Annotated in this window: 47 protein-coding genes, 1 tRNA gene and 1 pseudogene (1 of these 49 only partly in view); 21 read left to right on the forward strand and 28 right to left on the reverse strand. The window is 71.8% G+C overall.

Features of this window, described 5'->3' with window-relative positions:
- The 5 genes from KUM40_RS02995 to KUM40_RS03015 form a co-directional block, all read left to right on the forward strand.
- Positions 1 to 649 (forward strand): SDR family oxidoreductase (locus KUM40_RS02995; RefSeq protein WP_217162488.1); only part of this gene is annotated, 649 nt, incomplete at its 5' end.
- A gap of 9 nt (positions 650 to 658) precedes the next feature.
- The gene (locus tag KUM40_RS03000) at positions 659 to 2290 is read left to right on the forward strand and encodes a thiamine pyrophosphate-binding protein (RefSeq protein WP_217162490.1); all 1632 of its coding nucleotides are present in this window, start codon (positions 659 to 661) and stop codon (positions 2288 to 2290) included.
- Positions 2291 to 2304: 14 nt separating this feature from the next.
- Positions 2305 to 3291: a PDR/VanB family oxidoreductase gene (locus KUM40_RS03005; protein ID WP_217162492.1), complete on the forward strand. Its 987-nt coding sequence runs from the start codon at positions 2305 to 2307 to the stop codon at positions 3289 to 3291.
- A gap of 18 nt (positions 3292 to 3309) precedes the next feature.
- On the forward strand, positions 3310 to 3546 hold the full coding sequence (locus tag KUM40_RS03010; RefSeq protein ID WP_217162494.1) for a recombinase-like helix-turn-helix domain-containing protein: 237 nt from the start codon (positions 3310 to 3312) through the stop codon (positions 3544 to 3546).
- Between the two features lies 1 nt (position 3547).
- Positions 3548 to 4591 (forward strand): aromatic ring-hydroxylating dioxygenase subunit alpha, encoded by a 1044-nt coding sequence (locus KUM40_RS03015; protein ID WP_217162495.1) that lies wholly within the window; start codon positions 3548 to 3550, stop codon positions 4589 to 4591.
- Here KUM40_RS03015 and KUM40_RS03020 read toward each other — a convergent pair.
- From KUM40_RS03020 to KUM40_RS03040, 5 genes and pseudogenes are all read right to left on the reverse strand, one after another.
- Complete coding sequence (locus KUM40_RS03020; protein WP_217162497.1) at positions 4570 to 5121, reverse strand: MarR family winged helix-turn-helix transcriptional regulator; 552 nt, start codon at positions 5119 to 5121, stop codon at positions 4570 to 4572. The genes KUM40_RS03015 and KUM40_RS03020 overlap by 22 nt on opposite strands.
- A gap of 68 nt (positions 5122 to 5189) precedes the next feature.
- Positions 5190 to 6551: an AAA domain-containing protein gene (locus tag KUM40_RS03025; protein WP_217162504.1), complete on the reverse strand. Its 1362-nt coding sequence runs from the start codon at positions 6549 to 6551 to the stop codon at positions 5190 to 5192.
- Positions 6548 to 8191 (reverse strand): hypothetical protein, encoded by a 1644-nt coding sequence (locus KUM40_RS03030; RefSeq protein WP_217162505.1) that lies wholly within the window; start codon positions 8189 to 8191, stop codon positions 6548 to 6550. Before KUM40_RS03030 ends, KUM40_RS03025 begins: the two co-directional genes overlap by 4 nt.
- 404 nt (positions 8192 to 8595) lie before the next feature.
- A pseudogene (locus KUM40_RS03035) lies at positions 8596 to 9663 on the reverse strand (hypothetical protein); the annotation flags it as partial.
- Between the two features lies 1 nt (position 9664).
- Entirely contained in the window at positions 9665 to 10642 is a 978-nt protein-coding gene (locus KUM40_RS03040) for a phosphatase PAP2 family protein (RefSeq protein ID WP_217162507.1), read from the reverse strand.
- 205 nt (positions 10643 to 10847) lie between these two features.
- On the opposite strand from KUM40_RS03040, the gene KUM40_RS03045 reads away from it, so the two are divergent.
- Positions 10848 to 11444, forward strand: a complete 597-nt coding sequence (locus KUM40_RS03045) for a histidine phosphatase family protein (protein ID WP_217162509.1) — start codon at positions 10848 to 10850, stop codon at positions 11442 to 11444.
- Positions 11445 to 11460: 16 nt separating this feature from the next.
- Here the strand turns inward: KUM40_RS03045 and KUM40_RS03050 are convergent, their stop codons facing one another.
- The gene (locus KUM40_RS03050) at positions 11461 to 12921 is read right to left on the reverse strand and encodes a hypothetical protein (RefSeq protein ID WP_217162511.1); all 1461 of its coding nucleotides are present in this window, start codon (positions 12919 to 12921) and stop codon (positions 11461 to 11463) included.
- 318 nt (positions 12922 to 13239) lie between these two features.
- On the opposite strand from KUM40_RS03050, the gene KUM40_RS03055 reads away from it, so the two are divergent.
- Together KUM40_RS03055 and KUM40_RS03060 are read left to right on the forward strand one after the other, a co-directional pair.
- Positions 13240 to 13623 carry a hypothetical protein gene (locus tag KUM40_RS03055; RefSeq protein ID WP_217162513.1) on the forward strand — a complete coding sequence of 128 codons (384 nt, stop codon included), beginning with the start codon at positions 13240 to 13242 and terminating at the stop codon, positions 13621 to 13623.
- Positions 13624 to 13694: 71 nt separating this feature from the next.
- Complete coding sequence (locus KUM40_RS03060; RefSeq protein ID WP_217162516.1) at positions 13695 to 14564, forward strand: spermidine synthase; 870 nt, start codon at positions 13695 to 13697, stop codon at positions 14562 to 14564.
- An 89-nt stretch (positions 14565 to 14653) separates the two neighbouring features.
- On the opposite strand, the gene KUM40_RS03065 is transcribed toward KUM40_RS03060, so the two are convergent.
- Entirely contained in the window at positions 14654 to 15238 is a 585-nt protein-coding gene (locus KUM40_RS03065; RefSeq protein WP_217162518.1) for a hypothetical protein, read from the reverse strand.
- Between the two features lie 143 nt (positions 15239 to 15381).
- On the opposite strand from KUM40_RS03065, the gene KUM40_RS03070 reads away from it, so the two are divergent.
- The 3 genes from KUM40_RS03070 to KUM40_RS03080 all read left to right on the forward strand — a co-directional run bounded on the left by KUM40_RS03070 (position 15382) and on the right by KUM40_RS03080 (position 19150).
- The gene (locus KUM40_RS03070; RefSeq protein WP_217162520.1) at positions 15382 to 16071 is read left to right on the forward strand and encodes a response regulator transcription factor; all 690 of its coding nucleotides are present in this window, start codon (positions 15382 to 15384) and stop codon (positions 16069 to 16071) included.
- Complete coding sequence (locus tag KUM40_RS03075) at positions 16068 to 17537, forward strand: HAMP domain-containing sensor histidine kinase (RefSeq protein WP_217162522.1); 1470 nt, start codon at positions 16068 to 16070, stop codon at positions 17535 to 17537. Before KUM40_RS03070 ends, KUM40_RS03075 begins: the two co-directional genes overlap by 4 nt.
- Positions 17538 to 17674: 137 nt before the next feature.
- Positions 17675 to 19150, forward strand: a complete 1476-nt coding sequence (locus KUM40_RS03080; protein ID WP_217162524.1) for a cellulose binding domain-containing protein — start codon at positions 17675 to 17677, stop codon at positions 19148 to 19150.
- A gap of 162 nt (positions 19151 to 19312) precedes the next feature.
- On the opposite strand, the gene KUM40_RS03085 is transcribed toward KUM40_RS03080, so the two are convergent.
- Both KUM40_RS03085 and KUM40_RS03090 read right to left on the reverse strand, forming a co-directional pair.
- Positions 19313 to 20740, reverse strand: a complete 1428-nt coding sequence (locus KUM40_RS03085) for a GH1 family beta-glucosidase (RefSeq protein ID WP_217162525.1) — start codon at positions 20738 to 20740, stop codon at positions 19313 to 19315.
- A 103-nt stretch (positions 20741 to 20843) separates the two neighbouring features.
- Complete coding sequence (locus tag KUM40_RS03090; RefSeq protein WP_217162527.1) at positions 20844 to 21887, reverse strand: LacI family DNA-binding transcriptional regulator; 1044 nt, start codon at positions 21885 to 21887, stop codon at positions 20844 to 20846.
- A 494-nt stretch (positions 21888 to 22381) separates the two neighbouring features.
- Between KUM40_RS03090 and KUM40_RS03095 the strand changes: the two genes are divergently transcribed.
- The 5 genes from KUM40_RS03095 to KUM40_RS03115 all read left to right on the forward strand — a co-directional run bounded on the left by KUM40_RS03095 (position 22382) and on the right by KUM40_RS03115 (position 29128).
- Entirely contained in the window at positions 22382 to 23707 is a 1326-nt protein-coding gene (locus tag KUM40_RS03095; protein WP_217162529.1) for an ABC transporter substrate-binding protein, read from the forward strand.
- A 486-nt stretch (positions 23708 to 24193) separates the two neighbouring features.
- Positions 24194 to 25186: a carbohydrate ABC transporter permease gene (locus KUM40_RS03100; RefSeq protein ID WP_217162530.1), complete on the forward strand. Its 993-nt coding sequence runs from the start codon at positions 24194 to 24196 to the stop codon at positions 25184 to 25186.
- Between the two features lie 13 nt (positions 25187 to 25199).
- Complete coding sequence (locus tag KUM40_RS03105; RefSeq protein ID WP_217162531.1) at positions 25200 to 26120, forward strand: carbohydrate ABC transporter permease; 921 nt, start codon at positions 25200 to 25202, stop codon at positions 26118 to 26120.
- A gap of 318 nt (positions 26121 to 26438) precedes the next feature.
- Positions 26439 to 27896, forward strand: a complete 1458-nt coding sequence (locus tag KUM40_RS03110) for a GH1 family beta-glucosidase (RefSeq protein WP_217162532.1) — start codon at positions 26439 to 26441, stop codon at positions 27894 to 27896.
- Positions 27897 to 28072: 176 nt separating this feature from the next.
- The gene (locus KUM40_RS03115; protein WP_217162533.1) at positions 28073 to 29128 is read left to right on the forward strand and encodes a LacI family DNA-binding transcriptional regulator; all 1056 of its coding nucleotides are present in this window, start codon (positions 28073 to 28075) and stop codon (positions 29126 to 29128) included.
- Between the two features lie 61 nt (positions 29129 to 29189).
- Here the strand turns inward: KUM40_RS03115 and KUM40_RS03120 are convergent, their stop codons facing one another.
- From KUM40_RS03120 to KUM40_RS03145, 6 genes are all read right to left on the reverse strand, one after another.
- Entirely contained in the window at positions 29190 to 30173 is a 984-nt protein-coding gene (locus KUM40_RS03120; RefSeq protein ID WP_217162534.1) for an FkbM family methyltransferase, read from the reverse strand.
- A complete protein-coding gene (locus tag KUM40_RS03125) occupies positions 30092 to 32020 on the reverse strand; it encodes a stealth family protein (protein WP_217162535.1) in 1929 nt (642 codons plus the stop codon). The genes KUM40_RS03120 and KUM40_RS03125 overlap by 82 nt, the downstream gene beginning before the upstream one ends.
- A 157-nt stretch (positions 32021 to 32177) precedes the next feature.
- Positions 32178 to 32250, reverse strand: a tRNA-His gene (locus tag KUM40_RS03130).
- A gap of 120 nt (positions 32251 to 32370) precedes the next feature.
- Complete coding sequence (gene orn, locus KUM40_RS03135) at positions 32371 to 32973, reverse strand: oligoribonuclease (protein WP_217162537.1); 603 nt, start codon at positions 32971 to 32973, stop codon at positions 32371 to 32373.
- A 170-nt stretch (positions 32974 to 33143) separates the two neighbouring features.
- Entirely contained in the window at positions 33144 to 34340 is a 1197-nt protein-coding gene (locus KUM40_RS03140; protein ID WP_217162539.1) for a helix-turn-helix domain-containing protein, read from the reverse strand.
- 386 nt (positions 34341 to 34726) lie between these two features.
- Positions 34727 to 35137: a hypothetical protein gene (locus KUM40_RS03145; protein ID WP_217162542.1), complete on the reverse strand. Its 411-nt coding sequence runs from the start codon at positions 35135 to 35137 to the stop codon at positions 34727 to 34729.
- Positions 35138 to 35433: 296 nt separating this feature from the next.
- Here KUM40_RS03145 and KUM40_RS03150 point away from each other — a divergent pair, with 296 nt between their 5' ends.
- Together KUM40_RS03150 and KUM40_RS03155 are read left to right on the forward strand one after the other, a co-directional pair.
- Positions 35434 to 35961 carry a universal stress protein gene (locus KUM40_RS03150; RefSeq protein ID WP_217162544.1) on the forward strand — a complete coding sequence of 176 codons (528 nt, stop codon included), beginning with the start codon at positions 35434 to 35436 and terminating at the stop codon, positions 35959 to 35961.
- 130 nt (positions 35962 to 36091) lie between these two features.
- The gene (locus tag KUM40_RS03155) at positions 36092 to 36658 is read left to right on the forward strand and encodes a GPR1/FUN34/YaaH family transporter (protein ID WP_217162546.1); all 567 of its coding nucleotides are present in this window, start codon (positions 36092 to 36094) and stop codon (positions 36656 to 36658) included.
- 180 nt (positions 36659 to 36838) lie between these two features.
- Here KUM40_RS03155 and glmS read toward each other — a convergent pair whose 3' ends face one another.
- Both glmS and KUM40_RS03165 read right to left on the reverse strand, forming a co-directional pair.
- On the reverse strand, positions 36839 to 38656 hold the full coding sequence (glmS, locus tag KUM40_RS03160; protein WP_217162548.1) for a glutamine--fructose-6-phosphate transaminase (isomerizing): 1818 nt from the start codon (positions 38654 to 38656) through the stop codon (positions 36839 to 36841).
- A gap of 48 nt (positions 38657 to 38704) precedes the next feature.
- A complete protein-coding gene (locus KUM40_RS03165; protein WP_217162640.1) occupies positions 38705 to 38962 on the reverse strand; it encodes a hypothetical protein in 258 nt (85 codons plus the stop codon).
- A gap of 165 nt (positions 38963 to 39127) precedes the next feature.
- On the opposite strand from KUM40_RS03165, the gene KUM40_RS03170 reads away from it, so the two are divergent.
- The gene (locus tag KUM40_RS03170) at positions 39128 to 40690 is read left to right on the forward strand and encodes a metallophosphoesterase family protein (protein WP_217162550.1); all 1563 of its coding nucleotides are present in this window, start codon (positions 39128 to 39130) and stop codon (positions 40688 to 40690) included.
- Between the two features lie 48 nt (positions 40691 to 40738).
- Here KUM40_RS03170 and KUM40_RS03175 read toward each other — a convergent pair whose 3' ends face one another.
- Complete coding sequence (locus KUM40_RS03175; protein WP_217162552.1) at positions 40739 to 41632, reverse strand: DUF4429 domain-containing protein; 894 nt, start codon at positions 41630 to 41632, stop codon at positions 40739 to 40741.
- Positions 41633 to 41708: 76 nt separating this feature from the next.
- Between KUM40_RS03175 and KUM40_RS03180 the strand changes: the two genes are divergently transcribed.
- Positions 41709 to 43340, forward strand: coding sequence for a beta-N-acetylhexosaminidase (locus tag KUM40_RS03180; RefSeq protein ID WP_217162553.1), 1632 nt, complete (start codon positions 41709 to 41711; stop codon positions 43338 to 43340).
- A 61-nt stretch (positions 43341 to 43401) separates the two neighbouring features.
- On the opposite strand, the gene KUM40_RS03185 is transcribed toward KUM40_RS03180, so the two are convergent.
- From KUM40_RS03185 to KUM40_RS03230, 10 genes are all read right to left on the reverse strand, one after another.
- Positions 43402 to 45198, reverse strand: coding sequence for an IucA/IucC family siderophore biosynthesis protein (locus KUM40_RS03185; protein WP_217162556.1), 1797 nt, complete (start codon positions 45196 to 45198; stop codon positions 43402 to 43404).
- Positions 45195 to 45743 carry a GNAT family N-acetyltransferase gene (locus tag KUM40_RS03190; RefSeq protein ID WP_217162557.1) on the reverse strand — a complete coding sequence of 183 codons (549 nt, stop codon included), beginning with the start codon at positions 45741 to 45743 and terminating at the stop codon, positions 45195 to 45197. The genes KUM40_RS03185 and KUM40_RS03190 overlap by 4 nt, the downstream gene beginning before the upstream one ends.
- Complete coding sequence (locus KUM40_RS03195) at positions 45740 to 47020, reverse strand: lysine N(6)-hydroxylase/L-ornithine N(5)-oxygenase family protein (RefSeq protein WP_217162559.1); 1281 nt, start codon at positions 47018 to 47020, stop codon at positions 45740 to 45742. Before KUM40_RS03195 ends, KUM40_RS03190 begins: the two co-directional genes overlap by 4 nt.
- Positions 47004 to 48446 carry a lysine decarboxylase DesA gene (gene desA / locus KUM40_RS03200; protein ID WP_217162566.1) on the reverse strand — a complete coding sequence of 481 codons (1443 nt, stop codon included), beginning with the start codon at positions 48444 to 48446 and terminating at the stop codon, positions 47004 to 47006. The genes KUM40_RS03195 and desA overlap by 17 nt, the downstream gene beginning before the upstream one ends.
- 175 nt (positions 48447 to 48621) lie before the next feature.
- The gene (locus KUM40_RS03205) at positions 48622 to 49482 is read right to left on the reverse strand and encodes a siderophore-interacting protein (protein WP_217162568.1); all 861 of its coding nucleotides are present in this window, start codon (positions 49480 to 49482) and stop codon (positions 48622 to 48624) included.
- Between the two features lie 26 nt (positions 49483 to 49508).
- Entirely contained in the window at positions 49509 to 50561 is a 1053-nt protein-coding gene (gene desE / locus KUM40_RS03210) for a siderophore-binding protein DesE (RefSeq protein ID WP_217162570.1), read from the reverse strand.
- 128 nt (positions 50562 to 50689) lie between these two features.
- Complete coding sequence (locus KUM40_RS03215; RefSeq protein WP_217162641.1) at positions 50690 to 51850, reverse strand: acyl-CoA dehydrogenase family protein; 1161 nt, start codon at positions 51848 to 51850, stop codon at positions 50690 to 50692.
- A 5-nt stretch (positions 51851 to 51855) separates the two neighbouring features.
- Complete coding sequence (locus KUM40_RS03220) at positions 51856 to 52818, reverse strand: hydroxymethylglutaryl-CoA lyase (protein WP_217162572.1); 963 nt, start codon at positions 52816 to 52818, stop codon at positions 51856 to 51858.
- Positions 52815 to 54758, reverse strand: coding sequence for an acetyl/propionyl/methylcrotonyl-CoA carboxylase subunit alpha (locus KUM40_RS03225; RefSeq protein ID WP_217162642.1), 1944 nt, complete (start codon positions 54756 to 54758; stop codon positions 52815 to 52817). The genes KUM40_RS03220 and KUM40_RS03225 overlap by 4 nt, the downstream gene beginning before the upstream one ends.
- Before the next feature lie 47 nt (positions 54759 to 54805).
- Entirely contained in the window at positions 54806 to 56422 is a 1617-nt protein-coding gene (locus KUM40_RS03230) for a carboxyl transferase domain-containing protein (protein WP_217162574.1), read from the reverse strand.
- 96 nt (positions 56423 to 56518) lie between these two features.
- Here KUM40_RS03230 and KUM40_RS03235 point away from each other — a divergent pair, with 96 nt between their 5' ends.
- Positions 56519 to 56940, forward strand: partial view of a TetR/AcrR family transcriptional regulator gene (locus tag KUM40_RS03235; protein ID WP_217162576.1) — the 5' portion only. 178 nt of this gene lie beyond the right edge of the window; 422 of the gene's 600 nt are visible here — the first part of the coding sequence; the start codon lies at positions 56519 to 56521; the stop codon falls past the right edge of the window.

Raw genomic sequence — 56940 nt, forward strand, 5'->3', positions numbered from 1 at the left:
GGCAGGTCTCGGCGCCGGTACCGATCGCCTGTACACCGGCGTCTGCGACGTCCGGGACACCGACGCCGTACGGGAGTTCACCGAGCGTGCCGCCGCGCACCTCGGCGGGCGGCTCGACGGGCTCGTCAACAACGCGGGCCAGTCCCGTATGAAGGCTCTCGACGAGACGACCGCGGACGACTGGCGCGACGAGCTGGAGCTGAAGTTCGCGGGCGTCCTCCATCCCCTCGCCGCCGCCCGCGCCCACCTCCGCGCCTCCGACACCGCCGCGATCGTCAACGTCAACGCGGTCCTCGCCAAACAGCCGGAGATCCGGCTCATCACGACCAGCGCCGCCCGCGCCGGCATCCTCAACCTCTCCACCTCCCTGGCCCGCGAACTCGCCCCCGAGGGCATCCGCGTCAACTCCGTCTGCCTCGGCCTGGTCGACACCGGCCAGTGGACCCGGCGCCACGCGGCGGCGGACAGCGGCCTCACCTACGAGCAGTGGCAGGCGGAGCTCGCCGCCGACCGGGGCATCGCGCTGGGGCGCCTCGGCCGCGCCGAGGAGGTCGCGTACGCGATCGTCTCGCTGCTCTCGCCGCGCGCCTCCTACATCACCGGAACCAGCATCGACGTCTGCGGCGGAGTCGGCCGCGGCATCCTCTGAGGAGTTCGTATGCGTTACGACCACGGTGGCGGACTCCTGGCCGCCCATCTCAAGTCCCTCGGCGTCGACACCGTGTTCGGCATCGTGTCCGTGCACAACCTGCCGCTGGTGGAGGCCGTCGAGGCCGACCCGGAGCTGCGGTTCGTGCCGGTGCGGCACGAGGCGAGCGCCGTCAACGCCGCCGACGCGTACGGCCGGGCCCGCGGCTCGATCGGCTGCGCCCTCACCTCCACCGGCACCGGCGCGGGCAACGCGGCCGGGTCCCTGATCGAGGCGCTGTCCTCGGGGACGTCGGTGCTGCACGTCACCGGGCAGGTGGAGTCCTCGTATCTCGGCAGCGGGCGCGGCTTCATCCACGAGACGAAGGACCAGCTCGGCATGCTCGCCGCGGTGTCGAAGTACGCCGCCACCGTCACCTCCGCCCGGGACGCGGGCCGCATCCTGCGCGAGGCGTCCGCCGCCGCACTCACCGCGCCGGGCGGTCCCGCCAGCGTGGAGTGGCCGATCGACCTCCAGTACGCGGCCCAGGAGGACGACGGGGAGTGCGGCTCCGCTCTTGAGGCCCCGGTGCCGGACCCGTCCCGGCTGGCGGCGGCACGCGAGCTGCTCGCCTCCGCGCGACGCCCGCTGATCTGGGCAGGCGGCGGCGCGAACACCGCCCGCGACCAGCTTCTCGCCCTGCTGGAGGCCACCGGCGCCGGCCTGCTCACCTCCAACTCCGGGCGCGGTTCGGTGCCCGAGGACCACGACCAGGTCGTCGGCAACTTCGCCACCACGCCCGCCGGACGCGCGCTCCTGGCCGACGCGGACGTCCTTGTCACCGTCGGCACCCACTTCCGCTCCAACGAGACCGCCGACTACGGGCTCCGCCTCCCCGAGGCGCACATCCAGATCGACGTTGACGCCGCCGCCCTCGGCCGGGTGCACCCCGCGCCGCACTCCCTCCACGGCGACGCGGAAACGGTCCTGCCCAGGCTCACCGAGGCCGCCGTACGGGCCGACGCGGACTGGACGGACCGGGTCCGGCACGTACGGGAGCAGGTGCGGGCCGCCCTGCACGACGGCATCGGTCCGCAGGCCGCGATCTGCGACGCCCTCGCCGCCGCCCTGCCGCGCGGCGCCGTCGTCGCCCGGGACGTGACCATCCCGTCCTCCTCCTGGGGCAACCGCCTGCTGCCCATCCACGACCCCCGCGCCAACGTCTTCCCGCGCGGCGGCGGCATCGGCCAGGGCCTCGCCATGGGCATCGGAGCGGCCCTCGCCCGCCCCGGCGAGCCCACCGTCGTGATCGCGGGCGACGGCGGCCTCGCCGTCCACCTGGGCGAACTGCTCACCCTCGCCCAGGAACGGCCTCGCCTGACCCTGATCGTCTTCAACGACGGCGGGTACGGCGTGCTGCGCAACATGCAGGCCACCTACACCGAACGCCGCTCCGGCGTGGACCTGTTCACCCCCGACTTCGCCCAGCTCGCCGCCGCCTGCGCACTCCCGTACGCGCGGATCGGCGACGCGAGCGAGGCCGCGAAGGTGATCGACGCGGCCGTCGCCTCCGACGGGCCGACCCTCGTCGAGGTCGACCTCGACGCGCTCGGCCAGATGAAGAACCCCTTCACCCCGCCCGTCAAGATCCCCACCCGGTAAGGAGGCCCGCCGACATGAGCACCACCGAAGCCACCGAAGCCACCGAAGCCGCCGAAGCCGCCGAAGAGCAGGAACTGGACCTCCTCGTCCACCGCACGACCTGGGAGGCGGACGGAGTCCTCTCCGTCGAGCTGGTCCACCCTGACGGCAAGCCGCTCCCTGCCTGGACGCCGGGCGCGCACCTGGACCTGCATGTGGGCGGCCACGTCCGCCAGTACAGCCTGTGCGGCGACCCGGCGGACAGCGGGGTCTACCGCCTCGGCATCCTCGACGAGCCGTCCTCGCGCGGCGGTTCGCGCCACGTGCACACCAAGCTGCGGCCCGGCCAGACTGTGCGGGTGGCCGGGCCGCGCAACCACTTCGCCCTCGAACCCGCCGCCTCCTACGTCTTCGTCGCCGGCGGCATCGGCATCACCCCGATCCTGGCCATGGCCCGCCGCGCGCAACGGGACGGCATCCCGTACCGGCTGGTCCACGGCGGCAGGACCCGCGCCTCGATGGCGTTCGGCGGCGAACTCGCGGCGCTCGGCGGCGGCGAGGTCACCCTCGTACCGCAGGACGAGCAGGGGCACATCGACGTGGCGGGCACGCTCGCGGGCCTCCCGGCCGACGGGCTGGTGTACTGCTGCGGCCCCGAGCCGCTGCTCAAGGCCGTCGAGGAGGCGGCACCCGAGGGGCGCCTGCGCACCGAGCGGTTCGCCGCACCGGCCGTGGCCACTAGGGAGGGCGAGGACAGCGCCTTCGACGTCGAGTGCCGCACGTCGGGCGTCACCCTGCGCGTGGACTCCGGCACCTCCATCCTGGAGGCCGCCGAGAACGCCGGACTGGCCGTCACTTTCTCCTGCCGCGACGGCATCTGCGGCTCCTGCGAGACCCGCGTCCTCGCCGGCACCCCCGAACACCGCGACTTCCTGCTCAGCGACGCCGAGCGTGCCACCGGCGAGACGATGATGGTCTGCGTCTCGCGCTGCGCCTCGGACCGCCTTGTCCTGAACCTCTGACATCCCCCTCATGCCCTGATGGAGAACACCGTGCCCGAGACCTGGCCCTTCCTGGACCCCCACCAGACCCGTGACCACGAGCCCACCCCGTACGAGCTGAAACTCGCGCGCACGCTCGAGGACATCTTCACCAAGGACGGTCACGAACTGAGCGACGTGATCGACGGCCTCAACTCCCGCCAGGTGCACACGCCCACGGGAGAACCCTGGACCGAGGAGTCCTTCCGCGCCGAGATGAACCGCCTGGGAGCCTGACATGACACTCTCGACCCACGACACCGCCGACCACGTCTACGCCCACGGTCTGCGCAACCAGTGGCACCCCGTCGTGCCGTCCCACTTCGTCGAGCGCGGTGGCATGCGCAAGGTGACCGCCCTCGGCGAGAGCTGGCTGCTCTTCCGCAAGTCCGACGGCACCCTGTCCATGCTCGCCGACCGCTGCCCCCACCGCGGCGCGCCCCTGTCGCTCGGCAAGCACCTGGGCGACCGCGTCGCCTGCTGGTACCACGGCGTCGAGGTCGACACCACCGGCACGGTCACCTCGGTGCCCGGTCTGCCCGGCTGCAACCTGGAGGGCAAGACCCTCGTCACCTCGCTGCCCGTCCGCGAGGTCGGCGGCGCGGTCCTCGCCTACTTCGGCGACGAGGAACACCCCGAGCCGGTGGAACTCACCCTCCCCGAGCCGCTGGCCGACGACGAGATCTCCGCGTTCCTCTGCTACGCGGAGTGGGACGTGCCGTGGCGGTTCGCCATGGAGAACCTGCTCGACCCGATGCACGGCGCGTTCCTGCACTCCGAGTCGCACACCATGTTCGCCGGCGACACCACCGCCAAGTTCCGCATCAGGGAGACCGCACGCGGCTACTTCTTCGAAAAGACCGACCAGCGGGGCGTCAACTTCGACTGGGTCGAGCTGTGCCACACCGGTGTCGACTGGGTGGACCTGTCCATCCCCTACCCGCCGTCGGCGGGCCCCGGGGGCCCCTTCGGCATCGTCGGCATGGCCTGCCCGGTGGACGCGGGGCGCACCGGCGTCTTCTTCTGGCGCTACCGCAAGGTGGCCGACTGGCAGCGCGACACCTGGCGGTTCCTCTACAAGACCCTCATCGAGGCCCGCCACTGGGAGGTACTGGAGCAGGACCGCGTCATCCTGGAGAGCATGCCCGCGGACGCCGACCAGCGCGAGAACCTCTACCAGCACGACCTGGGCGTGGTCCGGCTGCGCCGGCTGTACCGGACGCAGGCCGAACGGCAGTCGACGGCTCAGTCCGCCTCCGCTCAGTCCGTCTCGGGGCGCTGAGCCGGGGCGGCGTCGTCGGATTCCACGATCGAACGCTCCAACTTCGCCAGCAGACGGCCCAGTTGACGATGCTCGGCGGGTGAGAGCCCGCCGAGCATCCGGCGTTCGTTCTCCAGGTGCTCGCTGAACACCTCGTCCACCTTCGCCAGGCCCGCCCCGGTGAGCCGCGAGTACACCACGCGCCGGTCCTCGGCGTCGCGTTCGCGCACGAGCAGGCCGTCCTTCTCCAGCCGGTCGAGACGCAGCGTCACTCCCGCCGACGACACCAGCCCGGAGGCCGCCAACTGCCCGGCCGTCAGCCGGTACGGGGACCCCGCCCGGCGCAGCGCGGTGAGCACGTCGAACCCGGCGACGGACAGCCCGTGCTCGTCGAGCCGCGAGGTCATCCGCGACTGGTACTGCAGATACGACCGGTGCAGCCGGGCCAGCACCTCCAGCGGAGAGGTGTCCAGCTCGGGCCGCTCACGTGCCCAGTCCCCGACGATCCCCGCCACCGCGTCCGGCCGCTTCGCCGCCCTGCCCTGCGCCATGTCTTCCCCTCGCGGCGTACATCAGATGGAGAAATCTTAGCCCTAAGGGAAATGCCGCGGTGCCTTCGTCAGGAACTCCACGCCACCCGGTGCTCCGCGAGATGAGCCAGCACCGCGTGGTTCGCCTCCCAGCCGTCCGGGAACTTCACCAGCGTTCCGAGCTGGACCGGCTCCGTGGACGGGTAGTCGTCCAGCAGGTCGCTCACGCCCTCGCGGCAGACCACGATGCACGCGTGCCGTTGCCGGGAGGCCAGGACGCACAGGCGGCCGGTCTCCAGGTGGAAGGCGGTGGCGTCGGGGCGGCCGGAGAGCGGGTGCAGGACGACCGTGACGTCGTACTCGCGGCCCTGGAGCCGGTTCGCCGTGTCCACGGTCACGTCTCTCACACCGAGGTCGGCCAGCGCCGAACGGACCGCCGCCGCCTGGTCGCGGTGCGCGGTGCCGACGGCGATGCGGGCGGCGGTCAGCGGGGCGGGCTCCGGGGAGCGCTCGGACGTGGCCCGGCCCTCCCGGTCGAGCAGGCGCCGGACCACCGCCGCCACCGCCCGCACCGCCTCCGGGTCGGTGCGCGGGGTGTGCCGCGCGGGCAGTTCCAGCAGGCCCCAGCCCGAGGCGGCGGCCTCGTCGATCACCAGGTCGGGGCCCGAGCCGTCCGACGGCACCGTGAAGGCCAGGCTCCGGTCGCCGTGGTCCGTGCCGCTGCGGAACGGCGTGTACGGGTAGAAGGCGTCCGAGACCAGGCGGGCCGCCGACGCCGGCAGGCGCCAGGAGACCGGGAGGCGGTGCTGGGGGAGGCCCGGGTTGTGGGCGAGGAGCGTCGTCACGGCCGAGGACGACGGGTCGTAGGCCAGGCCCGCCCACTGCTCGCTGCCCACCGTCGCGAACGGGTCGAGCTGACCCGGGTCGCCCACGAACAGCGCGCGTTCGAAGAGCCCGGCGACGGCCAGGAGTGAGTCGGAGCGCATCTGGTACGCCTCGTCGACGATCGCGTGCCGCCACTGCTCGTCCACCTTGACGTGCGCCCACTTCGCGGCCGTCGACAGGACGACGGCCTGCCCGGCGAGGTCGGCGGCCTTCGCCGACTTGCGTACGTTCGTGAGCGCGTCGAGGGCCTTGTCGTACGGGTCGGCGTCGCTGCTGTGCAGGCGGCCCACGGGGAGGTCCGGGTTCTTCTCGGCGAGACGCAGGACCAGGTCGTCGACCTGGGCGTTGGTCTGCGCGACCACCATCAGGGGGCGGCCCGCCTCGGCCAGCTCCAGGGCCGCACGCACCACGAGCGTGGACTTTCCGGCGCCGGGCGGGGAGTCGACGACGACACCGCGCTCCGTGCCGTGCAGGGTGTCGTTCAGGATCGCCGCGGTGGCGCGGGCGGCCTCCGCACCCGGGTCGAAGGCAGCGGGGGCGAGTGGGGAGAGTGCCTCGGCGGTCACAGCACGTCCTCGTCGGTCTGGGCGTCTGCGGCCTCCGGCACGGCGGCCGTCTCACCGGGCGGGCCGCCGTGCGTCCACGGGGTCTGCTCCGGGTCGGGGAGCTTCGCGCCGCCCCGCTGCTCGTGCTCGAAGAGGGTGAAGCAGACCAGGTCGCCCTTCTCGGGCACCGACCCCGGCTCGGGCTCCTTGCCGCGGCCCATCTTGTCCACGATCCGCAGGACCACCGTCCCCTCGTCGGCGTACTCGGCATCGGCGTCGGGGTCCTCGGGGTCGGCGGAGCCCGCCGGTCCGACGTACTCGGCCGCCTGCGGCTTGCCGCCCAGCGACCGGTAGACCTTCACCCGCTCGCCCAGGTGCGGGCGGTCGTCCGTGCGGACCGTGACCAGCGGGCGCGGACTGGGCCGCTTGCTCTCGCTGTACGCCATCACCACGTCGATGACCTCACCCGTGAACGCCTCCCCGGACAGCCGCCGCCCGGCCATCACCAGCGGATCGTCCAGCGCCTCCTGGGCCTCGAGACGGGCCTGCTCGCGCTCGCGCGTGGCCAGCTTGTTCGCCGCCGTCACCGCGTCGTCGCGGCGCGGCTGCGGGGGCTCGCCGGCCAGGATGCGGTCGCGGTGGGAGGTGAACGCCCAGCGGTCGCGGGTCCAGCGGTCCTCGGCGTGCGCGCCGGCGGGCAGGGCGCGCAGCAGGTCCAGGCCCCGCCACACCGTGTCCCAGGTGGGCCGCGTACGGCTCTCGACCAGGGTGCGGATCTCGTGCTCGGCGGCCGTGAGCGCGCCGAGCCGTTCGTCGGCCTCCAGGCCGTCCTCGGCCGCGGCGAGCGCGGTGCGGGCCCGGTCGTAGCGCTCGATGGCGGGGGCGAGCAGCTTGTTGTCGAAGGCCGGGTCGGTGGCCGGGCCCGCGGGCGGGCAGAGCAAGTGGCCGTCCGCGTCCCGGGCCAGTTCCGCGTGGCGGGCGGCCTCGGCGCCGGTCGGGAAGGATTCCGGCGGGGCGATCCACGCGAGCAGCGCGCCCAGATGCTGGTCCTCCAGAGTGGACTGTCCGGTCGCCCAGTGCCGGCCCAGCAGGTCGGTCATGGCCAGGAGGAGGGCGGAGCCGGGCACGCGGGCCCGCTCGCCGTAGTGGGTCAGCCACCGGCCGAGCAGCGGCACGTGCGGCGGCGCGGGGTGCGGAGTCTCCGGGTCCTGCTCCGCCGTACGCCGAAAGCGCATGGACCGGCCCAGCAGCCGTACGAAGTCGATGCCGGCGCGGCTCGGCACGATCAGTTGCGCGGCGTCGGCGCACAGGTCGACCTCGACCTTGACCCGCTTGCCCGTCTCCGGGTCGGTCTCGGTGCGCTCGGCGGACTCGACGTCGGCCGCGCACGCCTCGACGTGCGGCAGCACGATGCCGGCCAGCTCGGCCAGGAACGCGAAGCGCAGGTCGCGGTCGCGCGGCTGCGGCACGACCAGCAGCCGCGGCGCGTCCCGGTCGGTGCCGACCAGCGCGCCGAGCGGGGCGCCCGCCTCACCGGCGGTGATCAGCGGTACGAAGACCAGCGGACGGTCGGACAGGTGCCGGTGCCGGACGGTGGCGGCGGGCTGGGCACGCCCGGTGTGCACGGCCTCCAGCCGGGCGAGCGTAGTGATCAGCGACACCCGGACACCCCACTGCCCCCGACCGACCCACTGCGCCCGGCACCGATCGTCCCGCCGGGTCCGCCAGCGGTCGCCGCGCCGCCCCAGACGTCGGTCGCCCCGCCGGTCGAGGTGTCGGTGGCCCGGCTGGCTTCGGTGCGGGTCGGCCGGCTGGCTCCGGCGTCGGCGCTTGTCTCGCCGGGTTCGGCGGCGGTTGCCGTGCTGGTCCTGGTGTCGGTCGTCTCGCCGGTACCGGCGTTGGTGGTCCGGTTGGCTCGGGTGGGGGTCGCCCGGCTGATCCCGGCGTCGGTGGTCGTCTCGCCGGGTTCGGCGGCGGTTGCCGCGCTGACCCCGGCGTCGGTTGCCGTGCTGAGCCCGGCGTCTGTCGCCGTGCCGGTACCGGTGTTGGTCGTCCTGCCGGTCCGGGAACTCGCTGTCGTCAGTGCCTCCGTGCGCAGTCGGGCCGCCCTGCGTAGCGCTGCGACCGCCGGGTCGTTCGGGTCGCCGGCCTCCCCGTGGGCCGCGGCCAGCACGTCCTCGACCGTCGCAAGACCGCCCAGCTCGGCCCGCACCGGGCGGCCCAGGCTGGTCACCGCGCCGTCCTCGCGGGACCGGGCGCGGCAGTGGAAGGCCAGCTCGCAGGCGGAGAGGCACTCGGGCGCGTACGTCGCCGGGACCGCCTCGACCGCCGCCGTCAGCTCCTCGGCGGGCAGCTCGGGGGAGAAGCAGACGCCCTCGGGCAGTGCGTCGGCGATCTCCTCGATGCGGGTGAGGCGGGCGAGCTGGCGTTCGGTGACGGCGCGCTGCTTGCGCACGTCGACGGCGGACGCGGTGGGCAGGTTGGAGAAGTCCTTGGGGCAGACGAGCAGGACCCGGTGGCGTACGCGCGGGGCGGGGTCGAGGCGGGCGGCGACCCGCTCCAGGGCCAGCACGTACACCGCGGCCTGGCGTGCGGCGGCGCCGACCTTCGCCGGGTCGGCGGAGCCGTCCAGCATGGGGAAGGACTTGATCTCGACGACCGTCCAGCCACCGTCCGGATGCACCACCACGGCGTCCGGCTCCAGGAAGGCGGGGGAACCGGCGACATCGAGGGCGAGCATCGGATGGTCGAGCAGCGTCCACGTGCCGGGCGAGCCGGTGGCCTCGCGCAGGGCCAGCGACGTCCGTGCCGCGCGCCCCTCGGGGCCGGTCGCGGACAGGTCGGGCACCTGAGCGCCGGCGGGCGGCTCGGCGCCCCGGTCCAGCTTCTCGTGCACGAGCCGCAGCAGCTCGGCGCCACCGTCCGCCTTGACCCTCGCCTCGAAGGCGTTGCCCCGCGTGAAGGCGAACTGGGACTGTCCGAAGACCGACGGCGAGCCCAGCGCACCGGCCAGCGAGGCCTTGTCCACCCCGGCACCGTCGAGAATGGCCCGCCGACGGCACCCCGGGTTGGCGGCGAGGGCGGCCAGGGCGCGCGCGTCCAGCGCCTTGGCCGCCACGTCGGGACCGCGCAGCTCAGCGAGCCGGTGCCGGAGTCTCGTCCCCCGCGTCCGAGGGGGCGGGGTCCGGCTCGGCTCCTGGTCCGAACCGCTGCTCGCGCTGCCGTGGGAATCGCTCACCCGCGGAATTCTGGCATCCACCACTGACAATCGTGGAACCCGCACTGTCGGAGCCAGACGTCGAAGCGGACGTCGAGGGGGTCTTGCCCGGTGCGAAACGGGCCGCGAGCAGGGTCCGCGCCCGTTCCGCGGTCCGCAGCACGAACGGCGTCAACAGCAGCCCCACGCCCATCACGGCCGCGCCCGCGACCGCGTCCAGGAAGTAGTGGTTCGCGGTGCCCATCACCACGAGCGTGGTCCCCAGCGGGTAGACGACGGCGACCACCTTCGTCAGGCGTGTGCCGCCGTGGCGCCACAGCATCACCCCGCACCACAGCGCCCAGCCCACATGCAGGCTCGGCATGGCCGCGTACTGGTTGGTCATGCCGCCCATACCGCGCGGCGCACTCGCCGCGCCGCCCCACCAGCCGTACGAGCTGTACTGGGCCATCGTGTCGACGAACCCGTGACTCGCGTCCAGCAGCCGGGGCGGGCAGGTCGGCATGAGGGTGAAGCCGATGAGGCCGATGAACGTGGACGTCATCAGCCAGGTGCGCGCGGCCCGGTAGCGCACCGCCCGGGAGCGGAAGATCCAGATCAGGATCGCCGGGGTGACCACATAGTGCAGCGAGGCGTACCAGAAGTCGGCCGGTATGCCGATCCAGGGCTCGTTGGTGAAGAGGCGGTTGAGCGGGTGCTCCGCGTTGAGGAAGAGCGCCTTCTCGATGTCCAGCAGGGCCAGGCCGTGGTCGACGGCGTCGGATACGTCGCCGCGCACGAGCAGGCGCCCGGCGCTGTAGCAGGCGTACACGAGGACGATGAGCGGCAGCTCGGTCCACCAGCGCAGCCGAGTTTGGGGGGCCGCCTCGGTGCCCGGTGTCTCGGTGTGCGGCAATCCGATCGCCCTCCCCCTTCTCATCCTTCTCGTCACTCGCGCGTCTGGTCCGACACGGGCGAGCCACTCTACGGCCTCGCCGCGCCCCCTTCATGAGGCGCCCTCGGACCGGATAGACGCCGGGAACGCCCCTCGGGTTGCCCGTGCGGACCGTACGGGATGATGGAGGCGTCCCCGCTGACATTTATCCCGGAAAGGCCTCTTCATGGCACCGCGCATCCTGCTGGCCAGGCACGGACAGACGGAGTGGTCGCTGTCCGGCAGACACACCGGCAGGACCGACGTGCCGCTCCTGGAGGAGGGCCGGCGCGGCGCCAAGCTGCTCGGCGAGCGGCTGCACCGGGCGCCGCTGGACGGGCTGCCCGGCGTCGAGGTGCGGACCAGTCCGCTGGTGCGCGCGCGTGAGACGTGCGAACTCGCGGGCTTCGGTACGCGCGCCCGCGCGTGGGACACGCTGATGGAGTGGGACTACGGGGCGTACGAGGGCATGACACCGGAGCAGATCCAGGCCGTCCGGCCCGGCTGGCTGGTCTGGCGGGACGGGGTCCCCGAGGGGGAGAGCCCGGCGGACGTCACCGCGCGCGCGGACGAGGTGGTGGCGTGGGCGCGGGACGCCGACCGTGACGTGCTCGTCTTCGCCCACGGCCACATTCTGCGGTCGATCGGGGCACGGTGGCTGGGGCTGCCGGTGTCGTTCGGGGCGCGGATACGGCTGAATCCGACGTCGCTGTCGGTGTTGGGGTGGGCCTACGGGGAGGCGGCGGTGGAGAGCTGGAACGATCTGGGGCACCTCGTCGGCTGACGGCGGTGCCGGGCCGCTAAGCCGGGCGCGGCAGCGCCCTGTGGCGGTCCAGGAAGGTGCAGACGCCTGAGGCCCGGCGGTGGGGGAGGAGTACGCGGGCCGTTGTGGCGAGCATCGTGTGGATGCGTGAGGACTGGACCTCGCCCAGCAGGTCCAGGACCCGCATGCCCGCGCCCGCCGCCTCGTCGGGGCGGCCGCCGCGGGCGAGGTCGTCGGCCAGCTCCGCGGAGTACAGCGCGAGGTTCCGGGTGAAGTGCGGGTCCTGCAGTTCGGCCGCGCGCCGCGCGTGCCGGGCGGCCCGGGGCCAGTCGCCCAGGGTGGACCAGCACTGGGCTTCCAGGCCCTCCAGCTCGGCCTCGCCGTAGAAGCTCATCCACTCGGGGTCGGCGGCCGAGGGGCCTCGCTCGTAGAAGGTCTGGGCGCGCACCAGTGCCTGCTCGCAGCCGACGCGGTCGGCGAGTCCCGCCCAGCCGCCCGCCTCGCGCAGCGCGAGCAGGGACATCAGCCGGGCCGAGCCCAGCGGGCGGGCGGCGCGCTGCGCGGCCTGGGCCGCCCGCACCGCCTCGCGCGGACGCCCGGCGTCGCGGGCCAGGAACGCCATGTTGCAGAAGGCGTGCGCCTCCAGGCCCGGGTCGCCGTTCATCCGGGCGGTGGCGAGTGCCTCGGCGTAGTGGGAGCGCGCGTCGTCGAAGCGCCCCGAGTCGTGCGCCAGCCAGCCCACGGAGATCGCCAGTTCACCGGCGCCCGAGTAGAGCCGGTCCGCGGTCGCCTGCCGGGACGCGCCGGCGTCCAGCAGCGCGTACGCGGTGCGCAGCGGGGCCGCCGCGCGCCGGTAGAGGCCGTCCGCGCCGTGCCGGTCGTCGAGCAGCCGGATCCGGCGGACGGCTTCTTCGAGGGCGCCGGCCTCGCCCGCCCCTGACCGGCGCGCGGGGCGTCCGGCCGCCGCGGCTTCGAGGGCGAGCCCCAGGGGGCCCAGCGAGGCGGCGGCCACCGTGGCACCGCTCGTCATGAATGCGCGACGCAGCACGTCGCTCTCCTCGTTGTTGTCGTCGTGCGTTTCGTACAGGTCCTGCATGCCTTGCGTGTCCTGCGTGCCTTGCGTGTCCTGCGTGTCACGCATGTCTCGCGTGTCATACGTCTCATACGGCTCAACCGCCCCTCGCGACTCACCCGTGGCGCGAGTCTGGCGCCCGCGTACCGACGAACGGGGCGCGAACCCCAGGTCGGTGAGCGTGCGGCCGGGGAACATGTGCAGGAAGACCCGCTCGTAGGCGTAGTTGGGGCAGCGGATCTCGCCCGCCTCGACCCGCCCGACGTAGCGCGCGTCACAACTGACCCGCTCGCCGATCTCGCGCGCGGCCCGGCGGACCGCCGCCGCGAACTCGGCCGGCGAGCGCTTGCCGCGCAATCGCCGGAAGGCGGTGTTCGGCCGCGGGGGCCGTTCGGGCTGGGCGGAGGTCACCATTGACGACGCCATGGCCGGGTCCTCTCGTGCGAACCGTCGAACCATGCCGGAAGAGAGGTGAGTTGCGGTGATTTATCCGTCAGCCTGTCGGTCATCGCGTGGCATCCCTGTTTCCGGCGAGCAAGAACGTACCGGCTGTGACGGAGCCGCCACGCACTGTTTGGCTACAAACCGGATATCTCATCCGTGATCTGCCATGAAGTGCCATCCTTTGCGGCCAACTTGTGCCGTAGCCGTTGACGGTCCGACGCGTTGAACCGTGTGGACCGGGAGGCCCCCGACTTCCGACCCGCTCGTCCAAGGAGGAGTTCCGTGGTGGTGGAGGCCGGGATGGATACCAGCCGGATCAGCGATCCCCCCTGCGACGCCTGTGACGTCGTCACCGTGCCGACCCGGCAGGGTCTGGAGGCGGTCGACATCCTCAGACGGGGAGCCGGTGAGGGGGTGGGTTCCGTGCTCCACGACGACGGCTGCGACACCCTGGGATTCCTGGTGCCGTCGGGCACCGCCGCCGCCTGGGACGTGCCGGGCAGCACCTGTACGGAGACGGACGGCCGCGGACTGAGCATCGTTCCGGAGCCCGAGCCGCCCGTGGAGGGCTCGGACTGGCTGCTGCCGCCCGGCGAGGCGGACCTGGCGACCGACCCCGGGGTACTGCGTGCCGCGCTGGGCGAGGCGGCCCGGCTGATCAGGGCCGCGGACAGTTGCCGCTGACCAGGACCGCGGACGGCTGCCGCTGACCAGCCGCTGCGGCCACGAGCCAGGGATGGTCCGATAATGGGCCGATGGGAAAGTCCAGGAACGTCCGCCGCGGGCGCGCTGCCGCCGAAGCCGTCGTCGAGGACGTCGACGGCGGGCGCGCCGAGCTGGTCCCCGACCGGGACCGCCCCCGGGCCTGGACGCTGCTGATCGACGGCGCCCCGCAGTCGCACGTCGACCTCGACGACCCGGCGTTCCTCTCCTTCGAGTACCAGCGCCGCATCGGGCACGTCATCGACCTCGCCGCCCCGCCCGGCCGGCCCGTCCAGGCCGTGCACCTCGGTGGTGGCGCCCTCACCCTCGCCCGCTACGTCGCCGCCACCCGCCCCCGTTCCACCCAGCAGGTCGTCGAGCGGGACGCCGCCCTCGTCCAGTTGGTCCGCCGGGAGCTTCCCCTGGACCCCGGCGCGCGGATCCGGGTGCGTTCCACCGACGCCCGCGCCGGACTGGCCAAGGTGCCCGACGGGTGGGCACGGCTGGTCGTCGCGGATGTGTTCGGCGGGGCCCGCACCCCGGCCCACCTGACCTCCACCGAGTTCCTCGACGAGGTACGGCGCGCGCTCGCGCCCGGCGGGGTCTACGTCGCCAACCTCGCCGACGGTCCGCCGCTCGCCCATCTGCGCGGCCAGGTCGCCACCGCCGCCGGCCGCTTCGCGGAACTCGCCCTCGTCGCCGACCCGGCCGTACTGCGCGGCAAACGCTTCGGCAACGCGATCCTCGTCGCCTGCGACCAGCCGCTGCCCGTCGCCGAACTCACCCGCCGCGCCGCCTGTGACCCGCACCCGGCGCGCGTCGAACACGGCCGCGCGCTGGCCGACTTCACCGGCGGCGCCGTACCCGTGACGGACGCGGCCGCCGTGGACTCACCCGCCCCGCCGGCCTCCGTTTTCCGGTGACCCGGCGGCCGAAGGCGGCCCAGTAGGTGCCGGTCGGTAGAGGCCGGTCGGTAGATGCCAGTCGGTGGATGGCGATCAGTAGGCAGAGATCAGTAGGCGCCGATCTCCACCCGCGGCGGCCCGTCGTGCCAGGTGCAGAACACCGACACCCGGTCCGCGCCCGACGTGAACTCCACCCGGATCCACGACTCCGTCTTCCACACCTGCATCGACCAGCCCGTGCCCGGCGTCGCCGACACCAGAGACGCGGACGACGTACCGAGGTCGAAGACCGCGCGGCCCCCGTCGGTGTCGTAACTCCTGACCCGGCCGGACGTGGCGGGGGAGGGGCTCGTCGCGCCCTCGGGAGCGGTGGACGGCTCGGTCCGCGCCGGGGCGGGGTCGGGCTTGCCGGAACTCCCGCTCGGCGCCGGCGACGGACTGCCCGACCCGGACGACGGAGACGACCCGGACGGTGCCGACGACGGCGACGGCCGGCTGGTGGACGACGCCAGGGACTCCCCGTCGCCGCCCTGCCCGTCCCGCACACTCGCGTCGGCCGCCGTGATGGGCAGCGCGCGGGGGGCGTCGTAGGCCGTGCCCGCCATCACCGTGTGGACACCCCACCACGACAGCGTGACCGCCGCGCCGGTGGCGAGCAGCCAGGCGATTACGTGGACAAGTCCTCTGCGCATCGCGGCCATACTGCCTCACCCGTCCCACGCGTGTCGCCCGAACGCGGTGTGACGGAGGTCCGCGCGGAGTTGTCCACAGGCCAGGACGCGGAGTTGTCCACAGGCCCGGACCGGGTCGGTCCGCATGGCGTACGGTGCCGCCCATGGCAAGTGTGCTCGTGGTCGAGGACGACCAGTTCGTACGCTCGGCGCTCATCCGGCAACTGACCGACGCCTCGCACACCGTGCGCAGCGTGGGTACGGCCCTGGAGGCGCTGCGCGAGGTCGCCCATTTCCGTTTCGACGTGGTGATCCTCGACCTCGGACTGCCCGACCTGGACGGCTCCGAGGCGCTGAAGATGCTGCGCGGCATCACCGACGTACCGGTGATCGTCGCGACCGCCCGGGACGACGAGGCGGAGGTCGTACGGCTGTTGAACGCGGGCGCGGACGACTATCTGACCAAGCCGTTCTCCGTCGAGCACCTGTCGGCCCGGATGGCGGCCGTACTGCGCCGCGCCCGCGGCGGCCCCGCGGAGGCGGCGCCGTCGAGTGTCATCAGGGTCGGCGGCCTCACCGTCGACCCGCTGCGCCGCCAGGCCGAACTGGACGGCGCGGCCCTCGACCTGACCCGCCGCGAGTTCGACCTGCTCGCCTTCCTGGCAGGCCGGCCCGGCGTCGTCGTCCCCCGCAAGGAACTGCTCGCCGAGGTCTGGCAGCAGTCCTACGGCGACGACCAGACCATCGACGTCCACCTGTCCTGGCTGCGGCGCAAGCTCGGCGAGACCGCGGCCCGGCCGCGCTATCTCCACACCCTGCGCGGCGTCGGAGTGAAGCTGGAGCCGCCACGATGAGGTGGGCCCTGGTCAAGGTGTCGCTGGCGGTCACCGCGATGGTCGTGGTCGCCTTCGCCGTGCCGCTTGGACTCGTCATCCGGGAGATGGCCCGCGACCGTGCCTTCTCCAACGCCGAGCGGGAGGCCGCCGCCGTCGCCCCGGCCCTGTCCATCACCACCGACCGCGAGCAGTTGGAACGCGTCGTCGCCTCCGCCGGCTCGGACGCCGGAATGGCCGTCCACATACCGGCGTCCGGGACCGAGACCGCAGCCGGGACCGGTGCCGGAAGCGACGCCGGAACCGGGTCCGCAAGCGAGGCCGGTGGCGCCGCCGACATCGGCCGGCAGCGCGCCACCGACGAGGACATCGCCGCCGTACGGGAGATGGGACGGGCCTCCACCACCGAGGTGGGCGGCGGCTCCACCCTGCTCCAGCCGGTCGCGCTCAGCTCCGGCGAGATCGCCGTCGTCGAGGTGTACGTCCCCGAGTCCGAGGTGACCAACGGCGTCGGCACGGCCTGGGCGGTGCTCGCCGCGGTCGGCGTCGCGCTGATCGTCGGCTCGGTCGCGGTCGCCGACCGGCTGGGCGTACGCATGGTGCAGCCCGCGCGGCGCCTGGTCGAGGGCGCGCACGAGCTGGGGGAGGGCAAGCTGGGCGCGCGGGTGCCCGTGGAGGGGCCGGACGAACTGCGGCGCGCGGCGGTCGCGTTCAACTCCATGGCCGACCAGGTCGTCCAGCTCCTCGCCAACGAGCGCGAACTGGCCGCCGACCTGTCCCACCGCCTGCGCACCCCGCTGACCGTGCTGCGCCTCAACGCGGCCTCGCTCGGCGACGGCCTCGCCGCCGAGCAGACCCGGTCCGCCGTCGAGCAGTTGGAGCGCGAGGTCGACACGATCATCCGCACCGCCCGGGACGCCAAGCCGCAGACGGCCGCCGCAGGTCCCGGCGCCGGGTGCGACGCGGCCGAGGTGGTCCGGGAGCGGATGGGGTTCTGGTCCGCGCTCGCCGAGGACGAGGGCCGCAAGTGGCGGGTGGCCGGCGCCGACCGCCCGGTGCGCATACCCGTGGCCCGCACCGACCTGGCCGCCTCCCTGGACGCCCTGCTCGGCAACGTCTTCCGGCACACCGACGAGGGCACCGCCTTCGCGGTCGACCTGCACAACGGCGAGGACGCGGTGATCGTGCTCGTGTCGGACGCCGGCCCCGGCATACCCGACCCCGGGGCGGCGATGGCCCGCGGCCGGGGTTCGGGCACCGACGGGTCGACCGGGCTCGGCCTGGACATCGTGCGCCGGCTGGCGGAGTCCACCGGCGGCGACGTACGCATCGGCTCGTCCGTGCTGGGCGGCACCGAGGTGCGGATCTGGATCCAGCTCGACGGACGGACGGCGCCGGTACGGCAGCGCGGGCACCGGGGGGCCGTGCGCCGCCGCAGACACCCCCGGACCGGCTCGACCTTTAATCGGCCCCGATCCCTTCCTTAAGCGCACCCTAAGATCGTCAACCCCCGCCCGGATCAGGCTCTTTGCCCGTTTCCGGCTCGCTAGCGTGCTGCCTCACCCCCACCCCGCCCCCGCAGGTCTCCCGCGAGGGCACCGTGAACAGCGAAGGCAGGCACGTGATGCGCACGCACCGACGCAAGGTCAGTGGCAGGAACAAGGCGATCGGCGCCGTCGTCGCGGCAGCCGTGGCCGGCGGGGGCGCGCTGCTGTTCACCAGCACCGCCCAGGCCGCCGGGGTCGGCGCCGCGTACACCAGGACCAGCGAGTGGTCGACGGGTTACACCGCCCAGTACGTCGTCACCAACAACAGCGGGCAGGCGAAGACGGACTGGACGCTGGAGTTCGACCTGCCCTCCGGCGCGAAGCTCGGCTCGCTGTGGAACGCCGAGTCGAAGGCCGACGGACACCACGTCACCGTGACCCCGCCGAAGTGGGACACGGACGGGCTGAAGGCCGGCGAGTCCGTCACCGTCGGCTTCGTCGTCAACGGCACCGCCGACCCGACCGGCTGCCTCGTCGACGACGCCACGTGCTCGGCGGACGACGGAGCCACCCCCGAGCCCAGCGGCCGCCCCACCGACCCCCCGGCCCCGACGTCCACACCGGCCCCCACGGCCACCGACACCGACACCGCCGAGCCGACCCCGACCGACACCGCCACCACCCCGGCGCCCACCCAGACCCCCGGCAACGGCACCGCCGCCGGCGCCGGCTTCGCGCCGTACGTCGACACCTCCCTCTACCCGGCCTTCGACCTGCTCGCGAGCGCCGAGGCGACCGGCGTGAAGAACTACACCCTCGCCTTCGTCACCGACGGCGGCGGCTGCACCCCCAAGTGGGGCGGCGTCACCGACCTCGGCAGCGACGCCGTCGCGAACCAGATAGGCGCCCTGCGCGACGCGGGCGGCGACGTCCGCGTCTCCTTCGGCGGCGCCTCCGGCTCCGAACTGGGCACGACCTGCACGTCGGCGGACGCGCTGGCGGCGGCGTACGGCAAGGTCGTCGACGCCTACCAGCTCACCAAGGTCGACTTCGACGTCGAGGGCGGCGCGCTGCCCGACACGGCCGCCAACACCCGCCGTGCCCAGGCCATCGCCGCGCTCCAGAAGGAGCACCCCGGCCTGGACGTCTCCTTCACCCTCCCCGTCATGCCCGAGGGCCTGACCCAGGCGGGCGTCGACCTCCTCGCCGACGCCGAGAAGAACGGCGTGGAGATCAACACCGTCAACATCATGGCGATGGACTACGGACCGGCGTACAGCGGCGACATGGGCACCTACGCCGAGCAGGCCGCCACCGCCACCCAGGCCCAGGTCAAGGGCGTACTGGGCCTCTCCGACAGCGAGGCGTGGAAGACGGTCTCCGTCACCCCGATGATCGGTGTGAACGACGTCGCCTCCGAGGTCTTCAAGGTCGACGACGCCACCCAACTGGTGGAGTTCGCCGAGTCCAAGGGCCTGGGCGGACTGTCCATGTGGTCCGCGACCCGCGACAAGGCCTGCGCCGGCGGCCCCAAGCCCTCGGCCGACGCCACGTGCAGCTCCATCGACCAGGCGGCGAACGCCTTCTCCAAGGCGTTCGCCGCCTACAAGTAGGGCCGGGCTTCCCCCCACACCGGCCCCACGAGCGGGGCGCGGCACCCTGTCGGATGCCGCGCCCCGCGCCCATGCCCCGCGCCCATGCCCCGCGCCCGCGCCCATGCCCCGTCGTCGCCGCTTTCCTGAAGGGGGTTCGGCAGGCGGTTACCCGGCAGGCGGTTACCCGGCCGAGTCCACCGGCGGCAGCGTCCCCGTGCGGGCCGCCCGGCCGTACCACAGGGCACTCGACTTCGGGGTGCGCTGCTGGGAGACGTAGTCGACGTACACCGCGCCGAAGCGCTTCTCGTAGCCGTACGCCCACTCGAAGTTGTCCAGCAGGGACCACAGGTAGTAGCCGCGGACGTCGGCGCCGTCGGCGATGGCCTGCCGGACCGCCGAGAGGTGGCCGTTCAGGTAGGCGACCCGCTCGGGGTCGTGCACCGTGCCGTCGGCGCCGGGCTTGTCGTCGTAGGCGGCACCGTTCTCGCTGACGTACAGCGGCATGCCGGGAGACTCCCGGTCGTAGCGCATGATCAGCTCGTGCAGGCCGGTCGGGTCGACGCTCCAGCCCATCTCGGTGCGCTCGCCCGGCGGCTGGTGGAACGCCACGTCGTCCGCGGCGGGCCACGGCGAGTGGTCGCTCGAACCGTGGCCGTCGGCGCGCGGGGCCCGCGAGTCGGCGTCGGCGGCCGACACCACGGTGGGCGTGTAGTAGTTGAGGCAGATCGCGTCGATCGGTTGGCGGATCTGCTCCAGGTCGCCGTCCTGGACGTGCGACCAGTCGCTGACCGACGCGGTCGCCTCCAGGAGGGACTGCGGGTAGGCGCCGTGCAGGATCGGGCCGTGGAAGATCCCGCCGGACAGGTCGTCGATCTTCCGCGCCGCCGCCAGGTCCGCGGGGCTCTTCGACAGCGGCCGGACGACGGAGGTGTTGAGGCTGATCGCCACCGAGTTGCGGACCGGCATCACCGAACGCAGCGCCACCGTGCCCAGGCCGTGCGCCAGGTTCAGATGGTGCGCGGCGCGCAGCGAGGCCGTCGGGTCGGTGCGGCCGGGGGCGTGCACACCGGAGGCGTAGCCGAGGAAGGCGGCGCACCACGGCTCGTTCAGCGTGATCCACTGCTCCACCCGGTCGCCGAGCGCCTCGCCGACGATCTGCGCGTACTCGGCGAACCGGTACGCCGTGTCCCGCTCGGGCCAGCCGCCCGCGTCCTCCAGCTCCTGCGGCAGGTCCCAGTGGTAGAGCGTGGCGGCGGGCCTGATCCCGGCGGCCAGCAGCTCGTCGACCAGGCGTCGGTAGAAGTCCAGGCCGCGCTGGACGGCGGGGCCGCGCCCGGTCGGCTGCACCCGGGGCCAGGAGATGGAGAAGCGGTAGGCGCCGAGCCCCAGGTCCTTCATCAGCGCCACGTCGTCGCGGTAGCGGTGATAGTGGTCGACGGTGATGTCACCGGTGTCCCCGCCGGCCGTCTTCCCGGGCGTGTGGCTGAAGGTGTCCCAGATCGAGGGGGTACGGCCGTCCTCCCGCACCGCGCCCTCGATCTGGTACGCCGAGGTCGCGGCGCCCCAGAGGAAGGCAGGAGGAAAGGAGACCGGGCTCGATGATGGCATGGAATCGCTCCCACGGGGTTGGGGTGTCCCATTATGCATGGGAGCGCTCCCATCAGGAAGGCGGGTGTGCGGCTGCGTCGGCGCCGTGGTGACTCGGTCGCATTCAGGCCGACCCGCGCACCACGAGTTCCGTCGGCAGGACCACCGCCCGGTGTCCGCTGCCCCGGTCCGCGATCTCGTCGAGGAGGAGGTGGGCCATGGTGCGGCCCATCTCCTCGAGCGGCTGGCGGACGCTGGTGAGCGGCGGATCGGTGTGCCGGGCCACGATCGAGTTGTCGAAGCCGACGACGGCCACGTCCTCGGGCACCCGTCGGCCCGCGGCGCGCAGTTCCAGCATCGCACCGGAGGCCATCACGTCCGAAGCGGCGAAGACGGCGTCCAGGCCGGGGCGCCGGCGCAGCAGCTCCCGCATGGCCGCCCGCCCGCCCTCCTCGGTGAAGTCGCCGTCCTCGACCAGCTCCTCTTCGACGGTGACCCCGGCGTCCCGGAGCGCCTCGCGGTAGCCGTCGAGACGGTCCTGGGCGACGTCCATGTCCAGCGGCCCGGTGATGGTGCCGACGGTCCGGCGGCCGATCGTCAGCAGATGCCGGACCGCGCTCCTGGCGCCGCCGAGGTTGTCCGCGCGGACGTGCCCCAGCGGCTCCCGGTCACCGCGCCGGCCGGCCAGCACCGTCGGCACCGCGAGTGCGTCCAGCCGGTCGGGCAGCGTGTCGTCGCGGTGGACCGCGACCACCAGTACCCCGTCCACCCGCTGCGCGGACAGATAGCCGGCGAGCCGGTCGTACTCCTTGTCGTCGCGCACCAGGACCAGCAGCAACTGCATTCCGGCGCTGGCCAGTCCGGCCGACACGCCCCGGATGATCCCCGAGAAGTACGGCTCGGAGAACAGCCGGGTCTGGGCGTCCGGGACGACCAGCGCCACGGACTCGGTGCGCTGGGTGACCAGGGAGCGGGCGGCGGGGTTGGGGACGTAGCCGAGTTCGGCGATCGCCTGCTCCACGGCCGCGCGGGAACGGTCGCTCACCTTGGGCGAACCGTTGATGACCCGGGAGACCGTGCCGCGGCCCACACCGGCGAGCGCGGCCACGGCGTTCAGGGTCGGGCGCCGGACGACCGCGGTCGTGGACGGTTGGTCGGCAGGGCTCATCGTTTACCTTCCGGCGTGGGTGGGGGGACGTGCTTCATTCTGGCCCAGAAAGCCCGGCACCGGCCCAGGCGCACCCCCTCGGCGCCCCGGTTCGCCGGTCAACCCCCGGTGACCTGCGGGAATCCGGGCCAAGTCCGGCTGGTGTCCGATGCGTTACGTGCCGTGACGCGACACATTCATGTGACGCACAGAACACGCTTGGGCAACAACGCCGTTTTCAACTCTTGACACCGGGGACCGGCACCAACGAGTCTTCGGGGCAAGCCGCGTGGGAGCGGTCCCACGGAGCATCGGGACTCTCTCCCGTGCGGACGACAGCACCATCGGCCCTTCCCTCCACCTCGCATGGCACACCGTTGACCAGCATCTTCGCATCGCACGTCGCGTTGCCCTGGGTTGGCCGCTGCTCGAACCGAGAGGGCAGGTCCGGACCGCCGATCCCGGCGGTCTGATTCCTGAGGTCCCCGTTCCCCCCTGGAACAAGGAGTAGTGGAATGCGCATCACCCGTACCGGCGGCGGTCGTGGCCGCAGAGCAGCGGCCCTGACCACGTCGGTCCTCACGGCCTCGGCTCTGCTGCTCACCGGCTGCAGCAGCGACAGCGACGGCGACTCGGACGCCTCGGGCTCCGACGGGAAGATCACCCTCAAGGTGTCCGACTACGGGCAGTTCGGCTACAAGGAAGCCAAGCTGTTCGAGAAGTACCAGGAGCTTCACCCGAACATCGAGGTGAAGGAGGAGACGAGCGCCAACGAGCAGGACTACTACCCGAAGCTCCTTCAGCAACTGAACTCGGGCAGTGGCCTCGGGGACGTCGTCGGAGTCGAGGTCGCCCGCATCAAGGAGATCGTCGACACCCAGGCGGACAAGTTCGTCGACCTGAAGGACTCGATCGACGTCAGTCAGTGGCTCGACTGGAAGGCCAAGCAGGCCACCACCAAGGACGGGAAGGTCATCGGCGCCGGCACCGACATCGGTCCGATGTCGCTGTGCTACCGCAGGGACCTCTTCGAGAAGGCGGGTCTGCCGACCGAGCGCGAAGAGGTCGGCAAGGCGGTCGACGGCGGCTGGGAGGACTACATCAAGCTCGGCGAGAAGTACAAGGAGAAGGCCCCCGAGGGCACCTTCTTCATGGACTCCGCGAGCGCGCTGTTCAACGGCGCCGTCAGCTCCTCCGAGAAGCAGTACTACGACGCCGACGGCAACCCGATCTACAAGGAGAACCCCGCGGTTCAGAAGGCCTGGGACCTGGCCGCCGAAGCCGCGGACAAGAAGCTGAGCCAGGGCGTGCCGCAGTTCCAGGACCCGTGGAAGGCGGCACTGCGTTCGGGCAGCGTGGCCACCGTCGTCTGCCCCGCCTGGATGGCCCTCCAGATCGAGAACTACTCCGGCGACGAGTTCAAGGGCAAGTGGGACATCGCCAGCGCACCCGGTGAGGTGGCGGCCAACTGGGGCGGTTCCTTCCTGACCGTGCCCAAGAGCGGCGAGCACGTCAAGGAGGCCACCGCGCTGGCCAAGTGGCTGACCGCGCCCGAGCAGCAGGCCGCCGTCTTCAAGGCCGTCGGCATCTTCCCGTCCAACCAGGGTGCGTACGAGCTCCCCGAGGTGAAGAACGGGAAGCTCCCGTACTTCAACAACGCGCCGGTCGGCACGCTCTACGCCGAGGAGGCCAAGAGCATCCCGGTGGCCGTGCTCGGCCCGAAGGACGGCCAGATCAAGGACGCGATCTCCACGCAGATCAACAACATGGAGCAGCGCGGCACCGACCCGGACAAGGCCTGGGACGCCGCCACCGAGACGATCGACAAGGCCATCGGCTGACCCCGACGGTGCGGGCGGCTTCGGCCGCCCGCACCGCACGCCCGCCGGAACCGCGACCGTGACCGTACGACGGCCGGCGCCCGCGGGCGCGGGTGCGGGTGCGGGGGTGCGCAGGCCCGGCCGTGTGCGGCGGGCTGCTCCACGACGGGCCGCTCCACGACCGCGGCACACTCGCCCCGGTTCCCGGTGTCCGGTCCGGCGGGACTCTCGCCGTACGGGCACCGGTCCTCGTACAGTCCTCCCTGACGAGGGCCGGCGGCCGTGACCGGACCGCACTGGCGAAGCAGCCCGATCCGCCCGACCGGGGTCCCGTACTCACCCTCACCTCAGACTCACCTCAGACCGTCACACGTACCTCAAGCCGCCGCGCGGGCCGCTCGACAGCGTTCCGATCCGCGCAGGGAGGGAACGGCGGGACGGGCGTCCGGCCCGGCCGCCCGCCTCCCGCCCCTACCCGGCCAGACCTCCCAGGGAAGGACTCCCTCCGTGGCAACGACAACCCCCACACGGGGTGCCCACAAGCCGCCCGCCGGCGGCCCGGGCGCCGCGTCCAAAGCACCCAGCCGGTGGCGAACGCGGCTGTGGCGCTTCGACGACAAGGCGTCGCCGTACGCGTACATAGCCCCCTTCTTCCTCGTCTTCGGTGCTTTCGGGCTCTACCCGCTCCTCTACACCGGCTGGATCGCCCTGCACCGGGTGGAGATGACCACGCTCGACCAGTCCGAATGGGTGGGCCTGGAGAACTTCACCACCATCCTCCAGGACTCCGAGTTCTGGACGGCCGTTTCCAACACCTTCATCATCGGCGTCATCTCGACCGTCCCGCAGTTGCTGGTCGCGCTCGGCCTGGCCCACCTGCTCAACTACAAGCTGCGCGCCAGCACCTTCTGGCGCACGGTGATCCTCACCCCGTACGCCACCTCGGTGGCGACCGCGGCCCTCGTCTTCGCCCTGGTCTTCCGGGCCGACGGCGGCCTCCTCAACTGGGTGCTGAGCCTCGTCGGAATCGACGGCCTCGACTGGGGCAACGGGCACTGGTCGTCCAAGTTCGCCATCGCGGTCATGGTGATCTGGCGCTGGACCGGCTACAACGCCCTGATCTACCTGGCGGCCATGCAGGCCGTGCCGAGCGACCTGTACGAGGCGGCCTCCATCGACGGCGCGTCGCGCTGGCAGCAGTTCCTCAAGGTGACCATCCCCTCGCTGCGGCCGACGATCCTGTTCACGATCGTCATCTCGACCATCGGCTCCATGCAACTGTTCGGTGAGCCGCTGCTGCTGCAGGGCGGCACGCTCGGTTCCGTCGGCGGCAGTGAGCACCAGTACGAGACGCTCAGCATCTACCTCTACAACTACGGCTGGAAGCTGGGGCACCTCGGCCCGGCCGCGGCCGTGGCCTGGGCCATGCTCGTTCTGCTGCTGCTCATCGCCCTGATCAACTGGATCGTCAGCCGGTACGTGCGCAAGAGCGCGGCCTGACGGGAGCGACACGATGACCACGACCAGTCCCACCAAGATCCCGTCGAGCCCCGCGGCGACCCCGCCTCCCGCACCCACCGCCAAGGGCCGCGGCCGCCTCAAGATCGGCGCCGGCCAGCAGATGAAGGGCGGCCCCTACACCTACCTCGCACTGATCGTCGTCGGCCTGGGGTCCCTCTTCCCGCTGTACTGGACCCTGGTGGCCGCCTCGCACGACCAGCAGCGCGTCCTCGACAGCCCACCGCCGTTCATCCCGGGCGGCAGACTGTGGAGCAACCTCGAAGCGGCCTGGGAACAGGCCAACCTCGGCAAGGCCATCGTCAACAGCATCATCGTGTCCACGAGCATCACCGCGGCCACGCTGTTCTTCTGCACGCTGGCCGGCTACGCCTTCGCCAAGATGCGCTTCCGCGGCCGTGGCGCGCTGATGACCGCGGTCATCGCCACCCTCACCATCCCGCCGCAGCTCAGCGTCGTGCCGCTGTTCATGATGATGTCGGACATCGGCTGGGGCGGACAACTGGAGTCGGTGATCTTCCCGACCCTGGTCGGCGCCTTCGGTGTCTTCTTCATGCGCCAGTACCTGATCGAGGCCCTGCCCTACGAACTCATCGAGGCGGCCAAGGTGGACGGGGCGAGCAACCTCCGCATCGTGTGGGCCGTCGTCCTGCCCGTGGCACGGCCCGCGATGATGGTGCTCGGCATGCTCACCTTCGTACAGGCCTGGAACGACTTCTTCTGGCCCTTCCTCGCCCTGACCCAGGAGAACCCCACCCTCCAGGTCGCGCTCGGCCAGCTCAGCGCCTCCTACACCCCCGACCAGAGCATCGTCATGGCCGGAGCACTGATCAGCACCCTGCCGTTGCTGCTGGTCTTCGTGATCTTCGGCAAGCAGATCGTCGGAGGCATCATGGCGGGCGCCGTCAAGGGCTGACCCGGCCGCCGCGGAGCGCCGGGCCGCCACCGCGGAGCGCCGGGCCGCCACCGGGAGTGCCCGGCCGCCACCCCGTTCCGCTCCGGCCGTCACCGGCAGAGCCCGCCTCGTCCGCGGGCCCTGCCGGTGAGGGCGGCACCCACCGCGCGCCGTCCGCCTTCCCGCGCCGTCCGCCTTCCCGAGCCGTTTACCTTTCCGCTTCGCCTTTCCGCGCCACCCGGCTTCCCGAGCCACCCGGCCTTCGGCGCCACCCGCCGTCCCGCACGGCCGGACCCTGCCGTCCGGTCCTTCCCCACGTCATTTGGGAGCGTTCTCACCATGACCGCCGTACGACCCGAGACCACCGCCCGGTCGGCCTTCGACACCTCGTTCCCGACGGGCTTCGTCTGGGGCACCGCAACCGCCGCCTACCAGGTGGAGGGCGCCGCCGCCGAGGACGGCCGCACGCCCTCCATCTGGGACACCTTCAGCCACACCCCCGGCAAGGTCCGCAACGGCGACACCGGTGACATCGCCGCCGACCACTACCACCGGTACCGCGACGACGTGGCACTGATGAAGGACCTGGGCCTCCAGGCGTACCGCTTCTCCGTCTCCTGGTCCCGGGTCCAGCCGACCGGCCGCGGACCCGCCGTCGAGCGCGGTCTGGACTTCTACCGGCGGCTCGTCGACGACCTCCTGGAGGCGGGCATCACGCCGGTCGCCACCCTCTACCACTGGGACCTGCCCCAGGAGCTCGAGGACGCGGGCGGCTGGCCGCACCGCGACACCGCCGACCGCTTCGCCGAGTACGCCGGCATCATGGGCCGTGCGCTGGGCGACCGCGTCGGCGTGTGGACCACCCTCAACGAGCCGTGGTGCAGCGCCTTCCTGGGCTACGGCTCCGGCGTCCACGCCCCGGGCCGCACCGACCCGGCCGCCACCCTGCGCGCCGCCCACCACCTCAACCTGGCCCACGGCAAGGGGATCGGCGCGCTCCGCTCGGTGCTGCCGGCGACCGCGCAGACCTCCATCACCCTCAACCTCCACCAGGTGCGCCCCCTCACCGGCAGTCCCGAGGACGCCGACGCGGCCCGCCGTATCGACGCGGTCGGCAACCGGATCTTCACGGGGCCCATCCTGGACGGCGCCTACCCCGAGGACCTGCTCGCCGACACCGGGCACCTCGTCGACTGGGGCGCCCTTGTGCACGACGGCGACCTGGCCGAGATCTCCCGCCCCATCGACGTGCTCGGCGTCAACTACTACGCGCCGACCGTGGTCTCGCTGCCCGCCGACGGCTCCGGCAGCACCGGCAACGACGGGCACGGCGCCAGCGACCACTCCCCGTGGACGGGCTCCGACGACGTCGCCTTCCACCTCGCCAACGACAACCTCACGGCGATGAACTGGGCCATCGACGCCGACGGGCTGCACACCCTGCTGACCGGCCTGGCGAAGTCGCACCCGGGCCTGCCGCTGATGGTCACCGAGAACGGCGCCGCCTTCGACGACTACATCTCCCCGGAGGGCCTGGTCAACGACCCCCTGCGGATCGCCTACCTGCACTCCCACCTGGACGCCGTCCGCCGGGCGGTCGCCGACGGGGCGGACGTCCGCGGCTACTTCCTGTGGTCCCTGCTGGACAACTTCGAGTGGTCCTACGGCTATTCGAAGCGATTCGGTGCCGTCTACGTCGACTACTCCACCCAGCGCCGCATCCCCAAGGCGAGCGCCCACTGGTACGCCGACGTGATCCGGCGCAACGCGCTGCCGGCCGCCGACGGAGCGAGGTAGGACACCCGCGCCTCACCGGCCTCCCCTCCGCCTCGGCCTCGCCTCGGCCTTCCCCCGGCCCTTCCCTCCGCCTCCCCGGTCCCGGCTCCCGTCTCATGGGGGCGACGGGGACGGGGAGTGCACGCCCGTGGCTGTTACATTCCTGACCAGACAGCTCTGAGGGGAAGGCGGCGACCATGGTGGTCAGCGGTGGGCGGAGCCGGGGCGCCGGACGCCCGACCCTGGAGGAGGTCGCCGCCCGGGCGGGCGTGGGTCGCGGCACGGTCTCCCGGGTGATCAACGGCTCGCCCCGGGTCAGCGACGCGACCCGTGCGGCCGTCGAGGCGGCGGTCGCGGAACTCGGCTACGTCCCGAACACGGCGGCCCGTGCCCTGGCCGCCAACCGCACGGACGCGATCGCCCTGGTGGTGCCGGAACCGGAGACCCGCTTCTTCGCGGAGCCGTACTTCTCGGACATGCTGAAGGGTGTCGGCTCCGAGCTGTCCGACACCGAGATGCAGCTACTGCTGATCTTCGCGGGCAGCGACCGGGAGCGGGAGCGGCTCGCCCAGTACCTGGCCGCCCACCGGGTGGACGGCGTCCTGCTGGTCTCGGTGCACGCCGACGATCCGCTGCCCGACCTGCTGACCGAGCTGGAGATCCCCGCGGTGATCAGCGGCCCGCGCTCGGCCGCGGAGCCGCTGGCCTCGGTGGACTCGGACAACTACGGCGGCGCCCGCTCGGCCGTCGAGCACCTGCTGTCCCGGGGGCGCCGCCGGATAGCCCACATCACCGGCCACCTCGACGTCTACGGCGCCCAGCGGCGCGTCGACGGCTACCGCGAGGCGCTGCGCGACGCGGGCCACGAACCGGACGAGGGGCTGATCGAAGCCGGGGACTTCACCGAGGAGGGCGGGCACCGCGCGATGGTGGAGCTGCTGCGCCGCCGTTCCGACGTGGACGCGGTCTTCGCCGCCTCGGACGTCACCGCGGCGGGTGCCCGCCAGGCCCTGCGCGAGGCGGGCCGGCGCATCCCGGACGACGTGGCGCTGGTCGGCTACGACGACTCGGCCATCGCCCGCCACCTCGATCCGCCGCTGACCAGTGTCCGCCAGCCCATCGAGGAGATGGGCCGCGCGATGATAGACCTCCTGCTGACCGAGATCGCGGACCGCCGCCCGGCGGCCTCGCGGGGGCTGGAGCGGCACCAGGTGGTACTGGCGACGGAACTGGTGGAGCGGGCGTCGTCGTGACGTTGCGGGGCCGGCAGGCTCACCCCGCCCGGCCTACCCGGCCCGGTTCACTCCGCCCGGCTCACCCCGCCCGGCCCAGAGAGAACAGACCCCGCCGCCGCTTCAACCGCTCGTCCGGCCCATCAGGGGCGTACCCGTACGGGGCGTTCCAGCCGTGGGGGAAGGAGGCACCGGCGGGGACGGTCAGGTTGGTGCTCTCGTCGCACGCCAGGACGGCCCTGAGCCAGGTGCGTACCGCGTGGTGGAAGTCGTACGTGAGCGGCGCGGGCGCGAGCAGCCAGTCGCGGCACTGACTGCCCACGTGCGGGCGGTAGTCACCGCGGTCTCTGCTGGGCCACGGGCTCTCCGGCTGGAGGAGATGCAGTCCGTACCCCAGCTCGGTGAGCACATCCAGCGCCCGGCCCAGGGCGTCGTGGTCGGAGCCGGGCAGGATCTCCAGCACGATCCAGGGCCGGTGCCGGCGCACCGTCTCCAGCGCGCCCGCCAGCACCTGGCCCTCGAGCGTCTCCACATCGATCTTGACGAGGTGCGGCCGGGCCGACCGTTTCGCGGTGAACGCGTCCAGTGTGGTGACCGGCACGCTCACGGTCTCGGTGTGCCTGCGATGCGCGGCGTTGAGGGAGTTGGAGGACTCGCCCTTCAGGGACAGGCAGAGCTCGCCGGTGCCCGGTGTGTCGGAGACCGCCGAGGTGATCAGCTCGAAGCCCAGGCCGTTGTGCCGACGGATGTTCCGGCAGATGTGTGCCGTGTCCGGTGTCGGTTCGAAGGCGTGCACCGACAGCCGGCGGCCGTACACCGCGTCGATCAGTGCCGCGTAGAGCCCGATGTGCGCGCCGACGTCGTACACCGCGCTGCCCGGCGGCGCCTGCTGCGCCAGGGCCAGCAGCGTCGCCTGGGTCACGGGTTCGTACCCCGCCAGACCCGATCGGCGCAGTTGCCGCTGTACGGCGGTCTGCTTGCGGCTCAGGACGTTGAGCGCGCGTGGATAGGAGCCCTCGGCCTCGAGGACGCCGGGATGGTGGGGGAGCCTGATGGCGAGAGGCATGGCAGGGGGAGCGCTTCCTTGTGGTCGGGCTGGTGCTCGAAGGGACTGGCGGAGGGGAAGTAGCCGTCCAGGAAGCGCTGCACGAGTTCCACGTTGGTGTGTCCCTCGGCGTCGCAGGTCACCGTGTCGTTGAGGCAGAAGGCGACATTCGATCTGGAGGCCAGCAGACGGCGCAGCCGCGGGGCGATGCCGGGCCGGGAGATGTCGATGTAGTCGTAGCGGATGTTCCCGGGCACGGCCCGGCCCGTGTGGAACGCGTAGTAGTGGTGCAGCGAGTTGGTGATCGAGATGTCGTCCGCGCTGCGGAAGACGTGGGCGGCGGTGCGCCGGTGGTCCTCCGCGAAGACCTGTTCGATCTCGGCCAGCACACTGCGCCGCAGCGCGCACGGTGTGTGCTTCATCTTCTGGGTGATGCTGGTGCCGAAGCGGGCCTGAAGGAGCCGTCGGTTGGTGAGGCCCGCGGCGGAGACCGGTACGTCGTCCGTGCCCACACTTCCCACCGGCGGCAGCATCGCCTTCGAGAGGAAGAACCTGCTGATGCCGTTGGCCAGGAAGAACTGCTGCGGCAAGGTGGGGCGCCCGAGGAAGACGTCGTCGTTGAAGTAGAGGAACTGCTCGGAGAGCCCCTCGATGTGATGCAGCCGGCTCTCGATGGCGTGCGAGTTGAACGTCGGGAGCATGGCGGGGTCCGTGAAGATCTCCCGGTGGTCGACGACCGTGAGCCGGGGGTGTGCGGTGTTCAGCCAGGTGGGCACCTGCTGGTCGGTGACGAGATAGACGTGCCGGATCCAGGGGGCGTACAGGTGCAGCGAGCGCAGCGAGTAGCGCAGCTCGTCACGGCTGAGATAGCGGGCGGTGTTGGCGGCCTGCGGGTGGTACGGCTCGCCCGCGACCGCCGCGCGGCGCCGCTGCCATGCGGGGTCGGAGCCGTCGACCCAGGTGTAGACGGCGTCGACGGGGAAGTGGATGTCGTCGGGCACCGGCTCGGCGAACTCGCGCCGGGTGCGTACGGGGGCGGGCTGCGGCCGGGTGTACTCGGACGCGAGCCGGGTGAAGCGGCGACCGGGGACCTCGACCGCGGGTGCCTCGCGGCAGACCCGTTCGCAGGTACGGTTGTGGCGCGGCGCCACGAGTTCGGCGCCCTCCTCGGACGGTCGCCAGACCTCGATGTCGCAGCCGTGGCCCGAGCCGAGCACCGTGCCGGGTGCGCCGTCGGGTGCAGTGCCGTCGGTCAGATAGCAGAAGACGCGGATGATCTTCCGGTCGGCGGCCCGGCGCCAGGAACGCGGAGAGCCGGCCGGTTCCGCACCCCGGTCCCGGGCCGGCCCGGATCCACCCGTCCGCATGACGTACGCCGGCACGTCCGCGCCCATGGCGACCAGTGCGCTCTCGGCCGCCGCCCGGTCTTCGGAGCTGATCCCCACGGCGGAGGAGGCGCTCGCGGTGTTGCGCACGACGAAGTGGTCCACGCCCGCCTCTGCCAGCGTGCGCAGCACCAGTCGCAGATTGTGCTCCCGGGCCAGAAGGGGCGTCACGCCCTCTTGCACCAGCGCGACGCGGGTCCCTCCGGCGGTCTGCACGGGCACCCGTTCGCCGTCCCGCAGCAGGCCCCGGCGCGTCAGGCGCGCGCACAGCCGACGGTGCCGCGCCTCGCGCATCAGGGCCGCCGGTCTCTCCAGCCGCTGCCGCAGCCTCTCCCACCGCTCCACACCGAACCAGGCCCGCACGGCCCTGCGCATCCGCAGGGGCGCCAGCCTGCGATAGGTCCTGAGCATCAGGGCCGGCGGCGGGGTCTGAAGCTGTAGGGCGCGGTGCGCATCGGCCTGCGCCGGAACGTCGATGGTCATGGGCACACTCCTGGTCCGTCTCGTCCAGGTGTCTATGCACTTGCCCGTCGGGCGAATATCGGATAAAGGAAGAAACGGCCCGATTGTCCTAATGTCACGGACGCGACGAAAGAGGCCGATGACCCGTTTCTTACAGGTCATCGGCCTCTTTGGAGAGGGTGAGTGACGGGACTTGAACCCGCGGCCACCTGGACCACAACCAGGTGCTCTACCAACTGAGCTACACCCACCAAGGCCGGTGCTCGAATCCCGCGTGGCGGGGTCCCCGACCGGCTGAGAAAAAGTGTACAGGGTCCGAAGGGGTGCTCGCGCCCGGCTTTTCGGGGCGCCGTTTCCCCGGCGGCCCGCGCCTACCCGGCGGAGACGACGTGCTTCGCGGCGATCGCCTTGGCGGTGTCGGAGTCGGGGCCGGGCTGCGGGACGAAGACCGCCTCCCGGTAGTAGCGCAGCTCGGCGATGGACTCGCGGATGTCGGCGAGCGCGCGGTGGTTGCCGTTCTTCTCGGGGCTGTTGAAGTACGCCCGGGGGTACCAGCGGCGGGCCAGCTCCTTGATCGAGGAGACGTCGACGATCCGGTAGTGGAGGTAGTCCTCCAGCGTCTGCATGTCCCGCAGCAGGAAGCCGCGGTCGGTGCCGACCGAGTTGCCGCACAGGGGGGCCTTGCCGGGCTCCTTCACGTGCTCCCGCACATACGCCAGGACCTGGGCCTCGGCGTCCGCCAGGGTCGTGCCGCCGTCCAGCTCCGCGAGCAGGCCGGACGCGGTGTGCATCTGACGCACCACCTCCGGCATCGTCTCCAGGGCCCGCTCCGGCGGGCGGATGACGATGTCGACACCGTCGCCGAGGATGTTCAGCTCGGAGTCGGTGACGAGGGCGGCAACCTCGATGAGCGCGTCGTCGGACAGCGAGAGGCCGGTCATCTCGCAGTCGATCCACACCATGCGATCGTTCATGCGGGCCACTTTACGGTGGGCGCCTGTTTATGTGGTCCCCGGCGTCTGTGCCGGCCTTGCTGGGGGCTGCCGCCCCCAGGCCCCCGCTTCAGCCCTGAACGGGCCTCGTCCTCAAACGCCGGACGGGCTGAGTGTGCCCGTCCGGCGTTGTGAGCGTTGCGTCTCCTACCTCATGGCGCGCTGCGCTGCCCCGGCACGGTCGCCGCGCCCGCCGGCATCGGGGCTGCCGTGCGGCGGGTCTGGAACGGGACCGCGTTCTCCGGGGGGAGGGCGGCCGGTGCCTCCGCCGGGGCCGGGGCCGGAGCCCGGGAGGCTCCCGCGTCCGGGTCCGGCTGCCGGTCGCTCTGGGGACGGCGTGCCCGGTAGGCCGCCCGGTAGGCGGCCGGGGACGAGCCGAGCTGGCGGCGGAAGTGACCGCGCAGCGCCACCGGCGAGCGGAAGCCGCAGCGGCCCGCGACCTCGTCCACCGAGTAGTCCGACGTCTCCAGCAGGCGCTGCGCCTGGAGCACCCGCTGGGTGATCAGCCACTGGAGCGGGGCGCTGCCCGTCAGTGAGCGGAACCGGCGGTCGAAGGTGCGGCGGCTCATGTAGGCGCGCGCGGCCAGCGTCTCCACGTCGAACTGCTCGTGGAGGTGCTCCAGCGCCCAGGCGACGACCTCGGCGAGCGGGTCGGCACCGATCTCCTCAGGTAAAGACCTGTCGAGGTAGCGCTCCTGTCCGCCGGTCCGGCGCGGCGGTACGACCAGGCGGCGGGCCAGCGCGCCGGCCGCCTCGTTGCCGTGGTCCGTGCGCACGATGTGCAGGCACAGGTCGATCCCGGCCGCGGTGCCCGCGGACGTCAGCACGTCGCCGTCGTCCACGAACAGCTCGCGCGGATCCACGTGCACCGACGGATAGCGCTTGGCCAGCGTCGGCGCGTACATCCAGTGCGTGGTGGCGGGACGGCCGTCCAGGAGGCCGGCCGCCGCGAGTACGAACGCGCCGGTGCACAGGCCGACGATGCGGGCACCTTCCTCGTGCGCGCGGCGCAGCGCGTCCAGTGCGTCCTCCGGCGGCGGTGAGGTGATCGAGCGCCAGGCCGGTACGACGACCGTGCCGGCGCGCGAGATCGCCTCCAGGCCCTGCGGCGCGGTGAGTTCCAGGCCCCCCGTGGTCCGCAGCGGGCCTTCCTCACCGCCGCACACCAGTAGTCGGTAGCGCGGCACGCCGGCGTCCTGGCGGTCGATCCCGAACACCGACAGCGGTATGGAACTCTCGAAGATGGGGCCGCCGCTGAACAGCAGCACCGCGACGATCTCCTTGCGGCGTCGCCCGGAGAGCTTCCGGGCCGCAGCGGCTTCCGGCGCGGCAGTGGAGTCGTGGCTCATGCTGCTAAGCCCCCCTCGGTGGTCGCGGCTCCCTCTACCCTTCGGGTATCTCGCTCCAACACGTTTCCCCTCGGTCCTGCACGAGTCCCCCGCCGTAGACAGTCAAGATCGAATCTACTGTGTCCCGTCGCGCCGAGGTGGCCGGTTCGGCACTTGGGACATTGTCGACATGGCAACTTGGCGTGAAGCAGTCGATCACGAAGCGTTGCACTCCGGGGCGCCCCTGGGAAGTGCGCCTTGTGTCAGTGGCCAATCCCCGTAGGGTGCGAGGGGGCCCCGAGACCCTTTCCGTGCAGGTGGAACGGGGGTTGGGGGGTGGTGAGGGGTAGTGATGCGCCACCGGCGGAAGTTGGCTGAAAAGAAGCGGAACTGTGCGCGGAAACCGGTCAGTCGACCGGTGTGTTTTCCCCAGCATGCCGCCCGCCCCCACGGGCCGGCGTTCTGGCCCTGCGCCGACGCCCCCCGCGCACCGCGCGGCCGCGGTCCCGCACCGCCCGGTCCCGCACCGCACGGTTCCGGTGTCGCGGCCGGCCCGCGACGCGCTGCGAACGCCGCAACAGCAGGCGGCAGACGCCGGTGACGACGGCCAGCCCGAGCGCCGTACCGGCCGTGCCCGCGAACGAGGCGCCGTACCAGAGGAGTGCGACCGGGACGAGGAAGCAACTGAACGCCGCCCAGCGGACGAGGTCGGTGACGCCGTCCCGGGCGGGCGCGGCAGGGCCGGCGCGCTCGGTCGGGCCGGGGCGGCGGTCGGGTGTGCCGGACGTCGGCTCGGCGGGACGGTACGGTCCGGACACGCGGGGCTCCCTGGGGGTGGCGGCATGGAGATCAACGCCCGCCCGGCGCGGGGGTCACGACCGGTCACGGACTGTTGAATCCTGTGCAAACCGCCTGTACAGCGCAGCAACCATTGCGTTACGGGCGCCCCCTCGGGCATGCTCCGGTGAGCCCGCGGCGGACCTTCGCGGGATCTGGGCGAAGGAGGCGTGCCGCCGTACCCTTGGGGGTATGGGGTTGGGAAGACCATTCCCGGACACGCAGCTCCGCCGCACACTGTTGTCCCCTCATAGAGGATAAAAACGCCGAGACAGCCATGGCCGGTCACGAATACTTCGAACCCGCGGACCGCAAGCGGCCCGTCGCCGAACCTGCGGCGGCCGAGCCCCTGGCGGCCGAAGAGCCACGCCAGTCGTGCGACCCAGCCTTCAAGCACGGCGTCGTCGTCGGCTTCGACGGCTCCACCTCCAGCGAGCGCGCCCTCGCCTATGCCATCGGCATGGCCTCCCGGCTGGGCTCCGGCCTGGTCATCGTGCATGTCGCCAACCGGCTGCCCACCACGGTGTGGGCCGGCTGCGAACCCCCGGTCTTCGTCGATGTGCCCGACCACCGCACCGAGGTGCTCGGTCTGGAGCTGGCGTGCGCGGACTACCTCACCGAGGTGCCCTGGATCCTGGTCGAGCGAGGCGGCGACATCTGCCACGAACTCGAAGAGGTGGGGCGGGAGTACGAGGCGGACGCCATCGTCGTCGGCTCCAGTCACGGCCTGGTGGGCCGCCTCTTCGGCTCCGTCGCCGGCCGGCTCGCCAAGCGGGCGAAGCGGCCCGTGGTGGTCATCCCGTAGCGGTCCCGGCGGCCTGGGTCTCCCTGTTGCTCATGCAGCGTGAAGCTACCGACGCGTAGAGGTGTTTGTGCCCTTGTGAAGGGCATATAAGTTTCACCGCACCACCGCACATGCATGAAGGGAGCCCGCCGTGGACAATGACGTCTCTGCGGGAAGCACCACCACCACCATCGTCGGCCGACTCGCCCTCGGCATCACCCTGCTGGCCTTCGGCATCGGCCACACCGGCGTGATCGACCAGGTGACGGCGGCCGACGCCGTGACCGTCGCCCAGTACGTCGGCGGCATCGCGCTCTTCGTCGCCGGCCTGCTGGCGCTGCGCGAGAAGGACACCGCCTCCGGTACGGCCTTCGTCGTGCTCGGCGCGCTCTGGTTCACCTGGGCCGTCTCCGCCGACAACCAGGTCTCCGCAAACGCGGCGGGACTCTTCCTGCTGCTGTTCGCCCTCGTCGCCCTCTCCCTCACGTTCGCCGGCGGTGACACGCTCGGGCAGGGCACGTACGGGTTGTTCTTCGTGTCCCTGCTGCTGCTCGCCCTCGGTGTCTTCGCGGACAGCGAGGTGCTGGGCAGGGCCGGCGGATGGTTCGCCGTCGCGGCGGGGGCGGTCGCCTGGTACGCGGCGACCGCGGTGCTCGCCCACTGGCCGACGGATGTCTCGCGACGCGCGGCGGGCCGGCGGATGACGGCCGCCGGGTAGCTGCGCAGGCTGGGGGTTGGGCAGCCCCCGGCATTGGAACGGACCCCCCGTGTTTGGTGGCACACGTGGGGGTCCGTTCGGTTGTGTCGCCTGTTGTGTCGCCTGTGCTGGTGGGTGGGGGTTACTCGCGCCCACGCGGCGGAGCCGCACATCGATGCAGCCCCCGCGCCCCTTCGGGCGCTACTCCACCGTTACCGACTTGGCGAGGTTCCTCGGCTTGTCGATGTCGCGGCCGAGGGCCAGGGCCGTGTGGTAGGCGAGGAGTTGGAGGGGGATGCCCATGAGGATGGGGTCGAGTTCGTCCTCGTTCTTCGGGACGACGACGGTGTGGTCGGCCTTCTCCTGCTCCTGGTGGGCGACGGCGAGGATCTGGCCGCTGCGGGCCTTGATCTCCTCCATGGCCGCGCGGTTCTTCTCCAGCAGGTCGTCGTCCGGCACGATCGCGACCGTCGGCAGGGCGGGCTCGATCAGGGCGAGCGGGCCGTGCTTCAGCTCGGAGGCCGGGTAGGCCTCGGCGTGGATGTAGGAGACCTCCTTGAGCTTCAGGGAGGCCTCGCGGGCGACCGGGTAGCCCCGGACGCGGCCGATGAAGAGCATCGAGCGGGCCTCGGCGTACCGGGCGGCCAGCTTCTTGATGTCCTCCTCCTGCCCCAGCATCTCGGAGATCTGCGCGGGCAGCCTGCGCAGCCCCTCGATGATCCGCTTGCCGTCCCGCACGGACAGGTCACGGGTGCGGCCCAGGTGCAGGGCGAGCAGCGCGAAGGCGACGCAGGTGTTGGTGAAGCACTTGGTGGAGACGACGCAGACCTCGGGCCCGGCGTGCACGTACATGCCGCCGTCGGCCTCGCGGGCGATCGCCGAGCCGACGACGTTGACGACGCCGAGGACCCGGGCGCCCTTGCGCTTCAGCTCCTGGACGGCGGCCAGCACGTCGTAGGTCTCACCGGACTGGGAGACGGCGATGTACAGGGTGTCGGGGTCGACGACCGCGTTGCGGTAGCGGAACTCGGAGGCCGGCTCGGCGTCGGCGGGGATGCGGGCCAGCTCCTCGATCATCTGGGCGCCGATCTGGCCCGCGTGGTACGAGGTGCCGCAGCCGAGGATCTTCACGCGGCGCACGGCACGCGCGTCGCGGGCGTCCAGGTTGAGGCCGCCGAGGTGCACGGTGGAGAAGCGGTCGTCGATCCGGCCGCGCAGCACGCGGTCCACGGCCTCCGCCTGCTCGTGGATCTCCTTGTGCATGTAGGTGTCGTGGCCGCCCATGTCGTAGGAGGCGGCCTCCCACTCCACGGTGGTGGGCTCGGACGTGGTCCGGGTGCCCTCGGTGGTGTAGGTGCGGAAGTCGTCGGCCTTGAGGGTGGCCATCTCGCCGTCGTCGAGCGTGACTATCTGCCGGGTGTGGGCGACCAGCGCGGCGATGTCGGAGGCGACGAACATCTCCTTCTCGCCGATGCCGAGGACGACCGGCGAGCCGTTGCGGGCGACGACGATGCGCTCGGGGAAGTCGGCGTGCATGACGGCGATGCCGTACGTGCCCTCGATCAGCCGGAGGATCTCGCGGACCTTGTCCTCGAGCTTGACGGCCTCGGAGCGGGCGATGAGGTGGACGAGGACCTCGGTGTCGGTCTCGGAGAGGAACTCGACGCCGTCCGCCTCCAGTTTGCGGCGCAGGTCGGCGGCGTTGTCGATGATGCCGTTGTGGACGACGGCGACCTTGTTGTCGGCCGACATGTGCGGGTGGGCGTTCACGTCGGAGGGGGCGCCGTGGGTGGCCCAGCGGGTGTGGGCGATGCCGGTGGTGCCCTTGAAGCGCGCGGGGACCTTGGCCTCCAGGTCGCGCACCCGGCCCTTGGCCTTGACCATCCTGAGGCCGGCCGCCTTCGGGGAGGTGACGACGATGCCCGCCGAGTCGTAGCCGCGGTACTCCAGGCGCTGGAGGCCTTCGAGGAGCAGGGGCGCGACGTCGCGCTTGCCGATGTATCCGACGATTCCGCACATGTATACGTAAACCTCGTGTCCTTCTTCGGCTTCTCAGCCGTAGACGATTCAGCCGTAGACGATGCGGCGCAGTTGACGGAGCGACAGCTCCGCCGGTGCGACCGCCCGGTATTTCAGTTCCGCCTCGATCCGTTCGAAGATCGTCGCGTTCACCAGGCCCTGGGCCTGGAGCTCGCGGTGGCGGCGACGGACGTATTCCTCGGTCGTCTCGTCGAAGTAGGCGAGCACGTCCTGGATCACGCGCAGCGCCTCGCCCCGGCTCAGCGGGGTGGACCGCGTCAGATGATCAACGAGTTCGTCGTGCACCCGGTAGATCCTGGAGTACGGGAGAGGGCTACGCAAGAATCCTGCCCGATTTCGGGCAGGTAGCTGTTGAAACTCTCATGAGGGGCTGTTCGTGCCCTGTCTATCTTGTGGCTGGAATTTCGTTGCCTGAGGAGACGAGTTTCAGACGCCATGGACATTCCTCGCATGGGCGTTCCCGAGCGGCTGGCCGAGCGCATGAGCATGGCCGAACAGCACGCATACCTGCGCGCCAGGTTCTCCCGGCGCACGATGATCAGGGGCGGCGCGGTCACGCTCGGTGCCGTGGCGGGCGGAGCGTTCGTGCCGGGCGCCACCGCGCAGGCCGCCACCCCGAACCGGCGGCCGGGCGGCACCGGCACGGTCGACGGCGCCCTGGTCGCCCCCTTCGGCCGCCACCTCGCCTACGGCAACGACCCGCGCACCGAGATGACCGTCTCCTGGCAGGTCCCGGTCGCGGTGCACAGGCCATTCATCCGCGTCGGCGCCCACCCCTGGGACCTCTCCCACAGGATCGACGCCGAGCCGCGCCCGCTGCACACCCCGGCCGGTGTCGGCGCGAGCGGCGACCACACGCAGTACTACATGCACGCCAGGCTGACCCGCCTCAAGCCCGGCCGCACCTACTACTACGGGGTCGGCCACGCCGGCTTCGACCCGGCCGAGCCGCACCTCGCCGGCACCCTCGGCACCTTCACCACCGCGCCCTCGCGCTCCGAACCGTTCACCTTCACCGCCTTCGGCGACCAGGGCGTCAGCTACCACGGCCTCGCCAACGACGCCCTGATCCTCGCCCAGAACCCGGCCTTCCACCTGCACGCCGGCGACATCGCCTACGGCGACCCGGCCGGACAGGGCAAGACCTCCGACACCGGCTTCGACTCGCGGGTGTGGGACCAGTTCCTGTACCAGACCGAGTCGGTCGCCAAGCAGGTCCCGTGGATGGTGGCGTACGGCAACCACGACATGGAAGCGTGGTACTCACCCAACGGCTACGGCGGCGAACAGGCCCGCTGGGAACTGCCCGACAACGGCCCCGACGCCGACAACCTCCCCGGCGTCTACACCTTCGTCCACGGCAACACCGCCGTCATCTCCCTCGACGCCAACGACATCTCCTTCGAGATCCCCGCCAACCTCGGCATCTCCGGCGGCACCCAGACCCGCTGGCTGGAGCGGTGGCTGAAGAAGTACCGGGCCGACCGGGACATCGACTTCGTCGTCGTCTTCTTCCACCACTGCGCCTACTGCACCTCCACCGCCCACGCCTCCGAGGGCGGCGTCCGCGACGCGTGGGTGCCGCTGTTCGAGAAGTACACCGTCGACCTGGTCATCAACGGGCACAACCACGTCTACGAGCGCACCGACGTCATCAAGGGCGGCGAGGTCACCAAGGAACTGCCGGTCGGCGGCACCGCCCACCCCGAGACGGACGGCGTCGTCTACGTCACGGCGGGTGCGGCCGGCAAGAGCCTGTACGCGTTCAGCGCCGAGCAGAGCTACGAGGGCCATGAGAAGGACGTCGAGTCGGTGTCGTCCTTCGTGACCGTCGACGGCGGGCGGCAGAGCGAGACCGTCGCCTGGTCCCGGGTCCGGTACCTCGACTACTCCTTCCTGCGCGTGGACGTGACGCCCGCCTCCCGGGGCCGGCTGTCGACCCTGAAGGTGCGGGGCATCGCGGAGACCGGGGAGACGGTCGACCACTTCACGGTGGCGCGCCGGGCCCGATAGGAGGTGCCGGGTCCGGCAGGACGCGCGCCTGTCCGGCCGGACGGCCGGTCACATCCGCTTCAGTACCGCCTGCTTGGCCAGGGTGAACTCCTCGTCCGTCAGCACCCCGGAGCGGTGCAGTTCGCCCAGCTCCCGCAGCCGTCGCAGCAGCGCGTCGTGGTCGTCCTCGGCGGCTGCTGCGGGTGCGGGTGCCGGGGCGGGCGCCTCCTCGGCCCCACCGGCGTCCTCCAGGGCGGCTGGGGCGGCCGGGTGCGGGAGGCGGACCTGCACGGCCGCCGCCACCAGGGCCATCAGCGGATCCTTCTTGAAGCCCCACAGCTCCACGGCGTTCGGGTCGTACTTCGGCGGCGCCTTGGTCGGCGCCCCCCGCACGGTGAAACGCAGGTGGCCGTTCTCCAGGCCCACCGTCGGCTGCCACTCCACGGCGACGATGTCGGCGAGGGGGAGGGTGCGCGTCCCGGCGGCCGACTTGGAGTCCTCCGCCTGCCACTTCCACTCCACCCGCACCCGCTCCCCGTCGAAGCTCGCGACGCCGTCCCCGGCCGACACCGACAGCGGCACGGACGGGCCCGGCAGCAGATAGGCGTCCACCGGGCCGGACGGGACCTGGTCGAGGAGCAGCGCGTGGCGCACCTCGTCCACGAAGTACTCGGCCACGCCGTACCGGTCGGACTCCACGAGGAGCTGATACGGGTCGTGCGGCTCGGTCAGCCGGCCGCCCGTCGCGTGCAGCAGCGGATCGGCGCCGTCCCGCAGACGGAGCCTGAGCCGCCCCGACTTCTTGCCCTGCTCGAACGAAATGCCCGCCAACGCCGCGAGCGGCACCAGCAGTTCACCCAGCTCTCTGCGGAGCAGACTGACGTTCTTGTCCCGTCCGGGTGTCAACCGCAGGGCGTCGCCGTCGAAGACCCACGTTCCGTCCTTCTGGATGATTTCCGCCATGCGGGGATTGTTTCATCGCTTCTGCGGAGGGTGATGGTGCGGGAGAGTGGTCCAACCCATCGCGAAGGGAGCGCACGTGATACCTCATCGACGGCACCACAGAACGACTCCCCGCATCACCCGGCTGCTGGGAGCGCTGCTACTGGTGGCGGCGGTCGGCGCCATGACCACCGGCGCCGCCCCGGACCGGACTTCGACCCCGACCCCGACCCCGACCCCGGCCCCGACGCCCCTGGACCGGGTGATCCCGGCCCCCGCCTCGGTCGACCCGGGCGGCGCCCCGTACCGCATCACCCGCGGCACCCGCATCCGCGTCGACGACTCGCGCGAGGCCCGCCGCGTCGGCGACTACCTCGCGGACCTCCTGAGGCCCTCCACCGGATACCGACTCCCCGTCACCTCCCACTCCCACGGCCACGGCGGCATCCGGCTGCGCCTGGCGAAGGGCTCCTACGGCGACGAGGGCTACCGCCTCGACAGCGGACGCGACGGCGTCACCATCACCGCCCGCAAGGCCGCCGGGCTCTTCTACGGCGTCCAGACCCTGCGTCAGCTACTGCCCGCCGCCGTCGAGAAGGACTCCGTACAGCCCGGCCCCTGGCTGGTCGCCGGCGGCACCGTGAAGGACACCCCGCGCTACGCCTGGCGCAGCGTCATGCTGGACGTCTCCCGGCACTTCTTCAGCGTCGACGAGGTCAAGCGCTACATCGACCGGGTCGCCCTCTACAAGTACAACAAGCTCCATCTGCACCTCAGCGACGACCAGGGCTGGCGCATCGCCATCGACTCCTGGCCGCGCCTGACGACGTACGGCGGCTCCACGGAGGTCGGCGGCGGACCCGGCGGCCACTACACCAAGGACGACTACAAGGAGATCGTCCGTTACGCCGCCTCACGCCACCTCGAGGTCGTCCCCGAGATCGACATGCCGGGCCACACCAACGCGGCCCTCGCCTCCTACGCCGAACTGAACTGCGACGGCGTGGCACCCCCGCTGTACACCGGCACCGAGGTCGGCTTCAGCACGCTGTGCGTGGACAAGGAGATCACCTACGACTTCGTGGACGACGTCGTGCGTGAACTCGCCGCGCTCACCCCGGGCCGCTACCTCCACATCGGCGGCGACGAGGCGCACTCCACGCCGCACGAGGACTTCGTGAAGTTCATGGAGCGGGTGCAGCCGATCGTCGCGAAGTACGGCAAGACGGTCATCGGCTGGCACCAGTTGGCGAGTGCCGACCCGGCCGAGGGCGCGCTGGTCCAGTGGTGGGGCCTGGACCGCACCAGCGACGCGGAGAAGGCCCAGGTCGCCGAGGCCGCGAGGAACGGCACCGGGCTGATCCTCTCCCCGGCCGACCGGACGTACCTGGACATGAAGTACACCAAGGACACCCCGCTGGGCCTGTCCTGGGCCGGTTACGTGGAGGTGCGGCGGTCCTACGACTGGGACCCGGCCACCTATCTGCCGGGCGCCCCGGCCTCCGCGGTCCGCGGTGTCGAGGCCCCGCTGTGGACGGAGACCCTGTCCAACCCGGACGAGCTGGACTTCATGGCCTTCCCGAGGCTGCCGGGCGTCGCCGAGCTGGGCTGGGCCCCGGCGAAGGCGCACGACTGGGACACCTACAAGGTGCGGCTCGCCGAACAGGCACCGCGCTGGGAGGCGCTGGGGATCGACTACTACCACTCGCCGCAGGTGCCCTGGACCTGATCCGCAACGGCACGACGGGCACCCCGGAGGACCGTCTCCGGGGTGCCCGCCCGTTCGTGGGTCAGAACTCCGCCAGGGGGTTCTTGAGGCTGCCGATCAGTTGGAGCGCGCCGGACGGATCGGCCAGGTCCACCATCTGCCGGTTGTCGCGCAACTGGAGCCGGTTGAGGCAGGACAGCGCGAACTCGGGCGCGAACATGTCGTACCGGGCGAACTTGTCGGCCAGCTCCGGCACCGACGCCTGGTACTCGCGGGTGACCTCGGCGACCGTCCGCCAGAAGGCGTCCTCCTCGACGATCCCCTCGCCCGCGAGGTTCGCGGCGAGGAAACGGAAGAAGCAGTCGAAGACGTCCGTGAAGACCGACAGGAGCTTCTTGTCGTCCGGCACGTCCACCGCGATGCGGGCCACCTCCGGCGGCAGCACCGCGTCCGGGTCCAGCACCGCGATCTCCTCCGCGATGTCCTTGTAGATCGCGCGCCGCACCACCCCGTCCTCAAGGACGAGGATCACGTTCTCGCCGTGCGGCATGTACACCAGGTCGTAGGCGTAGAAGCTGTGCAGCAGCGGGACGTAGTAGGCCCGCAGGTAGTGCCGCAGCCACTCGGTGGGCGTGAGCCCGGACCGCTCGATCAGCGCGCCCGCGAAGGAGGCGCCGTCGTGGTCGACGTGGACGAGGGAGGCCATGGTGGCGAGGGACTCGCCGTCCCGGAGGGAGGGCACCGGGCTCTCCCGCCACAGCGCCGCCAGCATCTTGCGGTACGGGGAGTAGCGGTCGGTGGCCCGCTCGTACTCCAGGTGCCGGTAGCCGACGGCCGCCCGCTCCCGGATGATGCTCAGCCCCGTGGCCTTCAGCATCGGGTCGCCCTCGATCAGCCGGGCGAGCCAGTCGTTGATGGCCGGGGTGGCCTCCATGTACGCCGCCGACAGGCCGCGCATGAAGCCCATGTTGAGGACGGACAGGGCCGTCTTCACGTAGTGCTTCTCGGGGTGCGAGGCGTTGAAGAAGGTACGGATGGACTGCTGGGCCAGGTACGCGTCGTCGCCCTCGCCGAGGCAGACCAGGTGCCCGCGGGCGACCTCGGCGGCGAAGGTGACGGTGAGCTTGTTCCACCACTGCCAGGGGTGGACCGGGATGAGCAGGTAGTCGGCCGGGTCCAGGCCGCGCTCGCGCAGGACGCCGTGGAACCGGTCGACGGTCTCGCCGCCCAGCTCGTCCCGTACGAAGGACTCGTACTCGATGCCCGCGCCCGCCGTGAACGCCGCCCGCGAGCGGTGCGCCGCCAGCCACACCAGGCGGACCGGGCTCGCGGTCTCGGGTGCGTACGACAGGTACTCGTGGACGCCGAAGCCCAGCCGGCCGTTGTTGGCGACGAAGCAGGGGTGGCCCTCGGTCATGCCGGTCTCGACGGCCTGGAAGTCGGACCGAGCCAGTTCGGCGGAGGTGAGCTGCGGCTTGGTGAGCTTGTAGCAGGTGCCGGAGAGGGTGGAGGAGATCTCCTCCAGGTAGACGGGCAGGATCTCCTCGCTCAGACCCAGCGTCTCCTTCAGCTCGATGAAGAAGTCCAGTGCGGCGAGCGGCAGTTCGTTGCCGTCGCGGTGACGGGTGATCGAGTCGGCGTCCACCTGCCAGTGGTCCAGGGCGCGGACGGTCGCGGTGAAGCGGTAGACGGTCTGGCCGTCGTCGCTGCGGACGACGTAAGTCTGCCCGGCTTGCCCGTCCGGCTTCGGCTCAGGCTCCGGCTCGGGGGTCAGGAGCCGCTCGTGCGTGAACTCGGCGAGTGCCTTGCGGATCAGCAGGCGGTTGGCCCGCTCCCAGCGTTCGGGGGAGAGGTGGGCGACGGCGTCGGCGAGGGTCATGCGGACACCGCCCTCTCGAACTGCTCGCGGGTGCAGAAGCTCAACAAGGCCTTCTTCTCCGGCTTCTGGATCTCGCGCTCGGGCACGAATCCGACGGCTGCGTTCAGGGCGTGGACGGCAGTGTTGGTGACGTCCGGTTCGACGACGACCCGCGTGGTGGCCGGGTCGGCGAAGAGTGCGGCCATGACGGTGGTGATCACGGCCCGGGTGAAGCCGTGCACGGGCCGGTCGGTGGGCGCGACCAGGAAGTGCATGCCGACATCGCCCGGCTCGGGCTCGTACAGCCCGACCAGCTCGCGGTGGGCCGGGTCGTAGCGCTCCATCAGGAAGGCGGGGACGCCGTCGTGCAGGCCGAGGTGGGCGTCCTGGTGCTCGTCGGCGGCCAGCTCCATGTACGCCCGCTCGACGTCGACCAGTTTCGCCTCCTGCATCATCCAGAACGCGGACTTGGGGTGGGTGAGCCAGCCGTGCAGCAGCTCGGCGTCCGTCAGGGGGTCGAGGGGGCGCAGGGTCAGCGCGCCGATCGCGCTGGTGGCGGTGCTCATGCGGCGAACTCCTGGAACGCGATCGTCTTCTCGACCGGGTAGTACTCGGTGCCGAGCAGCTCCCGGACGATGAAGCTGTTGCGGTAGGCGCCCATGCCCAGGTCGGGGCTGGTGACGCTGTGCGCGTGGACCCCCGCGTTCTGCAGGAACACTCCGCCGCCCGTGACGTCGACGGCGTAGTTGCGGGCGATGTCGAAGTTGCCCCGGGAGTCGTAACGCAGCCGCTCCCGAACGGGCTTGAGGAACTCGGGCTCGGCGTACCGGTAGCCGGTGGCCAGGACCAGCCCCTCGGTCTCGATCTCGAAGCCCTTGCCCTGCTCCTCCTGCCGGAAGCCCAGCGTGTACGTTCCGTCCGCGTACCGGGCGCCGGTCAGCGCGGAGTTGGTGAGCAGACGGGTGGGGACCGGGCCGCCGAGCCTCTTCTGGTAGAGCAGGTCGAAGATCTCGTCGATCAGGTCGCCGTCGATGCCCTTGAACAGGCCCTTCTGCTCGCCGGTGAGGCGGTAGCGGGTCTCCTCGGGCAGCGCGTGGTAGTAGTCCACGTACTCCGGGGACGTCATCTCCAGCGTGAGCTTGGTGTATTCGAGGGGGAAGAAGCGCGGGGACCGGGTGACCCAGTTGAGCTGGTATCCGTGGACGTCGATCTCGCTCAGCAGGTCCTGGTAGATCTCGGCGGCGGACTGGCCGCTGCCGACCAGCGTGATCGACTTCTTCTTCACCAGCTCCGCCCGGTGCTGGACGTACCGGGAGTTGTGGAGGAAGTCACCGGCCAGGCCCCGGCAGGCGTCCGGGATGTGCGGCGGGGTGCCGGTGCCGAGGACCAGGCGGCGGGCGCGGTAGGTGTCGCCGGACGTGGTGGCGACGGCGTACAGCTCGTCGCGCTCGTCGTACGTCACCTCGGTGACCGTGGTGGAGAAGCGGACGCTGCCGAGTTTGTGCGCGGCCCAGCGGCAGTAGTCGTCGTACTCGACGCGCAGGGGGTAGAAGTTCTCGCGGATGTAGAACGAGTACAGCCGACCCTTCTCCTTCAGGTAGTTGAGGAAGGAGTACGGGGAGGTCGGGTCGGCGAGGGTGACCAGGTCCGACATGAACGGGGTCTGGAGGTGCGCGCCGTCCAGGAACATGCCGGCGTGCCACTCGAAGTCCGGCTTGGACTCCAGGAAGACGCCGTTCAGCTCGGCGATCGGCTCGGTGAGGCAGGCGAGGCCGAGGTTGAAGGGGCCGAGGCCGATCCCCACGAAGTCGTACGGTGCACTGGCTTCAGGAAGCGCGGTCAAGGGACTCTCCCAGGTACTGCTCGGCGTGGCCGGCGATCAGGTCGAGGACGGCGGCGATGTCGGCCGCGGTCGTCTCGGGGTTGAGCAGGGTGAACTTCAGGTAGTGCCGTCCGGCCACCTTGGTGCCCGCGACCACGGCGTCGCCGGAGGCGAACAGGGCCTTGCGGGCGTACAGGTTGGCGCGGTCGATCTCGGCGGGGTCGGTGACGGCCGCCGGTATGCAGCGGAAGACCAGGGTGGACAGCGACGGTTCGACCACGACGTCGAAGCGCGGGTCGGCGGCGAGCAGTTTCCAGCCCTCTACGGTGAGGTCGCACACCTCGTCGAAGAGCTGTCCGATGCCGTCGGCGCCCATCACGCGCAGCGTCATCCACAGCTTGAGCGCGTCGAAGCGGCGGGTGGTCTGGAGGGACTTGTCCACCTGGTTGGGGATGCGTTCCTGGACCATGCGGCGCGGGTTGAGGTACTCCGCGTGGTAGGTGGCGTGGCGCAGCGTGGCCGCGTCCCTGACCAGCACGGCCGACGAGCTCACCGGCTGGAAGAACGACTTGTGGTAGTCCACGGTGACCGAGTCGGCCCGCTCGATGCCGGTGAGGCGGTCCCGGTGCTTCAGGGAGGCGAGCAGTCCGCAGCCGTAGGCCGCGTCGACGTGCATCCACACGCCGTACTGCTCGCACAGCCCGGCGATCTCCGGCAGCGGGTCGATGGAGCCGAAGTCGGTGGTTCCGGCGGTGGCGACGACGGCCATGGGGACGAGGCCGTCCTTCGCGCAGCGCTCCAGTTCACGGGCGAGGGCGACGGTCTGCAGCCGCTTGTCGTGGTCGACGGGGATCGAGACGACGGCGTCCGGGCCGAGGCCGAGCAGTTTCGCCGACTTCTTCACGCTGAAGTGGCTGACCTCGGAGGCGAAGACGCGCAGGTCGGCGAAGGACTCGGCCTTCGCCTCCTCGCGGGCCAGCAGCAGCGCCTGGAGGTTGGACTGGGTGCCGCCGGAGGTGAACACGCCGTCGGCGGCGGGGCCGAGGCCGATCCGGGCGGTGGTCCAGTCGATCAGTTTCCGCTCGATGAGCGTGCCGCCGGCCGACTGGTCCCAGGTGTCCAGGGAGGAGTTGACGGCGGTCAGGACCGTCTCGCCGAGCAACGCCGGTATGACGACCGGGCAGTTGAGGTGGGCGAGGTAGCGGGGGTGGTGGAAGTAGACGGCGTCACGGAGGTAGACGTCCTCCAGCTCGTCGAGGACGGCGGCCGTGTCGTGCAGGGGCCGGTCGAGGTCGATCGCGTCGATGCGGGGGGAGAGGGCGTCGGCCGTGACGCCGGTGAACGGGCGGTCGGTGGTGGCGATTCTGGCGGCCACCCGCTCGACTCCTTCGGTCACGGAGCGGCGGTACTGCTCCGCGGTGGTGTCGTTGAGCAGGTGCGAGCGCATGTGGGGGTCCTCCGGTGGGGACGGTCCGAGAGGGGGATGGGCTGGGGGCGGGCCGGAGCCCTTGATTCAACTTAGGTGAGCCTAACCTAAGTCACCTTGCCCAAACACATGCCTGTGCGTGACTGCCGTCACTGCCGTCACTGCGGCCTCGTGTGTGCGGTGTGCGGTGCGGTCGTCAGCCCTGCTCGCGGAGTTGTTCCTCCGTCAGACCCCGGCGCCAGTAGCCGACGAAGGTGACGCGGCGCCGGTCGATGCCGCGCTCGCCGACGAAATGCCGCCGCAGTCGCTTGACGCACCCGGACTCGCCCGCGATCCAGACGTAGGGGTGCTCGGCGGGCGGGAGTCGGGCGTCGCGGAGGGTGGCGAGGGTCGCCTCGGGCCCGCTGGTGGCGTCTCCGACCAGCCAGGTGACTTCGGCGTCCGCGGCCGTGTCGAGGTCCTGTACGTCCTCGGCGTGCGGCACTTCCAGCCAGACCCGGGCGCGGGTGCCGGCCGGCAGCGACTCCACGGCGGCGCACGCGGCCGGTACGGCGGTCTCGTCGCCCCAGATCACCACCAGGTCGGTGTCCTCGGGCGGCCGGAAGCGGATCGCCCGGTTGTCGGCGACCGCGGGGCCCAGTACCAGCACGCGGTCGCCGGGGGCGGCGTCGGCGGCCCAGCGCGCGGCGGGACCGGCCTGGAGCCCCGACCCGGGTTCGACGCCGTGCAGGACGAAGTCGATGTCGATCTCGGTGGTGTGCCCGTCGTCGTCCCGGCGCAGCGACCGCAGCGTGTACGAGCGCATCACCGCCCGTACGTCGTCCGGCAGGTCGCGCCAGCCCTGCCACCAGCCCTCGCCCAGCTCCACGGGCACCGCGGGCGCCGCCTGCCCCGGGTGCGGCAGGAACAGCGACAGCGACTGGTCGAGGCCGTCGGAGTGGAAGGCGCGCAGGTCGGTCCCCGCGAAGGTGACCCGGGCCAGGGACGGGCCGAGCCGCCTCGTCCGTACGACCTGGAGGGAGAAGAAACGGAACGGGGCGGCGACGGCCGTCGTCATGAGGGGCTCCGGAGAAAGGTGGTGGGTCAGCCGACCTTCTTGGCGTTCTCGATCGCCTCGGCCAGGTTGTCCAGCAGCGGCGTGCACTTGTCGTAGGACAGGATCGGCTCGGGGGAGCGGGAGATGACCTGGCCGGCCTTGACCGCGGGGAGCTGCTTCCAGGTGCCCTCGGTGATGTCCGCGGGCTGGATGGTCGAGGCGCGGTCGTCCATGATGATGACGTCCGCCGGGTACTTGTCGACGTTCTCCCAGCTCAGGCTCTCGAACCAGCCGCCGGTCGCCTTCTTGGCCTCCTCGGGGGGCTCGACGAAGTTCACGCCGAGGGCCTTGAAGTACTCCAGGTCCACGGAGAGGTTGGTGCCGGAGACGTAGAACAGGTCGGGGCTCGCGGAGCCGGCCAGCACCCTGATCTCGGGCTTGGCCTTGGCGGCCGCGCGCAGCCGGGCGGCGGCCTTGTCGAAGGCGGCCTTGGCGTCGGTGACCTTCTTGGCCTTCATGTCCGCGCCGAGCGACTCGGCCAGCTCCCACATGCGCTGGAGCGGCTTGGTGAGCTGGCGGTCGAAGACCGAGATCGCCACGCTCGGGGCGAGCTTGGCGACCTTGTCCTTGGACTCCTCCGGGACGGACCAGAGGGTGCCCGCGGTGTCGAACGTCGTGGTGATGAGCACCTCGGGGGCGAGGGCCGCGTACTTCTCGACGTTGAGCTTGCCCCACGCGTTGCCGAGGACGGTGACCTTGTCCACGTCGAGGTCGCCGGCCTGCACGTCGGGCTTGCCGTCCTCGGTCGTGGTGGGCCCGAAGACGCCCTTGACCTCGATGCCGTAGTCGAACAGGGCGGCGGCGACACCGGTGAAGGCGACGATGTTCGTCGGCACCTTGTCCAGCTTCACGGTCGTGCCGCGGTCGTCCTTGAAGGACCAGGGGCCGGACTTGGCGGCGCCGCCGCCCGTCCCGTCGTCCGAGCCACCGCTCTTCGCGTCGTCGTCGCCGCAGGCCGCGAGCACGGCACCGAGGCCGAGGGCGCCGCCGGCGGCGAGGATTCCGCGGCGGGTCGGGTGGGTGACTCTGGCGTTGGACATGGTGGTGGCTGCCTTCGAACGGTGCGGAGCGTCGCGCCCTGCGGGACAATTCGAAGGTAGGTTAGCCTAACCTCAGATCTTGTCCAGAGGCGGGGCAGGTCCGGCCCCGCCCCGCATCGGGCCGTGCCTCAGCTCACCAGACCCAACTCCCGCGCGATCAGCATCCGCTGGACCTCGCTGGTGCCCTCGCCGATCTCCAGGATCTTCGCGTCCCGCCACATGCGGGCCACCGGGTACTCGTTCATGAAGCCGTAGCCGCCGTGGATCTGCGTGGCGTCCCGGGCATTGTCCACGGCGACCGTCGACGAGTACAGCTTCGCCAGCGCCGCCTCCTTCTTGAAGGGTTCGCCCGTCACCAGGCGCGAGGCCGCGTCGCGCCAGGCGAGGCGGGACGTGTGGGCCTTCATCTCCATGTCGGCGATCTTGAACTGGATGGCCTGGTTGGCGCCGATGGGCTTGCCGAAGGCGTGACGTTCCTTCGCGTAGGTGAGCGACTCGTCCACGCAGCCCTGTGCGAGCCCCGTGCCCAGCGCGGCGATGGCGATGCGGCCCTCGTCCAGGATGCGCAGGAACTGCGCGTAGCCGCGCCCCCGCTCGCCCAGCAGGTTCGCCGCCGGGACCCGGACGTCGGAGAAGGACAGCTCACGGGTGTCCGACGCGTTCCAGCCGACCTTCGAGTACGGGGCGGCCACCGTGAAGCCCGGGGTGCCCGACGGGACGATGATCGCCGAGATCAGGGGCCTGCCGTCGGGCTTGCGGCCGGTCACCGCCGTGACCGTGACCAGGCCCGTGATGTCCGTGCCCGAGTTGGTGATGAAGCACTTGGTGCCGTTGATGACCCACTCGTTCGTGGCCTCGTCCAGGCGGGCCGTGGTGCGGGTCGCGCCCGCGTCACTGCCGCCGTCCGGTTCCGTCAGGCCGAACGCGCCCAGGATCTCGCCCGAGCACAGCCGGGGCAGCCACGTGCGCTTCTGCTCCTCGGTGCCGAACAGGTGGACCGGCATCGCGCCCAGCGAGACGCCCGCCTCCAGCGTGATCGCCACCGACGAGTCCACCCGGGCCAGCTCCTCCAGGGCCACGCCCAGGGCGAAGTAGTCGCCGCCCATGCCGCCGTACTCCTCCGGGAACGGCAGCCCGAACAGCCCCATGCGGCCCATCTCGCGGACTATCTCGTACGGGAACTCGTGCCGCTCGTAGAAGTCGCCGATCTTCGGCGCCACCACGTCGTGCGCGAACTGTTCGACCGTGCGGCGCAGTTCTTCCAGTTCGGGGGAGAGCTTGTGGTCCATGTCGTTCACGACTCCTGGTGGGAGAGGGCTCGTACGGTGCGGGACGGGCTGGGTCGGCCCAGGTGGGCGGCCATCCAGACGCTGGTGGCGACGAGACGGTCGAGGTCGACCCCGGTGTCGATGCCGAGGCCGCGCAGCATCCACACGAGGTCTTCGGTGGCGAGGTTGCCGGTGGCGGACTTCGCGAACGGGCAGCCGCCGAGGCCGCCGGCGGAGGCGTCGACGGTCGTCACACCGTGCCGCAGGGCGGTGAGGGTGTTGGACAGGGCCTGGCCGTAGGTGTCGTGGAAGTGGACGCCGATCCGGTCCACGGGGACACCGGCCCCGTCCAGCGCGGTCAGCAGCGCGCTCACGTGCCCCGGGGTCGCGACCCCGATGGTGTCGCCGAGGCTCAGTTCGTCGCAGCCCATGTCCAGCAGGGCCCGGCAGACCCGCACCACCTGGGGGACCGGGACCGGGCCCTCCCACGGGTCGCCGAAGCACATCGACAGGTAGCCACGGACGCGGATGCCGTCCGCTTCCTTGGCCCGGGCCACCACCGGCTCGAACATCGCCAGTGCCTCGTCCACCGTGCGGTTGAGGTTGGCCTTGGCGAAGGACTCCGTGGCGCTGGCGAAGACGGCCACGCTCCGGGCGCCCAGCGCCAGGGCGCGGTCCAGGCCGCGCTCGTTGGGCACCAGGACCGGAAGCGACACCGGCAGCGACACCGACAGGTCGGACACCTGCGGGAAGAGGTCCTCGGCATCCGCCAACTGGGGGACCCACTTCGGGTGGACGAAGCTCGTCGCCTCGATCGTGGTCAGGCCCGTGCCGGCCAGCCTGCGGATGAACTCCGCCTTGACGGCCGTCGGCACGGTCGCCTTCTCGTTCTGCAGTCCGTCGCGCGCGCCGACCTCGTGGATGCGGACGCGGGCGGGCAGGCCCTCGGCCGGTACGGCCATGGGGAGGCCCAGTTCCGGGGCGTTCATGCCGTCTCCTCGCCCTCGTCGGTGGGTGCGACGACCGCGAGCACCTGGTCCATGGCGACGGTCGTGCCCGGCGCCACGTCCAGCTCGGCGACGGTGCCCGCGTGCGGGGCGGAGATGACGTGCTCCATCTTCATCGCCTCCACCACCAGCAGGCTCTGGCCCGCGCTCACCTCGTCGCCGACGGCGACCTTCACCACCGTCACCGTGCCCGGCATCGGCGCGGTCAGCGAGTCGGCGCCCGCGTGGGCGGCCCGGTTGAGGGAGGCGGCGACCGGGTCGTGGTCGCGCACGTGCCAGGCGTCGCCGTCGCGGCCCAGCCAGTCGGCGGCGCGGTGGAAGGAGTGCCGTACGCCGTCCAGGGTCACGGACACCCGGTCGTGGGTGACGGTGTGGGTGCCGCGCGGGGTGTGAGTAGCGGGTTCAAGTCCCGGCGCGCGCAGGTGGAAGGCGACCGGCTTCGGCTCGCCCCCGGTGCGCCAGCCGTTGGGCACCGAGAACGGGTCCGTCCAGCCGTCACCGCGCGGGCGCAGCGCGTCCAGCCGTACGGCCGCCGCCGCCTCGTACACCTCCTCCGGTACGTCCGTGGAGACGAGGCCGTCCACCTCCCGCTCCACCAGCCCCGTGTCCAGCTCGCCCGCCACCACCGCCGGGTGCGCGAGGAGCCGGCGCAGGAACCCGGCGTTGGTCTGCACGCCGAGCGTGACCGTCCCGGCGAGGGCCGCGCGGAGCTTCCTGAGCGCGGTCTGCCGGTCGGGGCCGTAGGCGATCACCTTGGACAGCATCGGGTCGTACAGGCTGCCGACCTCGGTGCCCTCGCTGAGCCCCGAGTCGGTGCGCACCCCGTCGCCCTCGGGCTCGCGCAGCCGCAGCACCGTGCCGCCGGAGGGGAGGAAGCCGCGGGCGGGGTCTTCCGCGCACAGGCGGGCCTCGATCGCGTGCCCGGTCAGCCGTACGTCCTCCTGCGCGAGGCCGAGCGGCTCGCCCGCCGCGACCCGGAGCTGGCACTCCACCAGGTCCAGGCCGGTGACCAGCTCGGTCACCGGGTGCTCGACCTGGAGACGGGTGTTCATCTCCATGAAGTAGTACGAGGACGGGTCGCTGCCCGGCACGATGAACTCCACCGTGCCCGCGCCCCGGTAGCCGCAGGAGCGGGCCGCCTGCACGGCCGCCTCGCCCATCGCCGCCCGCGTCGCCTCGTCCAGGAGGACGCTCGGCGCCTCCTCGATCACCTTCTGGTGCCGCCGCTGCAGCGAGCACTCGCGCTCGCCCAGGTGCACCACGTTGCCGTGGCCGTCGGCCAGGACCTGGATCTCGATGTGCCGGGGCCGGTCGATCCACCGCTCCACGAGCAGCGTGTCGTCGCCGAAGGAGGCGCGGGCCTCGCGGCGGGCGGCGGCGATCTCGTCGGCGAGCACGGCGGCGTCCCGCACCAGCCGCATGCCCTTGCCGCCACCGCCGGCCGACGGCTTGAGCAGCACGGGCGTCCCGATCTCGCGGGCGGCGTCGGCGAGCTGCCCGTCCGTGAGGCCGCTGCCACTGCTGCCGGGCACGACCGGCACCCCGGCCGCCTGCACCGTCTCCTTGGCGCGGATCTTGTCGCCCATCAGGGCGATCGCGTCGGCGGACGGTCCGATGAAGACCAGCCCCGCCTCCTCGCAGGCCCGCGCGAAACCGGCGTTCTCGGCGAGGAAGCCGTACCCCGGGTGGACGGCCTGCGCGCCCGTCCGCCTCGCCGCCTCCAGCAGCCGTTCGACGGACAGATAGCTCTCCGTCGCGGGCGCCGGTCCGATCCGTACCGACTCGTCGGCCTCCCGCACGTGCCGGGCGTCCGCGTCGGCGTCGGAGAAGACCGCCACCGAGCGCACGCCCATCGAGCGCAGCGTCCGGATGACGCGCACCGCGATCTCGCCGCGGTTGGCGACGAGCACGGTGTCGAACATGCGTGGCATGCGTGGCATCTCGTTCGTGTTCTCCACAGGTCCCCTCCTCACATCCGGAAGACGCCGAACCGGGGCTCGCCCAGTGGCGCGTTGGCACACGCGGTCAGGGCCAGACCCAGCACCTGGCGGGTGTCGGCGGGCTCGACGACCCCGTCGTCCCACAGGCGGGCGGTCGCGTAGTAGGCGTTGCCCTGGCTCTCGTACTGGGCGCGGATCGGTGCCTTGAAGGTCTCCTCCTCCTCGGCCGGCCACTCCTCGCCGCGCGCCTCGAACTGGTCCCGCTTCACCGTGGCCAGCACGGACGCGGCCTGCTCGCCGCCCATCACGGAGATCTTGGCGTTGGGCCACATCCACAAAAAGCGCGGCGAATACGCCCGCCCGCACATCGAGTAGTTCCCGGCGCCGTACGACCCGCCGACGACCACCGTCAGCTTGGGCACGCGCGTGCACGCGACCGCCGTGACCATCTTGGCGCCGTGCTTGGCGATGCCACCGGCCTCGTAGTCCCTGCCCACCATGAACCCGGAGATGTTCTGGAGGAAGACCAGCGGGATGCCGCGCTGGTCGCACAGCTCGATGAAGTGGGCGCCCTTCTGGGCCGACTCGGAGAACAGGATGCCGTTGTTGGCGACGATGCCGACGGGGTGGCCGTGGATGCGGGCGAAGCCGGTGACCAGGGTCTGCCCGTACTCGGACTTGAACTCGGCGAACCGGGAGCCGTCCACCACGCGCGCGATGACCTCGCGCACGTCGTAGGGGGTACGGGAGTCCACCGGGACCGCGCCGTACAACCCGTTCGGGTCGGCCTTCGGCTCGACGGCCTGCTCCACGCCCCAGGGGAGCGGGCCGCGCTCCGGCAGGGTGGAGACGATCTGCCGCACGATGCGCAGGGCGTGCGCGTCGTCCTGAGCGAGGTGGTCGGTGACGCCCGAGATCCGGGAGTGGACCTCGCCGCCGCCCAGCTCCTCCGCCGTGACCACCTCACCGGTGGCCGCCTTCACCAGCGGCGGGCCGCCCAGGAAGATCGTGCCCTGATCGCGGACGATCACCGCCTCGTCGCTCATCGCCGGGACGTACGCGCCGCCCGCCGTGCAGGAGCCGAGGACGGCGGCGATCTGCGGGATGCCGGCGCCGGACATCCGGGCCTGGTTGTAGAAGATCCGCCCGAAGTGCTCGCGGTCCGGGAACACCTCGTCCTGCATCGGCAGGAAGGCGCCCCCGGAGTCCACGAGGTACAGGCACGGCAGCCGGTTCTCCAGCGCCACCTCCTGCGCCCTCAGGTGCTTCTTCACGGTCATCGGGTAGTACGTGCCGCCCTTGACGGTGGCGTCGTTGGCGACGACCACGCACTCCCGGCCGCTCACCCGCCCGATCCCGGCGATCACGCCGGCGGCCGGGGCCGCTCCGTCGTAGAGCCCGTCGGCCGCGAGCGGCGCCAGCTCCAGGAACGGCGAGCCCGGATCGAGCAGCGTGTCCACGCGGTCGCGCGGCAGCAGCTTGCCGCGCGCGGTGTGCCGGGCCCGAGCCCGCTCCCCGCCGCCGAGCCGGGCCGCGGCGAGCTTGGCGCGCAGCTCCTGAACGAGGACGCGGTGCGCCTCCTCGTTGGCCCGAAAGGACTCGGACGCGGGATCTGCCGCCGTCGTCAGCTCCGGTGCCTCGTGCATCCTGCGGTCCCCTCACCAGTGGTCGACCAGTTAATGAGCGTTAACGCGTTTCCTTCAGGTTAACGACCGCTAACCGCCCTGTCTAGAATTGGCTCCATGGCCACCAGAACCGACGCCCCCACCCGCCGCGAGCAGATCCTCAAGGAGGCCGCCCGGCTCTTCGCCGAGCGGGGTTTCCACGGGGTCGGCGTCGACGAGATAGGCGCCGCGGTCGGCATCAGCGGCCCCGGGCTCTACCGGCACTTCGCCGGCAAGGACGCGATGCTCGCCGAGCTGCTGGTCGGGATCAGCGACTCGCTGCTGACCGGGGCGAAGCGGCGGCTGGCGGAGGCGGGCGCGGCGACCGGCGCCGACGTGGTACTCGACTCGCTCATCGAGGGCCACATCGACTTCGCGCTCGACGACCGCCCGCTCATCACCCTGCACGACCGCGAGCTGGACCGCCTGCGGGACACCGACCGCAAGATGGTGCGGCAGTTGCAGCGGCAGTACGTCGAGCTGTGGGTCGGGGTGCTCCG

Source organism: Streptomyces sp. AC512_CC834 (genome assembly GCF_019049325.1).
Classification (GTDB): domain Bacteria; phylum Actinomycetota; class Actinomycetes; order Streptomycetales; family Streptomycetaceae; genus Streptomyces.

Coding starts and splice junctions, on each gene's coding strand:
- KUM40_RS03115 (WP_217162533.1), top strand. CDS start 28,073: ATGGTGGTCAGCGGTGGGCGGAGCCGGGGCGCCGGACGCCCGACCCTG.
- glmS (WP_217162548.1), bottom strand. CDS start 38,656: ATGTGCGGAATCGTCGGATACATCGGCAAGCGCGACGTCGCGCCCCTG.
- KUM40_RS03105 (WP_217162531.1), top strand. CDS start 25,200: ATGACCACGACCAGTCCCACCAAGATCCCGTCGAGCCCCGCGGCGACC.
- KUM40_RS03090 (WP_217162527.1), bottom strand. CDS start 21,887: ATGAGCCCTGCCGACCAACCGTCCACGACCGCGGTCGTCCGGCGCCCG.
- KUM40_RS03055 (WP_217162513.1), top strand. CDS start 13,240: ATGGATACCAGCCGGATCAGCGATCCCCCCTGCGACGCCTGTGACGTC.
- KUM40_RS03050 (WP_217162511.1), bottom strand. CDS start 12,921: ATGGCGTCGTCAATGGTGACCTCCGCCCAGCCCGAACGGCCCCCGCGG.
- KUM40_RS03150 (WP_217162544.1), top strand. CDS start 35,434: ATGGCCGGTCACGAATACTTCGAACCCGCGGACCGCAAGCGGCCCGTC.
- KUM40_RS03070 (WP_217162520.1), top strand. CDS start 15,382: ATGGCAAGTGTGCTCGTGGTCGAGGACGACCAGTTCGTACGCTCGGCG.
- KUM40_RS03230 (WP_217162574.1), bottom strand. CDS start 56,422: ATGCACGAGGCACCGGAGCTGACGACGGCGGCAGATCCCGCGTCCGAG.
- KUM40_RS03215 (WP_217162641.1), bottom strand. CDS start 51,850: ATGGACCACAAGCTCTCCCCCGAACTGGAAGAACTGCGCCGCACGGTC.
- KUM40_RS03140 (WP_217162539.1), bottom strand. CDS start 34,340: ATGAGCCACGACTCCACTGCCGCGCCGGAAGCCGCTGCGGCCCGGAAG.
- KUM40_RS03185 (WP_217162556.1), bottom strand. CDS start 45,198: ATGACCCTCGCCGACGCCGTCGCCCACCTCTCCCCCGAACGCTGGGAG.
- KUM40_RS03120 (WP_217162534.1), bottom strand. CDS start 30,173: ATGCCTCTCGCCATCAGGCTCCCCCACCATCCCGGCGTCCTCGAGGCC.
- KUM40_RS03005 (WP_217162492.1), top strand. CDS start 2,305: ATGAGCACCACCGAAGCCACCGAAGCCACCGAAGCCGCCGAAGCCGCC.
- KUM40_RS03085 (WP_217162525.1), bottom strand. CDS start 20,740: ATGCCATCATCGAGCCCGGTCTCCTTTCCTCCTGCCTTCCTCTGGGGC.
- KUM40_RS03065 (WP_217162518.1), bottom strand. CDS start 15,238: ATGCGCAGAGGACTTGTCCACGTAATCGCCTGGCTGCTCGCCACCGGC.
- KUM40_RS03015 (WP_217162495.1), top strand. CDS start 3,548: ATGACACTCTCGACCCACGACACCGCCGACCACGTCTACGCCCACGGT.
- KUM40_RS03095 (WP_217162529.1), top strand. CDS start 22,382: ATGCGCATCACCCGTACCGGCGGCGGTCGTGGCCGCAGAGCAGCGGCC.
- orn (WP_217162537.1), bottom strand. CDS start 32,973: ATGAACGATCGCATGGTGTGGATCGACTGCGAGATGACCGGCCTCTCG.
- KUM40_RS03220 (WP_217162572.1), bottom strand. CDS start 52,818: ATGAACGCCCCGGAACTGGGCCTCCCCATGGCCGTACCGGCCGAGGGC.
- KUM40_RS03205 (WP_217162568.1), bottom strand. CDS start 49,482: ATGACGACGGCCGTCGCCGCCCCGTTCCGTTTCTTCTCCCTCCAGGTC.
- KUM40_RS03000 (WP_217162490.1), top strand. CDS start 659: ATGCGTTACGACCACGGTGGCGGACTCCTGGCCGCCCATCTCAAGTCC.
- KUM40_RS03075 (WP_217162522.1), top strand. CDS start 16,068: ATGAGGTGGGCCCTGGTCAAGGTGTCGCTGGCGGTCACCGCGATGGTC.
- KUM40_RS03175 (WP_217162552.1), bottom strand. CDS start 41,632: ATGGCGGAAATCATCCAGAAGGACGGAACGTGGGTCTTCGACGGCGAC.
- KUM40_RS03225 (WP_217162642.1), bottom strand. CDS start 54,758: ATGTTCGACACCGTGCTCGTCGCCAACCGCGGCGAGATCGCGGTGCGC.
- KUM40_RS03080 (WP_217162524.1), top strand. CDS start 17,675: ATGCGCACGCACCGACGCAAGGTCAGTGGCAGGAACAAGGCGATCGGC.
- KUM40_RS03045 (WP_217162509.1), top strand. CDS start 10,848: ATGGCACCGCGCATCCTGCTGGCCAGGCACGGACAGACGGAGTGGTCG.
- KUM40_RS03190 (WP_217162557.1), bottom strand. CDS start 45,743: ATGAGCACCGCCACCAGCGCGATCGGCGCGCTGACCCTGCGCCCCCTC.
- KUM40_RS03125 (WP_217162535.1), bottom strand. CDS start 32,020: ATGACCATCGACGTTCCGGCGCAGGCCGATGCGCACCGCGCCCTACAG.
- KUM40_RS03010 (WP_217162494.1), top strand. CDS start 3,310: ATGGAGAACACCGTGCCCGAGACCTGGCCCTTCCTGGACCCCCACCAG.
- KUM40_RS03020 (WP_217162497.1), bottom strand. CDS start 5,121: ATGGCGCAGGGCAGGGCGGCGAAGCGGCCGGACGCGGTGGCGGGGATC.
- desA (WP_217162566.1), bottom strand. CDS start 48,446: ATGCGCTCGCACCTGCTCAACGACACCACCGCGGAGCAGTACCGCCGC.
- desE (WP_217162570.1), bottom strand. CDS start 50,561: ATGTCCAACGCCAGAGTCACCCACCCGACCCGCCGCGGAATCCTCGCC.
- KUM40_RS03170 (WP_217162550.1), top strand. CDS start 39,128: ATGGGCGTTCCCGAGCGGCTGGCCGAGCGCATGAGCATGGCCGAACAG.
- KUM40_RS03060 (WP_217162516.1), top strand. CDS start 13,695: ATGGGAAAGTCCAGGAACGTCCGCCGCGGGCGCGCTGCCGCCGAAGCC.
- KUM40_RS03110 (WP_217162532.1), top strand. CDS start 26,439: ATGACCGCCGTACGACCCGAGACCACCGCCCGGTCGGCCTTCGACACC.